The sequence below is a fragment of the Pseudoalteromonas sp. SWYJZ98 genome (genome assembly GCF_015864495.1).
Classification (GTDB): Bacteria; Pseudomonadota; Gammaproteobacteria; order Enterobacterales; family Alteromonadaceae; genus Pseudoalteromonas; species Pseudoalteromonas distincta.
The window spans coordinates 1-57,671 of sequence record NZ_JADYXA010000010.1; the positions used below are offsets into that span (position 1 = coordinate 1).

The following is a 57,671-nucleotide window of genomic DNA, read 5'->3' on the forward strand; positions in this document are numbered from 1 at the left end:
AAGACCTTTACCAGCCTGAAGTTCAGCTAATGCTTTGTTGAAATCGAAAGATTGAGTCATGTGTCACTCCTGTTTTCTTAATAATACTGAAATGACACAGATTTCTAAACACTACCAAAAAATCAGCTGCTTAGCAGCTGATTTTCAAAACGATTAACTTAACCAAGTAATTAGCTTGTCTTTTAAAGTTTGTGGTTTAATTGGTTTTGTAATGTAGTCGTTCATTCCAGCAGCTAAACATCGCTCTCTATCACCTTCCATCGCACTCGCTGTCATAGCGATAATCGGTATGTAAGTATAATCTACCCCTGCCTTACTATTTCTAATTTCACTTGTGGTATCGTAGCCATTTAAATTGGGCATTTGGCAATCCATTAATATAACATCAAAAGCTTGCTCTTCGTTTTCTCTCAATGCTTGTAATGCTTCAATACCGTCTGACGCACAAGTGATTTTTACTTTAGTACGCTTTAATATCGCCTTAGCTACTTCAATGTTTATCATATTATCGTCAACTAATAATATATGATAAGCAGATAGGTCAGGCTCTACTTGTTCCACTTCCAAGCCTTTAGGTGGCGCTATAATACAGTCACTACTAGCACCAAATAAGCTGGCCAATTTATAACTGAATTGATCTTGAGTGAGTGGTTTATTTAAAATATGGCTGCCTTCAGGTAATACCGTTTTGATTGGCTTATCTGTCACCATGTCTCGTAAAATTAAAACATACTTTTTATTAAACTGTTTACAGTAATCAATTAACGCATCAATTTGAGGATGCTCATCATCAATTAATAATAAATCAGCTTCAAACTCTTTGTGCTCACTAAAGTAATCAAGTCGTACAATGTTTTCTGCTTTTACTTTGCAGGTTAATAACAATAAGTCGCACACGTTTTTATAAACGTTATCGCGCGCTATTAATGCCGCTACGCTAATACTTGTAGCAAGCTCTATACCTGTGTTTAATTTTTTCTCTTGTGCAACGTGTAGCTCAACCGTTGCGGTAAAGGTACTACCCGCGCCCTTTTCACTTATAACCGTAATATTACCACCCATTAACTGAGCAAGCTTTTTACATATAGATAAACCTAAGCCTGTACCACCAAAATGGCGGGTCGTGCTTGAGTCTTCTTGCGTAAATACTTCAAATAATTTGTCTATGTTTTCAGGCGCTATACCAATTCCGGTATCTTTTATTGTAAAGCTCATTAATAACTTTGAGTCAGTAATGTACTTAGAGCCCACAGTTAAACTTACTTCACCTCTATGAGTAAATTTAAACGCATTATTAACTAAGTTAATTAAAATTTGTTTAAGTCGATGGCTGTCGCCAATAACCATTCTGTCTACTACATCTTTAGTATCTAAAAATACTTCAAGACCTTTGCGTTGACCCTGTAACGCTAAAGAGCTAATCATATCGCTACATACTGTAACAACATCAAATGTATGATTATCAATATCAAGCTTACCTGCTTCTATTTTAGAAAAATCAAGGATATCGTTAATCAAATTCATCAATGAATTAGCACTGCTATTTGCTAGTTTTAAATAATGGTATTGTTGTTCGGTTAAGCCATCTTCTTTGAGCATTTCAAGCATCCCTAATACGCCATTCATTGGTGTGCGTATTTCGTGAGAGATATTTGCTACAAAGTCACTTTTTGCTTGGCTCGCTGCTAATGCTTGATCAATTGCTCGCTCTAGCTCAACAGTCCTTTGTGAAACCTTTAGCTCTAAAGTACTGTTTAAGCCTTCAAGCTCTGATTGAGTATTTTTTAATGAGCTAATATTTCTTAAAATAGCCGCTACCTGATAACGGTTATTATATACGTCAAAAATACTGCTAAGCGTAATCGAAAAATATTGTTTGTTGCCATAACCATCTGAGTAGATAGCTTCAAACGGCATTTTTGATCCGATTGTAATAGTCTCTTGTATACAATTAGTGTCTGCGTTGTTTAAATTAAACAGCGAGACAAAATCAGGATTAGTGCCTGAAATTGAACTACCAAAAACCTCTTTAGCGGTATTATTAAAGTGAACAATTTCGCCGTTTTGCTCAATTGTAAAAATAGCATCTAGAGAATTTTCTATTACTTTATTATTTTGCTCTTTTAGAGAATTAATTAACAGCTTACGGTTTATAAAACGTTGGTATAAAAAAGCAATAACTAAAAATACGCTAAAAAATACTACTAACATTGCAATAAAGTTTTGACGTCTCTCATTCACCTTTGCAAACAATGTTTTTGTATCAACACTTACACCAAGCTCTAAAGGGAGCATGGCTATATCACCCTCAAACGAAATTCGTTTTTTTAAAGTGTAAGCCACTGGATAATTACTTATTGGTAAAGTGCCTTGCTCTGTCATGGTGGTTGCAGTAGAGAATTCTTCAGACCATGTTTTAGTTTTATTAAATTCAAAACTGAATCGAAGTTGAGGGTTTGGATGATATAAAAATTCACCTTCATTATTCATAAGGTAAATCTGCGTCCCTTGTGGAGATTCAACTGTCAAATCTTCAAGTAATTTATCCGCAAAGTAATTAGTAACTAATATTGCAAATATTTTATTATTTTCATCAAAAACAGGCTTAGCAACACGAAAAGTGCTTATATAAGGTTCTTGTATTTGTCCATTTTCACGGTTGTAGTTAATTGGAGAAATATAAACACTTTTCTTATCAAGCATGCTTGCTTTGATTATGTAATCGCGTTGACCTTTTTTTTGTAATTGCTGACCCTGCAGACGATTAATTTCTCCAAGTTGATTTCGGTCAACTCTGACAACTTCTTGCCCACCATCTTCGAGCATAATATAGCGAGCTTGCAAAATACTGTCATCGGTCTGCATAAAACCAGTAAAAATGCTTGCTAAGCGCTCTTGCCAAACATCTATTGGCGTACCAAGAACGGGATCAATTAGTTTATTTTCTTTTGCGCGGGTAATCCCTTGTATTGGTGGTGTAGCATCTAAAAAGCGAATGGCGGTAACACTGTCTTTAAGATGTTTTTTTAATGAAAGGCTTTTTGTTTCAAGTTCACGCTTTAATTCTATTTGAGCTGAATTATAAACATCACTTCTTACTTTTTGATCGAACAAATACAGAGATGGTAAAGCTATAAGAACAAATATTATTGTTGCAACGAGCATTAATTTATTATTTTTTGTCACGTTCAAAAAAATATTCTTTTTTAACATTTACCGTCACCATAAGTTTTTATTGTTATTAGTATAGAGTATTAAAGAGAGAATTGGACCCTCTAACTAATCAGTTATCGTTATAATTTTTATAATAAAAAGACTAAATCATTAGTTTTATTTAGAGCACAACCCTTATGTGAATTTTAAATGAATGGGTTAAAAAATATTGGCTTACAAAATTAATAAATGGGCTATTTTAACTATTAATCACTTCAAAATATAAAAGGTAGCAATTGCTACCTTTTATATATTCTTAAAACCCTTTATGTACATTACCTAAATAATACATCTTCTCTGTTAAACCACTTAACACAAAAAGCCAATAGTCCAGCAGCAATGATTGCAGTGGCTAAAAATATTAAGCCTACAAATGTGTAATCAACAGTCCCTTTTACTATTTCTTTAATTGCTAATGCTACGTTTGTAACAGGAATGAATGCAGTTTTAGCAGTAAGTTCCATATTTGGCATTATTGAAATAATAATCGGGAAAAATACGCCCATACTAAGTGGTGCCATATAATTCTGCGCTTCTTTAAACGTGCGAGCATAGATAGATATAGCCAGAGCTAAGGCCGAAAATATAGCTGCAACCGGTAATAATAGTACAAATATCATTAGTAAATCGGTAACTGCTAATGTACTAAATGCGGCTTTAATAAAATCAAGATCGGCAAACGCGAGCGCCAATGCTATCCAGCACCCCATACTTAAGACGGTTATGGTTGTGGAGGCAATTGATGTAGTTAACAAGGTTATAAATTTACCAAGCACCAACTCTGTACGCGTAATAGGTGTAAGTAGGAGTGTTTCTAGCGTGCCGCGTTCTTTTTCGCCAGCGCCTAAATCAATAGCGGGATAAGTTGCCCCCATCAATACTAATGGAATAAGCAGGTAAGGTAAAAGCCCGCCAATTTTTTCGCCAAGGTTTTCACGTTTATCGGCTGTATCTACTTTTATGACTTCAATTGGATTAAGAATAGATTTTTGAACAGACTCTTCAATACCAAAACTGATTAGTTTTTGAGTTTGCAGTACGTCACTGTATTCTTTTGCGAGTTCTTTAACTCGTTCGAATAAAAAGTTGATAGATTTTGAATCGTTAAACACAACCTGCCACTGGCTTTGTTCACCGCTATCTAAAGTTTGCTCAGCATGGCTTGGTAAATAAATACCCATATCAATATCGCCAGCTATAACGCCTGCTTTAAGCTCTTCAATGTTATTAAAGGTTTTAGTACCTTTATAAAGCTCAAAACTTTTGTGATAAAACACTTTGTCAGTAAATTCTTGTGCGTATTCACCGTTAATAATAGCGTATGTATTTACTTTTTGCTCAGCGTCCATTGCAGCTTGCGAGCTTATAAATGCCATTACGGCAAACAATAACGGAAATATAGCAACAGGGAGCGCGACTACAAATAATAGCGTTTTTTTATCGCGTAATAACTCTCTTAATTCCTTTTTAAATACCTCAAACATCATGCTTCTCCGTTAATATATTCATAAACGCTTGATTAAGCTCATCACTATTACCTGCTTGTTTAAACTCTTCTACTGTCCCGTCAAAACAGCTAATACCTTCGTTAATTACAGCGACACGGTCACATAAAAGGGCTACTTCATCTAAATGATGGGTTGAGAAAATAACAGGCGTCCCTTGCGCCTTTAAACCTTTGATAAATTTAATAACGGTTTGTGTTGTCATTATATCAAGGCCCGTTGTTGGCTCATCAAGTACCACAACTGCTGGGCGATGAACAACTGCGCGCGCAATATTTGCTTTTTGCTTCATACCTGTTGATAGGTTTTCTGCCCGTTTATCTACAAACTTATGCATATCAAGCAATGTAAATAGCTCATCACAACGCGTTGCTATATCGCTTTTGTTCATGCCATGAAGCTTTGCAAAATACTCTATGTTTTCTTTTACAGTTAAGCGGCCATACAAACCCGTAGAGCCTGATAAAAATCCAATAGACTTACGGCCCAGTAGCGGTTTTTTTACAATATCGTTTCCAGCAATAGTTATTGAGCCTTCATCGGGCTTTAACGCGGTTGAAATCATTCTCAGTGTCGTCGTTTTACCCGCACCATTTGGGCCGAGCAATCCAAGTACCTCACCTTTAGCGCAACTAAAACTAACGTCTCGTACTGAGTGAAAGTAGTCTTTATCTTCACGAGGATCGATGTCGTCTATTTTATTTTTTTTGTGATCTTTAGTTAGCTTAAATTTCTTTTTAAGCCCAGCAACTTCTATCATGTTCGCATCCTTCGTTTCGCTCTAAAATAATCTGTATTGTTGTAAAAAGAGTCGTCTTTGTTTTCGTCATGCCAGCCTGGCACACCTAATAAAGGCAGTGGTGAAAGCTTTTTGTTATCGGCTAAGCAGTTATCTGTACTAATCATCTCATAAAGGGCTTGGTCAAGGTACTGGTATTGAGTTACTAAATCTTTACAAAATATTTCATTAGGTACACAAACAAATAACGCTTTACCCGTTAAACCTATATAAGGCTTTGTTAGCATTTCATAATTAGCATGACCAAACATAAAAGGTTTTATTGTTTTACCCCACTCATGTTTGTGTTCAACAAATGCAGTTTTCCATTGGTGATCGCAAAGCCACTGCTGCCATTTACTCTCACTTATAGCTAATACAACGCCACATTCATCAAAAAGCGTTAGTGCATTACGTTGCTTAGTACGCTGTTGCAGTCCATGCTCAGCTATATCTTGCACATGTCTATGGTTTATTAACGCTTTGGTTTTAGGAAATAAACACCATATAAACCCACCAAATAAGTCATGCCAATTTTCACTGCGTGTAGGTACAACACCCGTTTCAAAAATTACTTGCTCGTAATACCGATCGCCAAAGTCTACCTTTGCATCATCTTCAAAAGTAATAGGAATACTATTCTCATTAATAGCAGTTAAAAATGGAGAAAACCACTGCGGCGATGGCCAATCTGTTAGTTCGTTAACTTTAAATAGCTCACGTAAATGCGCAAATGCACCTGTTTCTAAACTACTGATTTGCCACTGCTCGGGGGGAGTAAAACGCTTCATTTAAACCTTTAACAATTTATGCCTATAATTTACGAGAAGTTTACCGCAAAAACTGGTTCTGCTTAATAGAAGTTAATATACTAATCACAACTTAAAACAAAAAAAGAGCTGACATGAAACATTATTTCTCTCTCACACTCCTCGCTACTGCTGTTTTAGCAGGTTGCGCAACAACAAGTATTACCCCTACTGATGTAACAAATGGTTATAACAGTATTCAAGCTGATGAACTGGCTAAACATGTAAAAGTACTCGCATCGGATGAGTTTGGTGGACGTGCTCCTTCATCACCTGGCGAAAAGCTAACGCTTGATTATTTAACTGCGCAGTTTAAAGCTTTAGGTTTAAAACCAGGTAATGGCGACAGTTACTTACAAGAAGTGCCATTGGTTTCTTTAGAAGCTGATTCGAATATGGTGCTTAGTATTGGTGGTAAAGACTATCAATATAAAAAAGACATGGTTATGGGTAGCAGCCGCATTAGCTCACAAGAAGGCATAGAAAATTCTGAACTTGTATTTGTGGGCTACGGCGTTAATGCCCCTGAATACAATTGGAATGATTACGAAGGCTTAGACGTTAAGGGCAAAACGGTTGTAATGCTTGTTAACGATCCGGGCTTTGCAACAAAAGACCCTGCTTTATTTACTGGCGACGCAATGACTTATTACGGTCGTTGGACATACAAATATGAAGAAGCAAGTCGACAAGGTGCTGCAGGTGCAATTATTATTCATGAAACAGCACCTGCGTCATACCCATGGTCGGTTGTTGAAAATTCGTGGAGTGGCGAGCAGTTTGGTTTTCAAAAAGAAAACAACAATATGGACCGCGTAGCCGTTGAAGGCTGGGTTACAACTGACGTAGCAAAAGAGCTTTTTACTAAAGCAGGATTAGATTTTGAAACTGCGAAAGAAAACGCAGCTAAAGGTGCTTACCATGTTGATATGGGCGATTTAACTGCTTCTGTTAATGTTAAAAATACGATTAAAAAATCAGTGTCGTATAACTTTATCGCTACGTTACCAGGAAGCGAGCAACCAGATGAGCATGTTATTTACTCGGCGCATTGGGATCACTTAGGTACAGATAAAACACGTAAAGGCGATCAAATTTACAACGGTGCTCACGACAACGCAACGGGTACAGCTGGGCTTATTGAAGTAGCTGAAGCCTTTACTAAATTACCTAAGCATCCTAGCCGCTCAATGACATTTTTAGCGGTAACTGCTGAAGAGCAAGGCTTACTAGGTTCTAAATACTATGCAGCTAACCCAGTGATTGCAGCTAATAAAACAGTCGCTAACATAAACATGGATAGCTTAAATTTATTAGGCAAAGTAAAAGACATGAATGTGGTTGGTATTGGTAAGTCACAAATGGATGAGTTTTTAGCAACTGCAGCTAAAGAGCAAGGCAGAACAATATCAGGCGATCCTAAACCATCATCTGGTGGCTATTACCGCTCTGATCACTTTGCATTTGCTAATATGGGCATTCCAGCCATGTACGCAGGCGGTGGCACAGTAGCAGCTGACGAAGAAACAGCTAATTACCGTAAACGCATGAGTTTAGTACTTCGCGGCTGTTATCATCAACCATGTGATCGTTACCGTGACGAATGGGATTTATCGGGTGCTGTTCTAGACTTACAATTGTTTTATAAAGTAGGTTATGATATTTCTGAGCAAGAGCAATGGCCAACGTGGAATGCAAGCTCAGAATTTCAACGTAAGTAGCATTGGTTTAACATCGAAAAACTCGAAGAGAGTAATCGATTTAAATAGATGCAAATGATATTGATTATCATTTAATTAAAATATACAGTGTTACTAAGTTTATTTAATTGGTAACACTGTATGATTTTACTCTCTCAAATAGGATTTATTACGCCCGCTTCTAAACGCTTTGTTAGCCAAAATAAACGTTTATTATTACCGCTTTTTTTGCTGGTATGCTTAGCTGTGCCATCACTTCGTGAAATTACAATAACAGCACTAAGCGATGCTTTTTTTCAAGTTAGCGTATTTGTTGCTGCTACATTATTAATTTATTACTACGCCATAGAGCATTTACCTCAATTAGAACTTAGTTATTTAAGTGCTAAATCGCCGGTATTAGAAATATTTTTTGCTGCCGTTTTAGGTGCCCTTCCTGGATGTGGTGGTGCAATAATAGTGGTTACCCAGTTTACAAAAGGCCAAGCAAGTTTTGGGGCTATTGTTGCTGTTTTAACAGCTACAATGGGAGATGCCGCATTTTTACTCCTTGCCACTCGCCCTACTGAAGGTTTAACCATAATGGCCATTGGCTTAGTAGTAGGCACGCTTTGTGGTGTTATAGTAAACGCCCTTCATGCAAAAGACTTTTTACGCCCAACAAAGCAAGAACAAAAACACCAAGTTAAAGTATTGCCAACTCGTATAATTAAAATAAGCAAACCCGTTTGGATGTTCGCTATTATTCCAAGCCTCATTATTGCTTTTTTAATTGCATTTAATGTCGACTTTGATCAATTTGGAAAATACACAGGCACAAGTATTAGTATTTTTGGTGCTGCAATGGCGTTATTTACTGTAACTATATGGGCGTATTCTTCTAAAGGTGAAAGCTATAAAGAAGTAACCTCAGAAGACGATGAATGTAATCCACCTTCTAAAATTATTAAAGTACTTCAAGACACACACTTTGTGACCGCATGGGTAGTGGCATCGTTTATGTTGTTTGAGATTTTAGTAAATATTGCAGGGCTTGATTTAAAAAACTGGTTTGCACATTATGCTTATTTAGCCCCACTTATTGCTGTAGTGATTGGTTTTTTACCAGGTTGTGGCCCGCAAATAATTGTTACTACGTTATATATTCAAGGTATTATTCCATTTAGCGCATTAACTGCTAATGCGATATCTAACGATGGTGATGCGTTATTTCCTGCAATTGCAATGGCACCTAAAGCGGCTGTAATTGCGACTGTGTATACATCTATTCCTGCTTTGGCCGTTGGCTATGGCCTTTACTTTTTAAGTTAAAATTGCCATAAACAAAAAAGCTCAGCAATTGCTGAGCTTTTAATATTAAGTTATTTTTTATACCGTAGCTGGCTCTGCAGCTAGCTCTTTCGGATTTGGGCCATAATCGTTCTCGCCTTCATGTGAGTTTTGTGCAAGAAAAACAATTAAAACAATCCAACCAATTACTGGCACTAACCAAAGTAACTGCCACCAGCCTGAACGACCAGTATCGTGTAAACGACGTGCACCCGCACTCAATTGAGGGATCAATAAAGCTAAGCTATATATTGAGCTTACGAACATTGTGTTTGTAATACCATCTATAACACTTGTTAAAAGCGAAAAAATAATATTAATTAGCATAAACATCCAAAATGCTTTACGACGATTACGGCCTGAAAAATCTGCGTAGCTACGCAACGCGTTCATATAATGTTCCATGAAATTTCCTTAGTGTTATTTTTTATATTCCCTAACAGGGTTAACTTTATTACTTTTTAGTAACACTTGTATCTTAAATAAAAACAGACTCATTTAAAACAAAAAACCAGCAAATTGCTGGTTTTTTATTAGGGCGTGTTGACCTTTGCGGATTGAAATTTGTTCAATCTGGGGCGATTAAATCGCGGCGCGAGGTTTGTAACCTAGTGGGCTAAGTAAAAACCGAGCAACAAAGAGTTTATCGCCCCTAGGCAAAACCCGAAGGGCAGCGCATGTTTGGCATTTATGCTGCGTTATCGCCTATTTATGGGGAGTAACCACACTTCATAGGCTCTGCCTTGCCTAAAAACCAAACATACTGCTGTAAATTCAACCATCAAAGATCAAAACGCCCTAGTTAAACAATTATATTATTAACTCATTGCCATCATCATTGCCGATGGGTTTTCTAAGTACGATTTCCATAGGTTATTAAAGCGTGCAATACTGCCGCCATCAATAACACGATGATCGCCAGACCAACTCACTTGCATTATCGCTTTACTCACAACTTGGCCACTTTCATCAAAACGCGGTAAGTGCTGCAGTTTACCCAATGCAACAATAGCTACTTCTGGTTTATTAATTATAGGGGTCGCAATAGTGCCACCAATCGCACCAATGTTAGAGATACTAATTGTCCCACCTTTTAAATCATCAGGTGCAACACGCCCTTCTCGCGCTGAGTGAGTTAAGCGGGTTAAATCATTAGCCACATCGACAATGCTCTTACTCTGGCACGACTTAATATTAGGCACTAACAAGCCAATTTTTGAATCAACTGCTATACCAATATTATGATCGTTATAATAGGTAAGCTCTGAGCAATCATCGTTCACTTTTGAATTAAGTACAGGGTACTCTTTCATTGCTAGCGAGAGTGCTTTTACAAAAAATGGCATCATGGTGAGCTTTACGCCTTGTGCTTTGTACTGCTCTTTTAAGGAGCTGCGCAAAGCTATAAGCTGTGTTAAGTCTATTTCATCACTAAACGTAAAGTGCGGAATAGTTGAAACCGATGCCACCATTTGCTTGGCCATGGCCGCTTTAATGCCTTTAATTTGCTCTACTCGTACACCACCGCTTTGATTCTGTGTTTGGTTTTGTACTGCACTTTGAGAAGCATCGCTATTAAGCGGTGAAGTATCAATAGTATTTGGCACTTCGCCTTTTACAAACTCTTCAATATCTTGCTTGTAAATACGTCCATTTTTTCCACTACCTGGTACGCACGTTAAATCAACATCAAGTTCACGTGCTTTACGACGAACTGCAGGCGACGCAACCGCTTTTTGATTGATAACCTTTGCAGCTTGCTGCGTTTTAACAGAGGCAACTTTTTCAGCGACGGCATTAGTTTGAGCCTTTACGACCGCTTGGTTTATATCAACATTTGGCTTTACTGCACTGCCTGCAATTGTCATTTGAAACAACGGGCTATGTACTTTTGCTATTTCACCTTTTTGGTAATATAGTTTTTTTACTGTGCCTGTATATTTTGCCGGAATTTGTACTAATGCTTTGTCGGTCATTACATCACAAACCGCTTGGTCTTCTTCTATTTCGTCGCCTTCTGCGACTAACCAATCAACAATCTCACACTCAACAATACCTTCACCAATATCTGGTAGTATAAAGTCCTCAACTACATCAGATGCATTGTTATTAGTTTTATTTTCAGCTTGAACTGGCTCTTCGACTACTTCATTACTAGTACTATCACCAGTTACATCCATAGCAAATAAAGGCGCATGTACTTTAGCAATTTCACCTTTTTGATAATATAGCTTTGTAATAATACCATCATGCACTGCCGGAATTTGTACTAATGCTTTGTCTGTCATCACATCACAAATTGGCTGATCCTCAGATACGGTATCGCCTTCTTGAACTAGCCACTCAACAACTTCGCATTCAACAATGCCTTCTCCAATATCGGGTAATATAAAGTCTTTCGCCATGGTAACCCCTAAAAATCCATTGATTGTTTAATTGCAGCCAACACTTTTAGTGCGTCCGGTACGTATTCTTTTTCAAGTGCCAACGGGTATGGTGTATCTAGACCACATACACGTAAAATTGGCGACTCTAAATGCAAGAAACACTCTTGTTGTATTGTTGCTGCTATCTCGGCACCAAAGCCATTAGTTATAGGCGCTTCATGGCTCACGATTAAACGGCCGGTTTTAATAACCGATTTAGCAATCGTTTCAACATCCCATGGTAAAATACTACGAAGATCTATTACTTCACAGCTTATACCTTGCTCGCTTGCTTGCTGTGCTGCCTCTTCAATAATCTCCATTTGAGCACCCCACGCTAAAAGCGTAATATCGGTACCCTCTTGTACTACTTCAGCCGTGCCTAATTCAATACTATAATCTTCTTCTGGCACTTCGCCTGTTGATGCACGATATAAACGCTTAGGTTCAAAAAATATGACAGGGTTATCATCTTTAATAGAGGCACGTAATAACCCCTTAGCTTGATAAGGGTTACGCGGTACAACCACTTTTAAGCCCGGTGTATGTGCAAAATAAGCTTCGGGTGATTGCGAGTGATATAAGCCACCAGCAATACCACCGCCATAAGGCGTACGAATAGTTAAGTTACCAACATTAAATTCATTACCACTGCGATAACGAAATTTAGCGGCTTCATTTACTATTTGATCAAACGCTGGGAATATATAATCAGCAAATTGAATTTCTGCCAATGCAGGCGCACCAAAAGCCGCTAAGCCATTAGCGAAACCTAAAATACCTTGTTCGGTTAAAGGCGTATTAAAAACGCGATGCTTACCGTACTTTTCTTGCAAACCTGATGTTGCTCTAAATACACCACCGAAGTAACCAACATCTTCGCCAAAAATACAGGCTTGAGGGTGTTCGTTCATCGTAATATCGAGGGCAGAGTTAATTGCGTGGAGCATGTTCATTTTAGCCATTACTTAATTCTCCCTGCGGTTACTGGGTAAGCACCTGGATGCTGTTTTATATGTTCTTTTAATTGCTCGTACTGACGTTGCAATAAGGGAATTGGAGTATCGTAAACGTCAGATACCAATTCTTCTAAAGCCGGCTTGGCAACAACTTCAGCACGCTTAAGCGCTGCTAAAATTTCTTCACGAATCGACTCTTTTGCTTTTATGTCGTCTTCTTCGTTTAACCAATCTTGCTTGACCAACCATTTTCTAAATTTATCAATAGGACATATTTGATTATTTGCTTCTTCATCTTTAGAGCGATAACCACTGGGATCGTCTGATGTAGAATGCGCGCCTAATCGATAAGCTATCGATTCAATAAGCACAGGCTCACCTTGTGTTGAGGCTATTTCGCGTGCTTTTTTAGTCGCCGCATACACTGCAAGTGCATCTGTGCCATCAACACGAATTGTTTTAATACCATAACCTACACCACGCGACGCAATACCATCGCCTTTAAACTGTTCATCAGCAGGGGTAGATATGGCATAGCCGTTATTACGTGCAAAAAATATAACCGGCGCTTTGTGAACAGCCGCCATATTTAAGCCCGCATGAAAGTCACCTTCTGATGCAGCACCTTCACCAAAGTAACAAATAGTCACGTTATCAATTGTGCTTGCAAGCTCACCTGTTTTAGCGTCGATATGCTTTATTTTTTGACCATATGCATGACCTGTGGCCTGTGGTATTTGCGTACCCAGTGGCGATGAAATCGTCATGTAGTTTAGCGCTTTAGAGCCATAATGGATTGGCATTTGGCGACCTTTACCTAAATCCAATTCATTTGAGAACATTTGGTTCATAAATTGATCGAGTGTAAAACCACGATAATGTAGTGCAGCTTGTTCACGATATTGAGCCATGATCATATCGTCTTGATCAAGTGCAGCAGCAGAGGCTGTAACTGCGGCTTCTTCGCCTAGGCATTGCATATAAAAACTAACACGACCTTGGCGCTGCGCGCCTTGCATACGTTCATCTAACAAACGTATAAAACGCATTGTTTCATATAACTTAATAGCGGTATGTTTTGAAATATCAGGTGCGGTTGCACTAGGATGAATGTCGCCGTCCTCAGTTAAAATACTAAGGGTTGGAATATTAAGTGCTTGGCCATCAATAAATTCAAGCTCGTGGTTAATATTCAGCGATACGTTATTTGGATTACTCATAACCTACCTTCTTTTGTTGTCGGTAAAACAGTGCCCCTTTAAATTATTATTGTGGGTGATTGTTGCTGGTTAAACTTTGCAACATCTGCACTATCTTTAATTAAAGCTGCCAACACTTTACGTTAACGTAAAGTGTTATTCAACACATCTGGGACGAAACAAAAGCAAATACAGGTTAAATAAGTGGAAAGTTAACGATACGGTTACTTTAATTAATAGTAATCATATAGTTAACTTGAAGTCACCAGTGGTCTGATGAGTTTAATTAGACGAAATTGCTATCAATATCCATTGGAATAACAGTAAGCAGTGCTCTTTGGCCTAATGCTACGCTCGCATTTGGAAATATAATAGCCTCACCTTCAACGTCAGCGTAAATCGCTGTATCACCGTCGGTTGCAAGTAGTTCACCTTTCGTAAAGCCAGTAAAGTTCTCAGCATCATCAGAAAAAGGGAAACTAAAATCATCCTTCGTTCTATTAATTGTGCGGTGCACTGCAAATAACTCAAACTCACTTGCATTAAAATCAGGGTATTTAACTTCATTTTGGCTAATTAATGCAGTTAATGTTTGCTTTGTTTTTTCAAAGCGGGTCATATCATTTTGGCCAAATGGCTTTACTTGACCCAGCTCTACTGTAAACGAGTCTGCACCATGAACAAACGACGAATAATAGCTAAACGTTGTTGCGGGTGATTTCATCATAAGTACGGTATTTACACCACAGCTTAATAAAAATTGTAACTGTGACTTTTTCCATGGCTTACCATGTAAAAATGGATACACAGCAAATTTTTCGTTTTTAGAGCCTCTAATTGCAGTGTGTAAGTCGTAATGACATCGGCTACTGCCTTGCTGGCCACGGGCATAAAAGTCACTTACGTATTGCTCAAGCTTTGCAGCGCGGTTTCGTTCATTATTCATTGGTACACCTTCAACTGTATGGTGACCATTAAATAATCTATTTAAGTTTTCTTCTACAAAACGCAGGCCAATATTAATTGATTGTGGATTACCATAAATAAATAAAACACGCTGCTTAAGGACTAGCTCACCTTTTATAATTTGTTTAATGAGCGCATCACAAATTTCAATTGGCGCAGTTTCGTTACCGTGTACAGCGCTTGAATAAATTACATCTTTGCTTGTTTTAACAGCAGGTTGAAACTCAATTACACCGGTATCGTGTATATTTACACGAGTTCCATTATCTAAAACAAATTCACCTGCATCTAAATGCCATTCGTTGTCACGACTAAGCGTTAAAAAATCACCTGTTTGTTTTAATTCATTTAAGTAAGATGGATTGGCTGACATGTAATAAGCCCTTTAAAAATAATGTGAGAGTAAACTCTTATGCATATATATGCACAAGGTAGAGGTATAGAAACAAAAACGGCTGAATTAATCAGCCGTTTTAAATAGTTTAAGCAGTGTTAGCTGATCACAGAATCGACTAACTTTTTAGCTTCTTTTTCAAGTAACGCTAAATGCTCTTCACCTTTAAATGATTCAAGGTATATTTTATAAATATCTTCAGTACCTGATGGACGCGCTGCAAACCAGCCATTTTCAGTGACCACTTTTAAACCACCAATTGCCGCATCGTTACCTGGTGCATGAGTCAGTTTTTGCAAAATAGGTTCGCCAGCAAGTGTATCTGCTTTAACATCAGAAGCACTCAATGCTTTTAAACGTGACTTTTGGCCGCTTGTGGCTGGTGCATCTAGGCGTTTATAAATTGGAGAGCCAAACTCTTGTTCTAATTCTTTATAAAGCGTTGATGGTGTTTTACCTGTTACAGCTAATATTTCTGCAGCGAGTAAACCCATAATAAAGCCATCTTTGTCTGTACACCATACAGAGCCATCAAAACGTAAAAATGCAGCACCTGCGCTTTCTTCGCCACCAAAGGCAAGCTTACCTTTGCTTAAACCTTCAACAAACCATTTAAAGCCTACGGGTACTTCTTTAACTTTACGGTTGTTACGAGCAGCTACTTTATCGATCATTGAACTAGAAACGAGTGTTTTACCAATTTCTACTGTTTCATTCCAATCACGGTGTTTAAGTAAGTAATCAATTGCCACTGCTAAAAAGTGGTTTGGATTCATTAAACCATCTGGCGTTACAATACCGTGACGATCGTAGTCAGGGTCGTTACCAATAGACACATCAAAATCATCTTTTAGCGCAATAAGGTTCGCCATTGAATAAGGCGATGAGCAATCCATACGAATTTTGCCATCTTTATCAAGTGGCATAAAAGCAAAACGAGGATCAACAACATCATTAACGACGGTTAAATCTAAATTATATTTTTTTGCAATAACTGGCCAAAAATTGATGCCTGAACCACCTAATGGATCAATACCAATTTTAATACCTGCATCGCTAATTGCTTTTAAATTAACGATATTTGCTAAATCATCAATGTATGGCGTCATTAAATCTTCGTAGCGGATAAAACCAGAACGCGATGCTTTAGCAAATGGGAATAACTCAACTTCAACTAAATCTTCTAATAAAAGTTGATTAGCTCTGTCTTCAATCCATTTAGTAACGTCGGTATCAGCAGGTCCGCCATTAGGTGGGTTGTATTTAAAGCCACCATCTTCAGGAGGGTTATGCGAAGGCGTAACAACAATCCCGTCTGCAAGCTCATTTGGGTGTAGCTTGTTATGGCTAACTATGGCGTGGCTGATAACTGGCGTTGGTGTAAAGTCACCGTTTTCTTGCGTTATCACTTGCACTTCGTTAGCAACTAAAACTTCAATAGCTGAATTAAATGCAGCTTCACTCAAAGCGTGTGTGTCTTTACCTAAAAATAACGGACCAAAAATATCATTTTGTTTTCTGTAATCACAAATAGCTTGAGTAATGGCTAAAATATGAGACTCGTTAAATTTAACATCGTAAGAACAACCACGGTGGCCTGATGTACCAAAGGCAACACAATGCTCTGGATTTTGTTCAAGATCAGGTTCGTTTAAGTAATACGCAGATACTAATTTAGGTACGTTAACCAGTGCCGATTGTGGAGCAGTTTTGCCTGCGCCTGAATGAATAGCCATTATATTTCCTTACAGGTAATCGCGAATTTTTTCAGCTTGCTCTGCACTATAACCAAGGCAAAGAGCCACTTCATGAAGCATCATTTTTTTACGTGTAGTATTAGAATTCGTCATAACCCAGTATTCGCTATCGGTTATGTTTTTTGGATTCATGCTACTGCCGCTATTGACCAAATCTTCTTTACTGGTAGCAAAATAAACACGGTCACGGCCTTTTATATCTAATACAGCCGAAAAATCAGTTTTATGTGTGCGGTAAAATGCACTTAAAATAAACAAAAAGCGTCCAACAACGCCCTTTTGCATTGCCAGCTCTTCTTTATTTAATACATTAAAAACATTATCGCTTTTTTGCTTCACGGGTGCGTGAGCTACAGGCGTTTGTTTTTTTGAAGTCTCAGCAGCAGATGGCTCTGAGCTTTTTAATGTGGCGGTAGACGTAGTCGCAGTTTGATTGTTTTGAGTTAGTTCTACGTTTGTGGTTTGAATTTTTTCGCCGCTCAGATTTAATAAACGACGTAAAATAGTGGATGCACTTTCACCAATACTTTGAGTATTGCTTGCAATATATTGATATAACTCGTCGTCTATGTCGATTTGTTTCATGTTCTTCCTGTCATTACGGGTCACATTTTTTCTCCCGTGTGATTATACCCAAACCAATCAAAAATGCGAGTTACAACAAGCACTCCCATAAACATATTAATATTTACCTAATTGGTGTTGATTTAACGCCCAAAAGCCCAATTTGGTAAATAGTGACTGTATTTTTTGCTTTTTAGCGCAATGCTCGGCAAACTATGCGAAATTTTAGGAGGCTGGTATGCAGTTAAATTACAAGCAACAAGGGCAAGGTCCTAATGTTGTTTTGATCCACGGACTTTTTGGATCATTAGAAAACCTAAATGTAATCGCAAAACCATTAAGTGAACACTTTAATGTTATTAACGTTGATTTACGCAACCACGGGCTTTCTCCTCATAGTGATGAAATGAACTACCCTGCAATGGCTCAAGATATTGTCGAGTTATTAGCACATTTAAACATAGATAAAGCTCATTTAGTTGGTCACTCTATGGGTGGGAAAGTCGCAATGGAATTAGCACTAACACACCCTGAACTGGTAAATAAATTGGTTGTACTTGATATTGCACCTGTTAGTTACCCTGCTCGCCACACAAAAATATTACAAGCATTAAAAGCAGTTTCAACGCAGTCAATAGACGATAGAAAGCAAGCTGATGCAATTATGCAGCCTTATATTGAAGAGCTGGGGGTTCGACAGTTTTTACTTAAGAGCCTCGCTAAAAATGAAGAAGGTCATTTTGCATGGCGATTTAACTTAAATGTGCTTGATGAAAAATATTCGACAATCACATCCAATGTTAATGAAAACAATTCTTGTTTATGCGATACTCTTTTCATTAAAGGTAATGATTCTGACTATATATTGCCTGAGCATCGTACTGCAATTACAGCACGCTTTAAAAACACCAAGGCTAAAATTATTCATGGCGCAGGTCATTGGCTTCATGCTCAAAAGCCTCTTGCTGTTAATAAAGCGATAAATGACTTTTTAACTGCGGTTTAAAGCAATTTTAATCGCGTGTTTTTAATTCAGCGCACTAAATATATGAATATTTATATGCTATAGTACGCGCCGTTTAATTTAAAGGTTATACGTTGATGGTCAGTCAGTTAATTAACGAATTTGATACCCTAGGGTTGTATTTTGGCTTAGCCGGTATTTTCATATTCATCGGCATGGCAATTAAAGACGTACTAAAAAGTGGCAATGTACCAAAGTTCGGACAATACATTGTTTGGGGCGTGCTCTTTTTAGGTTGTTCAGGCTTTATTGCTAAAGGGCTTATTCAAGTATTTTGGCAAGGCGCAGGTGTAGGTTAAGCATGGCGAAGTCAGAAACAGATAGAACTACACTCGATTTATTTGAATACGAAAAACGCCCAGGCAGACCTAAAACCAATCCCCTTTCTCGGGATATGCAGTTAAAGGTAAATAAACGTAATCAAATAAAAAGAGATAAAGCACGTGGTTTAAAGCGTGTTGAATTTAAAGTTTCATCGCAGTTATATCAAGCATTGAGTGATATGGCAGATGCACAAAATATTAGCCGTAGTGCGCTGATTGAAACGATTTTACAAGAAAGATTGGCTATTGATACATAAAAGGTTTTAAATCCATGGCAAGTGTAGGCATTTTTTTCGGAAGTGACACAGGTAACACAGAACACGTAGCAAAAATGATCCAAAAAGAATTGGGTAAAAAGCTAGTGGCTGTTCATGATATTGCAAAAAGCTCTAAAGAAGAGATTGCTGAATTTGATTTAATCTTATTCGGTATCCCTACTTGGTACTACGGTGAAGCTCAATGTGACTGGGATGACTTTTTTCCAGAACTTGAGGAAGTAGACTTTGAAGGTAAACTTGTTGCTATTTTTGGTTGTGGTGACCAAGAAGATTACGCTGAGTACTTTTTAGATGCAATGGGCATGATCAACGATATTGTTACTGAACGTGGCGCTATTGTTGTGGGCCATTGGCCAAGTGAAAGCTATGACTTTGAAGCATCTAAAGGAATGGCTGATGATAAGCACTTTGTAGGTTTGGGTATCGACGAAGACCGTCAACCAGAGCTTACAGAACAACGTGTTAAAGCATGGTCTGCTCAAGTATATGAAGAAATGTGTTTAAGTGAATTAGCTGACTAATTTACTGCATATATCGCTAGCTGTTTAATAATTATCAAACAGTTAGCGTTTTAAGCTTTAGAGGCAATATAAATCAATTGTTCTTTGCACTTAACGCTTAGGCACGTTATCCTGTTTGTTGCTAATGTGTCGTGTACATCTTTGCAAGATGTCTAGTATAACCAAATAAAATTGAGACAGATTTAATGACTGATCATAACTTGGAACTTAAAAAAGCCGGTTTAAAAGTAACTTTACCGCGTATTAAAATATTAGAGATTTTACAATCTCCAGATAACCAACACATCAGTGCTGAAGATGTTTACAAAATTCTTTTGGATCTAGGTGAAGAAATTGGTCTTGCAACTGTATACCGCGTACTTAACCAATTTGATGATGCGGGTATTGTAAGCCGTCATCACTTTGAAGGCGGAAAATCAGTATTTGAACTTTCTGGAAGCACTCACCACGATCATTTAGTATGTTTGAAATGTGGCAAAGTAGTAGAGTTTGAAGATGACATGATTGAGCGTCGTCAACTAGAAATTGCTGAAGAAAATGGTATTACTCTTACAAATCATTCATTGTATTTATACGGTGAGTGTAATGATAAAGCAGCGTGTAAAGAATTTAGCGACGCTAACAGCTAATACCGCTTTTATAAGCAATAAAAAAACCTGCTAAGTGCAGGTTTTTTTGTGCCTAAAAGACGATAATATTGAATATACCCAGTAAATCCTGGGTATATTTTAAGTATTACTTATTGAGTTTTAGACCATGAATCGCGAAGACCCACTGTTTGATTAAATACAACGTTCTCTGATTTAGAATCACGAGAGAAATAACCCGTACGCTCAAACTGAAAGCCCTGCTCTGCTCGTGAATTAGCAAGCGATGGTTCTAATTTAGCATTAGGTAAAACAACCAGTGACTCTGGGTTTAGCGTAGTTTCAAATTCCTCTGCAGCTGCTGGATTTGGTACACTAAACAAACGGTCGTATAAACGAACTTCTGCAGTAATAGACTCTGGTGCTGAAACCCAATGAATAACACCTTTTACTTTACGACCGTCACTTGGGTTTTTACCAAGTGTTTCGCTGTCGTAAGTACAGAAAATAGTTGTGATTTCGCCATTTCCGTCTTTTTCAACACGCTGCGCTTTAATAACATAAGCACCACGTAAGCGTACTTCTTTATCAAGTACTAAACGTTTGAATTTATTATTCGCTTCTTCTTTAAAGTCTTCTCGTTCAATATAGATTTCACGAGTAAATGGAACATCACGACGCCCCATTTCTTCTTTATTTGGGTGATTAGCCACTGATAAAGTTTCAACTTTATCTGCATCGTAATTTTCAATAACGATTTTAACAGGATCGAGTACAGCCATTGCACGTGGTGCATTTTCGTTTAAGTCTTCACGGATACAGGCTTCAAGCATGCCCATTTCAACCATATTCTCTTGTTTTGTTACACCAATACGCAAACAAAATTCACGAATTGAACCTGGTGTATAACCACGACGACGTAAACCTGCAATAGTAGGCATACGAGGGTCATCCCACCCTTCTACATAGTTATTTACTACTAAATCATTTAGCTTACGCTTTGACATAATAGTGTATTCAAGATTTAAGCGCGAAAACTCAATTTGCTGTGGGTGACACTCTAAACTAATGTTATCAAGTACCCAGTCGTATAAACGACGGTTATCTTGAAACTCTAATGTACATAATGAATGTGTAATACCTTCAAGCGCATCAGAAATACAGTGAGTGAAGTCATACATTGGGTAAATGCACCACTTGTCAGCTGTTTGATGATGATGAGCAAAACGTACACGGTAAATAATTGGATCGCGAAGCACCATAAATGAGCTTGCCATATCAATTTTAGCACGCAGTACACATTCACCTTCTTTGAATTCGCCAGCGCGCATTTTTTCAAATAACGCTAGATTTTCTTCAACTGAAGTATCTCTATAAGGACTGTTTTTACCTGGCTCTTTTAATGTACCGCGGTACTGTCTTGCTTCGTCTGCAGTTAAAAAACAAACGTACGCTAAGCCTTTTTCAATAAGCTCTACTGCGTAACCATATAAAGTATCAAAATAGTTAGAAGAATACTTTATGTCGCCATCCCAATTAAAGCCTAACCACTGTACATCCTCTTTAATAGAGTTAACGTAGTTAATGTCTTCTTTTTCAGGGTTTGTATCGTCAAAACGTAGGTTACATAAACCGTTGTAGTCTTTTGCGATACCAAAATTCAAACAAATTGATTTGGCATGGCCAATATGTAAAAAACCATTTGGTTCAGGTGGAAAACGTGTATGCGTTGTCGCATGTTTGCCACTTGCTAAGTCTTCATCAATTCGGGTTCTAATAAAGTTACTTGGGCGATTCTCAATTTCCGCCATAGGAGTGTGATCCTCTAAATATTACGTAATAACAAAACTAATGCATTATTACAAAAACATACACTAACATACAGCAATAGATTAAGGTTTATTTTAGATATTGATTAACTTTAATCCACTTGTTCAATTGTTTATGAATAAAATTTGTTTAAACGCAACATTTAGGTCATCAAAGCCAATTATAGTAACTAAATAACCTACTTTATAAGAATTCTAAGATGGCGACACTTAATCAACACCGTATATATATTCCAACTAATGCACGCGCTAACCACTATTTATTGGCTGAAATAATACCTAATGAAGCATTTTATAATAGCTTTAGCACTATAAACTGTTGCTACGAGCGTATTGCGCGTCAATTATTTGCATGTTGTGATGAGTATGAACTGCATAATGTACATTTATTAGCAAACGATAAACTACCGGTTGTACGCTTTCATGATGAGTTATATCAACTAGAAACCGACAAGCAGATGTTGTTTTTTTATAATCCTCGTTATCACGAGGCACATAAAATTTATTACTCACCAGATATAAAAAGTAAGAAAATACGTTTCTTGTTTTTAGCCACGGGTGAAGACTTACGTGCAAACTCCGCTTTGTTTCACAATAGAGTGCAAAAAGTATTAAACTTACTCCAAGAACAGTTATTTATAAATCAGCCCCAATTTAAACTTCGCGATCACCAACATCTAACTTACGATTTATTTGCTAAAGATAAGGGAAATAAAGAGAGTTATGGATATAAACTCAGGAGCCTCTACCCTCGTTATCAATCAAGGCAATGTAATATTCCTAGTGACTATGCTGAAATGACTTACGCAACATTTACCATTGCGGTTTCTCGGGCCATCAAAACACAGTTTCAAACAATGGTGAACAATAACGATGTGGAAAAGTTTTATGATTACTTTGCAGATAGTTTTAAACGCGCATGTGAACAAAATAAACTGACACACGGTGCAATGGTAGCTAATGGCGCAATACCCATTGTCCGAAACAGTAAAATAGATAAAAATGAAGGTAATGCAGAGTTACAAAAGTTGAGCTTTGATGTTGAATCAAATGAAAATCAAATTAAGTATTTTTATGAAGCAACAAAATTAGTAGAAACAATACATTTTGTTATTGTCGCAACGCAGCAGGATAAACATGAAATTGGTTATGGCCGCTTTATGAACCAAGTAGAGAAAACAATTCATGCATTATGTAACGAGCTGGCCATAAATAAGCAACGACAAGATTTGTCTGTACGCTTTTTTCAGCATATTAGTTATCCGTTCTAAATTTACCTCAATAACAAAAAGGCCCGCATAAGCGGGCCTTTTCAGAGGAAACAAGCAATTACCAGCCTGTTTTCTCTTTAAGTGCTTTACCGATTTCAGCAAGTGAACGTACAGTTTTTACGCCCGCAGCTTCTAATGCAGCAAATTTCTCATCAGCAGTACCTTTACCGCCTGCGATGATTGCGCCAGCGTGACCCATACGCTTACCTTCTGGTGCAGTAACACCAGCAATGTAAGATACTACAGGTTTAGTTACGTTAGCTTTGATGTACTCTGCAGCTTCTTCTTCTGCAGTACCACCAATTTCACCAATCATTACGATTGCTTCAGTTTGTGGATCTTTTTCGAACATTTCTAAAACGTCGATAAAGTTAGTACCTGGGATTGGATCACCACCAATACCAACACACGTAGACTGACCAAAACCAGCATCAGTAGTTTGCTTAACCGCTTCGTACGTTAAAGTACCAGAGCGAGAAACAATACCTACTTTACCAGGTTTGTGGATGTGACCAGGCATGATACCAATCTTAGTCTCACCAGGAGTAATAACACCTGGACAGTTAGGACCGATCATACGAGTACCTGTTTGATCTAGTTTAACTTTTACGTCAACCATATCAAGCGTAGGGATACCTTCAGTGATACAAACAATCAGCTCGATGCCAGCATCGATAGCTTCTAAGATTGCATCTTTACAGAAAGGAGCTGGTACGTAGATAACTGAAGCAGTTGCGCCAGTTTCTTGAACAGCATCACGAACTGTGTTGAATACAGGAAGACCAAGGTGCGTTTGACCGCCTTTACCTGGGCTTACACCACCAACCATTTGTGTACCGTACTCAAGCGCTTGCTCTGAGTGGAAAGTACCTTGGCCACCAGTGAAACCTTGACAGATAACTTTTGTATCTTTATTGATTAATACAGACATTATTTGCCCTCCGCAGCAGCAACAACTTTCTCAGCAGCGTCTGTTAGTGATTCAGCAGCAATGATATCTAGACCTGAGTTCTTAAGAACTTCACGACCTAATTCAGCATTAGTACCTTCTAAACGTACAACTACAGGTACATTTACGCCAACTTCTTTAACTGCGCCAATGATACCTTCAGCAATCATGTCACAACGTACGATACCGCCAAAGATGTTTACTAAAACAGCTTTAACATTGTCGTCAGAAAGGATGATTTTGAATGCTTCAGAAACACGTTCTTTAGTCGCGCCGCCGCCAACATCTAAGAAGTTAGCCGGTTTGCCGCCGTGTAGGTTTACGATGTCCATAGTACCCATTGCTAGGCCTGCACCGTTAACCATACAACCTACATTGCCATCTAGAGCAACGTAGTTGAGCTCGAAGCTTGCTGCGTGTGCTTCACGTGCATCCTCTTGAGATGGATCGTGGAACTCACGGATTTTAGGCTGACGGTAAAGTGCATTACCATCAATACCGATTTTTCCGTCAAGACAGTGAAGGTTACCTTCGTCTGTAATTACTAACGGGTTGATCTCAAGTAGTGCGAAATCAAAATCAGTAAACATGTTACCAAGACCCATAAAGATCTTAACAAACTGCTTCATTTGTACTGGGTTAAGACCCAATTTAAAGCCTAGTTCACGTGCTTGGTAAGCTTGAGGGCCCACTAATGGATCAATTTCAGCTTTGTGGATAAGCTCTGGTGTTTCTTCTGCAACAGTTTCAATTTCAACGCCGCCTTCAGTAGACGCCATGAAAACTACTTTGCGAGATGCACGGTCAACTACTGCACCTAGGTACAATTCGTTAGCAATGTCAGTACAGCTTTCAACTAAAATTTTAGCTACTGGCTGGCCTTTCTCGTCTGTTTGGTAAGTAACTAGGTTTTTACCCAACCAGTTAGCTGCAAACGCTTTTACTTCGTCGATAGTTTTTACTAGCTTTACACCGCCAGCTTTACCGCGTCCACCTGCGTGAACCTGAGTTTTAACAACCCACATATCACCGCCGATTTTTTCAGCAGCTGCTGCAGCTTCTTCAGGTGTATCGCAAGCGAAACCCTGAGAAACTGGTAAACCATATTCGGCAAAAAGTTGTTTTGCCTGATACTCATGCAAATTCATGATGCTTTATCCAATTTTTTATACTAAAAGAGCTGAATATTTTTTCAAATAAACAACTATCCCAAATTGCGCACCTAGTATAGATCCCAAGGCTTAACATGAAAACCCCAGTAAGACCAAAGGCGCAAAAAAAAAGCTGTGAATGTTCATTCACAGCTTACATTTCATACAACTAGATTAAACATCTAGCAATAAGCGAGTTGGATCTTCAAGTAACTCTTTAATAGTCACTAAGAAACCAACAGATTCTTTACCATCAATGATACGGTGGTCATAAGAAAGTGCTAAATACATCATAGGAAGTATTTCTACTTTACCATTTACAGCCATCGGACGGTCTTGGATTTTATGCATACCTAAAATTGAAGACTGTGGCAAGTTAATGATAGGTGTAGATAGTAATGAACCAAATACGCCGCCATTAGTAATAGTGAAATTACCACCGGTCATATCTGCAAGCGTTAGCTTACCATCACGACCTTTAAGTGCTAATTCGCGAATACCCTTTTCGATTTCAGCAACAGATAGTTTGTCACAATCTTTAAGTACTGGAGTAACTAAACCACGTGGAGTAGATACTGCAATGCTGATATCAAAATAGTTATGGTAAACAATATCGTCACCATCAATTGATGCATTAACATCTGGGAAGCGTTTAAGTGCTTCAGTTACCGCTTTCACGTAGAAAGACATGAAACCTAAACGAATGCCATGACGCTTTTCAAATACTTCTTGGTACTGCTTACGAAGGCTCATGATTGGTTCCATGTTCACTTCGTTGAATGTTGTTAACATTGCAGTTGAATTTTTAGCTTCAAGAAGACGTGTAGCAATCGTTTTACGTAGGCGAGTCATAGGAACACGTTTTTGAGTACGATCGCCCATCGGTGCTGCAGGAGCTGAAGCTTCTGCTTTTTTAGCCGCTGGCGCTGGTGCTTTTAAGAACGTATCAACGTCTTCTTTAGTTACACGGCCATTTTTACCCGTGCCGTTAATTTTAGAAGCGTCTAAGCCTTTCTCAGCAATTAAACGACGAACTGATGGTGTTAACACATCTGAACTTTCGCTAGAATCTGCTGCTAGCGTTTCGTCTGCTTTTGCAGCTGGAGCCGCTGGTGCACCGCCTGCTTTAACCGAACCAATTACTTGCTCGCCTAGTACAGTATCGCCTTCGTTGTGAATGATATCACCCATGATGCCATCTTCTTGAGCTACTACTTCAAGAACAACTTTATCTGTTTCAATATCTACCAAGTTTTGGTCGCGTGTTACAGCGTCACCTGGTTGTACATGCCATGTAGCAATTGTTGCGTCTGCAACTGATTCTGGAAGTACAGGTACTTTAATGTCCACTTCTTTACCTTCTGATGCTGGTGCTGATTGCGCCGCTGGCGCGTCTTCTGATTTAGCTGGTGCTGATTCTTCTTTAGATGAACCTTCACTTTCTGGCGCTGCATCAGCATCACCAAGTAAACCCATAACTTGATCGCCAAGTACGGTTGCACCTTCTTCTTGTGATATTTCTGTAATTACACCGTCATGCTGTGCAACAACTTCTAAAACCACTTTATCTGTTTCAATGTCTACTAAGTTTTGATCGCGAGTTACTTTGTCGCCAACACTTACATGCCATGTAGCAACGGTAGCATCTGCAACCGACTCAGGAAGAACAGGAACTTTAATTTCTGTGCTCATTGCTTATCCTTTATTTTCTATAGTAAGCGCGTCGGCAACGAGCGCTTGTTGTTCTTTAGTATGTACTGACATGTAACCACACGCTGGTGATGCAGACGCTTTACGTCCTGCATATTTTAATTTAGCACCTTGTGGGATTGCATCAATAAAGTGATGTTGTGAACAGTACCATGCACCTTGGTTTTGTGGTTCTTCTTGACACCATACAAAATCAGTTACGTGTTGGTAACGCTCCATAATTGTTTGCATTTCGTCATGTGGGAACGGATATAACTGCTCAACACGAACAATAGCAATATTATCTTGCTCTAGCTTACGACGCTCTTGTAATAGTTCGTAATAAACTTTACCACTACAAAATACAACGCGTTCAACTTTCTCAGGGTTAATATCATCAACTTCGTCGATCATATTATGGAAAACACCATGCGATAGCTCTTCAAGCGATGAAGTTGCAAGAGGATGACGAAGCAACGACTTAGGCGTCATAACAATCAACGGACGACGTAGTGGTCGAACTGATTGACGACGAAGCATAGCGTAAACTTGTGCAGGAGTAGATGGAACACATACTTGCATGTTGTGATCAGCACATAGTTGTAGGAAACGCTCTAAGCGAGCTGAACTATGCTCTGGACCTTGTCCTTCATAGCCATGTGGTAACAAAATTGTAAGACCACATAAACGGCCCCATTTTTGCTCACCAGAACTTAGGAATTGGTCAAATACAACTTGTGCACCGTTGGCGAAATCACCAAACTGTGCTTCCCAAAGTACTAATGAAGTAGGCTCTGCAGTTGCATAACCGTATTCAAAAGCAACTACAGCTTCTTCAGATAAAACAGAGTCAAATACTTCAAAAGTACCTTGATCTTCGCTTAAGTGCTGTAGAGGTGTATAAGTAGCGCCGTCTGATTGACTGTGAACAACAGCATGACGATGGAAGAATGTACCACGCCCTGAATCCTGACCAGTTAAACGAATGTCAGTGCCTTCAGTTGCAATTGTTGCATAAGCAAGTGTTTCTGCCATACCCCAATCTAGAGGTTTCTCACCAGAAGCCATTAATTTACGATCATCGTAAATCTTTTTAACGCGTGACTGTGCTTTATATTGCTCTGGGTAAGAAGCGATTTTCTCACCGAGTGCTTTGAGCTCTTCAACAGGTACGCTGGCATCGTAATCAACATCCCATTCATGGCCAACATACTTTGCCCAATCTGAAGAATGCGATGTCTCTGGTTGTATTTCTGAAACAACACAGTTGCCTTCGTCTAATGCATTACGGTACTCATCAGCAAGTGCTTTTATTTCTTGTTCAGAAAAAGAGCCTTCAGCTATAAGTTGGTCTGCGTATATTAAACGTGGAACTGGGTGTTTTTTAATTTTTTGGTACATAACAGGCTGAGTTGCATTAGGCTCATCAGCTTCATTGTGACCATGGCGACGGTAACATACTAAATCGATTACTACGTCACGTTTAAACTGGTTTCTGAAATCAAGTGCAATTTGAGTAACAAATGCAACTGCTTCAGGGTCATCAGAGTTAACATGGAAGATAGGTGACTGAACCATTTTAGCAATGTCAGTACAGTAATCAGTAGAGCGTACATCGTCTTGTTTTGATGTAGTAAAACCAACTTGGTTATTTACAACAATACGAATACTACCACCACAACTAAACGCGTTAGTTTGTGATAAGTTAAACGTTTCTTGTACAACACCTTGGCCAGTAACCGCAGAATCACCATGAATTGTAATTGGTAAAGCTTTAATACCAGAACTGTCACCTAAGCGGTCAAGACGAGCACGTACTGAGCCCATAACAACTGGATTTACAATTTCAAGATGAGACGGGTTAAACGCAAGCGCCATATGAACATTGCCACCTTTAGTAGCAAAGTCAGATGAATAACCCATGTGGTATTTAACATCGCCAGAACTTAATGTTTCTTTATGTTTACCAGCAAACTCATCAAATAATTCTGATGGATTTTTACCAAGTACATTTACAAGAACATTTAAACGACCACGGTGAGCCATACCAATAACAGCTTCTTGTTGGCCGCTTTCACCAGCGCGGTGAATAAGCTCTTTTAACATTGGAACTAACGCATCGCCACCTTCAAGTGAGAAACGCTTAGCACCTGGGAACTTAGCCCCTAAATATTTTTCAAGTCCGTCAGCAGCAGTTAATCCTTTTAGGATACGCAGCTTTTCGTCTTTTTCGAATTTTGGCCTAGACTGGACAGATTCTAAACGCTGTTGTAACCAACGCTTTTCCTCTGTTGATGTGATGTGCATATACTCAGCGCCAATTGAACCACAATATGTAGTTTTTAGTGCTTGGTATAGTTCACCTAAAGGCATAGTATCGCGGCCTACGGCAAACGATCCTACGTTAAACTCGCGGTCAAAATCACTTGAAGATAAGTCGTGGTACTCTAGCTCTAAATCTCGTACACGCTCTCGTTGCCAAATACCTAATGGATCTAGGTTTGCATTTTGGTGTCCACGAAAACGGAAAGCATTAATAAGTTGTAGAACTTTAACCTGTTTAAGGTCACCGCCACTACCCTCTGCTACCACTACTTCTCTATGCTTGTTTTTTGCAAGCTGTGCAAACTGCGTTCGAACTTCTGAATGTTTTACTTCAACATCCACACCATCAACTTTAGGTAATTGTTCGAACACTTCTCGCCATTCATCTGGCACAGAAGTCGCATCGTCTAAATACGCTTCATAAAGCTCTTCTACATAAGCAACGTTGCCGCCGTTTAAATGTGAAGATTCTAGCCATGCCTTCATCACACCTTCGTGCATTTATAAGCCCTTTTCTTTAGCGCAGAAATTAATAGTTATCATAACAAGATGGCTAATAATCTGTATTAGCCATCTTACGTTTACTAAGTAATCAAACCGCTCGGTTTAATAACATAGATTTGATTTGCCCAATTGCTTTAGTCGGGTTAAGACCCTTAGGACAAACGCTAACACAGTTCATGATACTGTGGCAACGGAACACACTGAACGCATCGTCTAAATCCGCTAAACGTTCTTCAGTTGCTGTATCTCGGCTATCAGCTAAGAAACGGTAAGCGTGAAGAAGGCCTGCTGGACCAATGAACTTGTCTGGATTCCACCAGAACGAAGGACACGATGTCGAACAACATGCACACAAAATACACTCATATAGCCCATCTAATTTATCACGTTCTTCAATAGATTGAAGACGCTCGCCTGCTGCAGGCTGATCATTAATTAAATAAGGTTTAACTTTTTCGTACTGAGTGTAGAACTGACTCATGTCAATAACAAGGTCACGAACCACAGGTAAGCCTGGTAACGGACGTACTACAATTTTACCTTTGCCATTTTTTTGTAGCGTAGATAAAGGAGTAATACATGCTAAACCATTTTTACCATTCATGTTAACACCATCAGATCCACACACACCTTCACGGCATGAACGACGAAAAGATAGTGTAGGATCTTGTTCTTTTAAAAGAATAAGTGCATCTAACACCATCATGTCGTGACCTTCCTCTGTTTGCAAGGTGTATTCTTGCATACGAGGAGCGTTGTCAACATCTGGATTATAACGATAAACTGAAAATTGTACTTGTGCCATCGTCTATCTCCTAGTAAACACGTGCTTTAGGTGGGAAAGCTTCACGCGTTTTAGGCGCATAGTTTACATCACGCTTACTCATTTCATCCGTTACAGGATTGAATACTGAGTGACATAACCAGTTTTCGTCATCACGATCTGGGTAGTCAAAGCGAGAATGTGCACCACGGCTTTCTGTACGGAAGTTTGCAGCTACTGCAGTTGAGTAAGCTGTTTCCATTAAGTTATCTAGTTCAAGACATTCGATACGCTGCGTATTGAAGTCTGATGATTTATCATCAAGACGAGCATGTTGCAGACGTTCACGAATTTCTTTAAGTTCTTGAAGACCTGAAGCCATTGAATCGCCTTCACGGAATACCGAGAAGTTAAGCTGCATACATTGCTGTAGGTCTTTTTTGATTTGAACTGGATCTTCACCTTGGCCAGCCGTTGAATTTTCCCAACGGTTGTAACGTGCAAGAGACGCTTCTAAATCTGACTCTGAAGCCGCTTTTGATACTTCAACATCTTTAAGGTATTTACCTAAGAAGTTACCAGCAGCACGGCCAAATACAACTAAATCTAGTAATGAGTTACCACCAAGGCGGTTTGCACCGTGTACAGATACACATGCAATCTCACCAACAGCAAATAAACCTTCAACTACTTTTTCGTTGCCTTGAGCATCGATTTGTAGTGCTTGTCCATTTACGTTAGTAGGAACACCACCCATCATGTAATGACAAGTAGGAATTACTGGAATTGGCTCTTTAGCTGGATCAACGTGAGCGAAAGTTTTAGCTAGGTCACATACGCCAGGAAGACGTAGGTTAAGCGTTTCTTCACCTAAATGGTCAAGTTTCAGCTTGATATGAGGACCCCAAGGACCATCACAACCACGACCTTCACGGATTTCAGTCATCATTGAACGCGCAACAACATCGCGAGACGCTAAGTCTTTTGCGTTTGGTGCGTAACGTTCCATGAAGCGCTCGCCATCTTTATTTAAAAGATAACCGCCTTCACCACGACAACCTTCAGTTACTAGCGTACCAGCACCTGCAATACCCGTTGGGTGGAACTGCCACATTTCCATGTCTTGCATAGAAATACCAGCGCGTGTTGCCATACCAACACCGTCACCGGTGTTAATGTGAGCATTTGTTGTTGATGCGAATATGCGACCTGCACCACCAGTGGCTAATACAACTGCTTTAGATTTGAAGAAAGTGATTTCACCTGTTTCAATCTCAATTGCTGTACACCCTACTACATCGCCATTGTCGTTTTTAACTAAGTCAAGTGCATACCACTCAGAGAATACATTTGTTTTGTTTTTAACGTTTTGTTGATATAGAAGATGAAGTAAAGCATGACCAGTACGGTCAGCTGCAGCAGCAGTACGTGCGGCTTGTTCACCACCAAAGTTTTTCGATTGACCACCGAAAGGACGTTGGTAAACACGGCCATTTTCAAAACGAGAAAATGGTAGTCCCATGTTTTCTAATTCAGTAATAGCTTCTGGGCCAGTTTGACACATGTATTCAATAGCGTCTTGGTCGCCGATAAAATCGGAACCCTTAACGGTATCGTACATATGCCATTCCCAGTTGTCTTCGTGTGAATTACCAAGAGCTACTGTAATACCACCTTGAGCAGATACAGTGTGTGAGCGCGTTGGAAATACTTTAGATATTAATGCACACGTTTTGCCAGATTCTGTAATTGCTAAAGCAGCGCGCATACCAGCACCACCTGCACCAATTACTACGGCGTCAAATTCACGAACAGAATATTTCACTTAAACACCCCATAATACAATTAGACCAATAGCTACGTAAGCAACGGCCATTAGGTTTAAAACAAAACCTAAAACAGCACGCAACTTCGAACACTTAACATAGTCTGTAAGAACTTGCCAAAGGCCAATGCGGGTATGAACCATAATGCAAATAAGGGTAATTAAAGTAAACCCTTTCATTGCTAGGTTAGAGAAGAGGCCTGTCCAGGCTTCGAAAGTGACTTCTGGCGTCGCTAAAAAATAGCCGATAATAAAAATCGCGTACGCGCTGATTATTAATGCCGTGGTACGTAAAGATACGAAATCTTGTACACCATCACGTTTTAGAGTTGCTTGATTTAAAACCATATCCACACCCCTGCCAATACGGCAAACACAACACCAAGAGCCATTGATACTTTAGCGCTGAGATTACCTGATTCAAGTTCTTCCCAATGTCCCATATCCATAATCATATGACGGATGCCACCAATAAGGTGATAACCTAATACAGAAACAGTGCCCCAAGCTATAAATTTGGCAATGAATCCGTTAAACAGACCCTTGACGAATTCAAAACCTTCAGCTGAAGAGAGAGACTCAGACCAAGCCCAAATGACAAACGTTAAAGCAAAAAACAATGCAACACCGGTGACGCGGTGAAAAATTGAAGCTTTAGCCGTTGCCGGCATAGATATAGTTGTTAGATCTAGATTTACAGGTCTTTGCTTTTTCACAGTTACTTGCCCATCTTAGCTCACAGTGGAGCTCATCTACTTGTTTTTCTAAAAACCCACCAAATATTACTGATGGAACTATCAGAATAAACATATCAAAATAGTTAAAGTTCACAAAACAGTAAATTTTAAGCTGTTAAGAATATGTTTACCCAAATACAATACGGTTTAAAACCACCGTTAGTATATATACCCACAGGACTTTTTACAATTCTTGTTTATTTAGAGATGTTTGCGAATTAGCCAATAGTATTATATTTAATTAATACCGAATATTTATTATACATATATGCATAATGTTTATAAAAATTGACTTTAACCCCCTCTTTCACGTTAAAATGCGAAGATGTGCTTAAAACAGATTTCAGAACTTTAAAATCTAAAAATCAGAATAGATATCTTAATAGGAGATACATAGCGATGGCAGATAAAAAAGCCACAGTCCATATTGATGGACTAGATCCAATCGAACTTCCAATTTATCAAGGCACTGCTGGCCAAGATGTAATCGACGTACGTACGTTAGGTTCACATGGTCACTTTACTTATGACCCAGGTTTCATGTCGACTGGTTCTTGTGAATCTGCAATCACCTATATTGATGGTGGTAAAGGTGTACTACTTCACCGTGGTTACCCAATTGAGCAATTAGCTGAAGATTCTAACTATATTGAGCTTTGCTACTTACTTTTAAATGGTGAGTTACCTTCTAAAGAACAATATGAAGTTTTTAAGAATGAAATCACTACAAGCACTATGCTTGACGAGAAAATTGCTAACTTTTTCCAAGGTTTCCGCTTTGACGCTCACCCAATGGCAATGCTTTGTGGCGTAGTGGGTGCATTATCATCTTTTTATCATGAAGACCTTGATATTACTGATGCAGAACAACGTAAAACAAGTGCAGTTAAGCTAGTTGCTAAGTTACCAACTATTGCTGCAATGGCTTATAAAACAAACATCGGCCAACCGTTTGTATACCCACGTAACGATTTAAGCTACGCAGAAAACTTCTTACACATGATGTTCTCTGTACCTGCTGAAGAATATAAAGTTAACCCTGTAACTGCTAAAGCTATGGATAAAATCTTTATGCTTCATGCAGATCATGAGCAAAATGCATCGACTTCAACAGTTCGTCTTGCTGGTTCATCAGGTGCTAACCCGTATGCATGTATTGCAGCTGGTATTGCTTCTTTATGGGGACCTGCTCACGGCGGCGCTAACGAAGCATGTTTAAACATGTTAGAAGAGATTGGCTCTGTGGATCGTATTGATGAATACGTTGCTAAAGCTAAAGACAAAGCTGACCCATTCCGCCTTATGGGCTTTGGTCACCGCGTTTACAAAAACTTCGACCCACGTGCTACAGTAATGCGTCAAACGTGTCATGAAGTTTTAGCTGAGCTTAATATCCAAGATCCACTTCTTGATATTGCTATGAAGCTTGAGCAAATTGCCCTTGAAGACCCGTACTTTGTAGAGAAGAAATTATACCCTAACGTAGATTTCTACTCTGGTATTATCTTAAAAGCGATTGGTATTCCAACAAGCATGTTCACTGTAATCTTTGCAATGGCACGTACTGTTGGTTGGATCACTCACTGGGATGAGATGCTATCTCAACCTGGTCATAAGATCAGCCGTCCTCGTCAACTTTATACTGGTTACACTCAACGTGACTACGTATCAACTGACAAGCGTTAATTAACGTTGGTTAGTTTAAAAAGGCCGCATTTTGCGGCCTTTTTTATTAACAACACTTGAGAATTATCATAAACCGATTACAATTCCTGCCTTAAAAACACTATGTAGATGAGCCATGCTTGCTTTAAAGTTTGATATAAATAAAATTAGAAACGACTTCCCAACATTAAATCAAACAATAAACGGCTGCCCGCTTGTTTATTTAGACTCAGCAGCAACCTCACAAAAGCCTCAATCAGTTATAGATACAATTACTGAGTTTTATACGTCTCAAAATGCTAATGTACACCGTGGACGCCATACACTTAGCGAGCAAGCAACTTATTCATATGAACAAGTACGGGATAAAACTGCAGAGTATTTCAATGTATTTAGTAAAGAGATTGTATGGACTAAAGGCGCTACAGAAGCCATTAACTTGGTCGCTAACGGATTAAAAAAGCGCTTAAATGAAAGTCATACCATAATGATATCTCCGCTTGAGCATCATGCAAACATAGTGCCTTGGCAAATAGTGAGTCAACAAACGGGTGCTAAATTAATAGCGCTTCCACTAAATAAAAATGGCACGCTGAACACCAAAGAATGCTGTAAATTTATAAAAGAAACAAAACCTGCCCTATTAGCTATTACACAAGCATCTAACACACTGGGTAATATAACCGATTTAAAACCACTAATTAGAGCTGCAAAAGACGTCAATTCTCTTGTTCTAGTGGATGGTGCACAAGGTGCACTGCATTTAAAACCCGATTTACGTGAATTAAACTGTGACTTTTATGTCTGCTCAAGCCATAAAATGCTCGGCCCAACAGGATTAGGTGTGCTTTATGGTCGATATGAGCAATTAAATACCCTTGATATTTACCAATCAGGTGGGGAAATGATCGATAAAGTGTACTTAACTCACAGTACTTATCGTCCTGCGCCTGCAAAATTTGAAACTGGAACACCAAATATCTCTGGAGTTTTAGGCTTTGGTGCCGCATTAGACTATTTAAATGAATTAGATCACGCAAAAATCCAGCAATATGAGCAAAAATTGTTTAGTTATGCCGCTCAAAAATTGGTAAAGGTTGATGGTATTACAATATATAGCAACCTATCAGACAATATTGGTACACTCTGCTTCAACTTAAATGATGAACATCCTTATGATTTGGCAACTTTACTTGACGGGTACGGGGTTGCAGTAAGGAGTGGACACCATTGTACACAGCCATTAATGACACATTTAGGGCTTAATGGAACGTTAAGAGCGAGTTTTTCTTTTTATAATACCTACAAAGATGTAGATATATTCATTGATTCACTTAAAAAATGTATCGCTTTACTGGACTAAACGTCACTTTAATAGAATTAATTAGGATAACTCATGACAAATACGTTTAACAAAGTCACAGAATCTATAAAAAATGCGCCCGCTTGGCAGCAAAAATATCGTGAGATAATGCTTTTAGGAAAAACTTTACCTGTTTTAGCTGATGTTTTGAAGACTGATGATGCACTTGTACCAGGCTGTGAAAGCAAAGTATGGATGTTTGTTGAATTTGATTTAACAGAAAATACACTTGTTGTAATAGGTGACTCTGATACTCGTATAGTAAAAGGATTATTAGCCATTATTTTAGCGCTTTACAATGGCCTCACACCAGAGCAAGTAGTGAATAAAAATGCGTATGAAGAATTTGAAAAGCTAGGCCTTATTAGCCACTTAAGCGCATCACGTGGTAATGGTATTAAAGCCATGGTTGAAAAAATTCAAACCATGGCACAACACAAGCTAAGTTAACCGAGGTCTGTTGATCTTTCAAGGTTAAATTGCAGCAGTCTGTTTGGTATTTAGGCTAGGCAGACCCTAGGCTTGTGAGCGTTGTTTTTTATCTAGGTATTTACGTACAGCTTTAGCAGCAACAAAAAAACCAAAGCTTCCTGTGATCATAGTCACAGAGCCAAAACCATTATTACAGTCCATATTCATCGTGCCATCAGCACTTTGCTTAGCATGACATACGCTGCCATCGCTTCCTGGGTAAACCAATTGCTCTGTTGAGTAAACACAATCAATATTAAACTTACGTTTAGGATTATTACTAAAATTATATTGCTTGCGCAAAATATAGCGCACCTTTGCAAGTAATGGGTCTTGCGTAGTTTTAGCTACATCACCAAAGGTTATTTGGCTAGGATCTGTTTGCCCGCCAGCACCACCAGTTGTAATTATAGGTAGTTTATTACGTTTACAGTGAGCAATTAACGCTGCTTTTTCTTTAACTGCATCAATACAATCAATTACATAATCAAAACCTTGAATATGCTCTTGAATATTATCAAGCGTAATAAAGTCATCTATTACATGAACTTGGCACTGTGGATTAATGAGCTCGCAGCGCGCTTTCATTGCATCGACTTTAGCTTGACCAATAGTGCCCGTTAACGCATGAATTTGCCTATTGACGTTAGTCGCGCAAATATCATCCAAATCTATAAGTGTTATTTTACCAACACCAGTACGTGCAAGTGCTTCTGCTGTCCAGCTTCCTACACCACCGATCCCTACTACACAAAAATGTGCTTCTTGAAGCCAATCAAACTGTTGATGACCATATAAACGTTTAATACCACCAAAACGTATATCTGTAACTTTTTCGCTCATTTACCAATCCAGTTGCCATGGCGATTGCCATGCTTGAAAATCTTGATGTTTAATTAACGCCAAATACTCATCACCATTATCGGGTAATAAAGTTAGCTGTATTTGTTCACTTTGCCAATAAAAGCTCAATGCATATGCATGTAAATAGGTACGATTTGATGGTGTACCTGAATACATTGCATCGCCTAAAATAGCTGCGCCCACACTTTTTAGTGCCACTCTTAATTGATGCGTCTTTCCTGAATAAGGTTTTAAAATATACCCTCTAAATCCTGGCTTATAACTCAGAGAATAGAATCGGGTGATTGCAGGGTTGAGTGTACTCGTTAGTAACTTAAATGAGCCACGGCGAGACTTAGCCATATCGCCTTTTATCCACCCTTGCTTCTTTTTAGGTTTAGCATCACTAATCGCTAAATAAAATTTAGCAATCGCATGCTCAGTAAACATAACAGTAAAGGCGGCTGCAGAGGCTTTGTTTCGCGCTAAAATAATCAGCCCTGATGTCACTTTATCTAAACGATGAACGGCATAAAGCTTTTGCGATAATTGTTGTTCGGCTAAAACAACAAAGCCGGGCCCCTCTTCAGAATGAAAATTAAGACCCGCTGGCTTTTCTAAAATATAAAAATCGTTATGTGTATAAACAACTTTTAATATCTTACTTACTTGCTCACTCACACGTTTTTACTTTTAATATGCGCTATTACTTTAGCTAAGTCATCAGGCGTATCTACACCTGCATGAGGGGCTATTTGAGCTTGTTCTATTTTAATTTTATAACCGTGATACAAAACACGTAACTGCTCAAGTGATTCAAGTAATTCTAGTGGTGATACACTCAGCTCTATATATTGTTTAATAAAACCCGCTCTGTACGCATAAATACCCACATGGCGTTGAAATGGCGCTAAATTAAGGGCAGTGCTATCATCCATCATCGTATTTCTATCAAACGGTATACTTGCACGAGAGAAATACAGGGCATTTTTATTTATATCGCTAACCACTTTAACGGCATTAGGATTAAATACTTCATCACGCTCTTCAATAGCAACACTTAACGTTGCCATTGGTGCTGTTGAATCACTTAATAGTGCAGCAACTTGAGATACGTTTTCTGGTGCAAGTAATGGCTCATCGCCTTGTACATTAACCACAATTGTATTGCTATCAAGTTTAAGAAAATCAACCACTTCAGCTAATCGTTCAGTACCCGACTGGTGATCTTCACGCGTCATTACTACATCATTAGTAAACATACTTACTGCATCAAATACTTTTTGATGATCGGTTGCTATAACTACTTTACTAGCACCTGATAAACATGCTTTTTCGTAAACGTGTTGAACCATTGGCTTGCCACAAATATCAGCAAGCGGTTTACCTGGTAGTCGGGTCGATGCAAAACGAGCAGGAATTACAACTACGAATTCCACTTTTCAACCTCTTCTAGAGATAGTTCTCGTGCTTCATTTTCAAGTAAAACTGGAATATCGTCTTGAACAGGATAAGCAAGCTTAGCTGCTGTGCTAATTAGTTCGTTGTTTTCTCTGTCAAAGCGTAATTTTCCCTTACAAACAGGGCACGCAATTATCTCGAGTAATTTTGTATCAAAGGCCATTGAGTATTCCTTTTTCTTTTAATATTGAATTTAATTTGTTTATTACGCTATCGGTAGGTTGTGCATCTACTGGTAAATAATACCAATTAGGCTTTGCAAAGGACTTACATTTAACGGCATCTTTTTCGGTCATTATAATGCAATCATCACCAAATTGGGCAAAATCATCTACTGTATAAGCATAATGATCTCTAAAATGATGAGTCGATAATAACGTAATATCTTGTGCTTCTAATGAGTTTTCAAACCGTTTAGGGTTCCCAATTGCACTTATTGCATGTGCTTCACTTACGTTACTTTTTGCATAATCGCTTGAATTAACCAAGCGAAGGTTACTTACTTGTAATGTGTAGCTATTATTAGCCTCACCACCATTTTCAATTACTATATCGACACTTTGCAAACGTTTAGTTGTTTCACGAAGTGGTCCTGCTGGCATAACAAAGCCATTACCAAAACGACGCTCACTATCAACAATACAACACTCAATGCTACGAGGCATTTTATAATGCTGCATTCCATCATCAGAAATAATAACATCGAGTGTATAATTATTTTCTAATAAATCGATATTGTGTTGTCTATTAGGCCCAACCGCTATTGGGCACTTTAAACGATGGTATAAAAGTACGGGCTCATCTCCAGCCTGCTGAGCATCTACAAGCTCAGTAACTAACAGCGGGTAATTTTCTGATTGCCCACCATATCCTCTACTAATAATTCCCACTGATAAACCTTGCTGAGTTAAATGACCATACAGCCACAAAACAAAAGGCGTTTTACCATTACCGCCAACACTTATATTGCCAACTACAATTACAGGCGTTTTACACTCAAAAGGTTTAAGTATTTTAGCGCTGTATAAGTATTTTCGAAATGACGAGACAACCCAAAACAAAGCACTTAATGGTAATAACAGTAAAGTAATTAGACCAAATGGTTTATACCAGCTTTGTTCTATTTTACTCACGCCTGATCACCAAACTGCATTTTGCAAAGGGCTGAATAAGTACCGTCATTTGCTAATAAGCTATTGTGATCGCCACTTTCTATTACACGACCATTATCAATAACATAGATTCGGTCACTGTTTTCGATAGTAGATAAGCGATGCGCAATAACAATTGAGGTTTTATCTTTCATTAGCGTTTCTAATGCTTGCTGAATAAGCTTTTCAGATTCGGTATCAAGTGCTGATGTAGCCTCGTCTAAAATCAAAATAGGTGCGTCTTTTAATATTGCACGTGCTATCGCTATACGCTGGCGTTGACCGCCGGAGAGCATTACGCCATTTTCACCTACCATGGTGTTTAATTGCTCTGGCAAGTCTTTAACAAACTCCCAAACGTGCGCTTGTTTAGCAACTTGTTCTAATTCTTCCTCAGACACATCATGCTTTATGCCATAACAAATATTGTTAGCAATCGTATCGTTAAATAACACGACTTGCTGAGACACTAAAGCAAATTGGCGACGTAAATCTGTTAATTTATAATCCTGCAGGGCTATACCATCAAGTAATATTTCACTCGGTAACTCTAGGTCATAGTAGCGTGGTAATAAATTAGAAATTGTTGATTTACCCGAGCCTGAGCGCCCTACTAAGGCAATACTTTCACCCGCTTTAATCGTTAGCGACAAATCGTTTAATACTGCTTCATCTTTTGTTGGGTACTTAAAGGTTACATTTTTAACTTCAATTAACCCTTTAACTTTATCGACTGAAACGGTGCCAGTATCTTTTTCCATTTCTTCATCTAAAACTAAAAATATACTTTGTGCAGCAGAGATACCACGCTGCATATCACTATTAACATTAGCGAGTTGTTTTAGCGGTCGCAATAGCATCATCATTGAGGCAATTAATGCCATGAAGTCACCAGAGGTAATCGTATCAATCATTGATGGAAGAGATACAGCCCATAAAATAACAGCCATAGCACTTGCTGCTAATATTTGAATAATTGATACACTTAAAGCTTTTGTCGCATCCATTTTAATGCGCTGCTGGCGGTTATGATTATTAATCTTTGAGAAATGGTTTATTTCTTGGTCTTGTCCGCCAAATCCATGAATAACTTTATGTCCGCTAAGCATTTGTTCAGAGCTACGTGTAACCTGCCCCATAGCTGATTGGATACTTTTAGAAATATGGCGAAAACGTTTCGATACAACTGCTACAATAATGGCAACGAGAGGGATGATGACTAGAAATATAAGTGAGAGCTTCCAACTGGTATAAAACATTACACCAAGTAAAAAGACAACAAAGGCCCCTTCACGTACAACAATAAGTAACGCTTTAGTAATTGCTTGTTGAACTTGCTCTGTGTCAAAAGTGATTTTTGAAATTAAATCGCCCGTTGAGTTTTTGTCATGAAAAGAAACGGGTAAATGCAATATGTGCTCAAATAACTCTTGGCGTAAAGAGCGTACAACTTGAGAGCCCACATAACTTAAACAGTACGAAGACATAAAGTTAAAAACACCACGCCCTAGTACTAACGCGATAACTACAAAAGGAGCGTACTTTAAAACTTCTGTATTTCGCTGGTTTAAACCTTGATCAATAAACGGCTTCATTAATTGAATGAATAAAGCATCCATTGCTGAATAGCCTATCATCCCAACAATTGCGATAAAAGCGACACTTTTGTATGCGCCAACATACGAGACAAGACGTTTATAAATTTGTGCAGTACTTTGATCCATAACACTCTCTAAATACAGTAACTCCCTGTATTGTATCCTTCGATGAGATAAAACTAAACGTCAATCTTTGATAAACCAATAACTTTCCTGCCCTCTTGCTGTTTCTATGACCAAATTGTTTGAGTAGAATTTAATGCTAATTTGCCCATCTACGCCTGTTGTAAATTGCTCTGCGCTTATTGCTTTGTAACGCTCGACAACAAAGGGCTTGGGAAATTCCCACTGGCCTTTATAAGCACTTGAATGAATCACAACCTTAGGAGCTACTTCACTAATAAAATTAACACTTGAGGATGTATCACTGCCATGATGCGGGCTTAACATGACTGTACTTTTCAACGGCGTATTATCCGCTAATAAAGAGGCTTCACGGGATTTTGATATATCACCTGTAAACAACACACTATGAGTATTACTCGATACTCTAACAACGCATGAATCGTCGTTTTCATTCCCATACCCTCTTGTGCTAAAGCTTTCTACTCTTAAACCAACAAAATCAACACTTTGGACTTCACACATATTAAGTGTATTTTCAGGATGAAATTGCTTTAGTGTTTCCCCAAATCCAGCTTCAATAAAATGCTGTAATCCTCCAGCATGATCATTATCTTCATGGCTTAAAATTGCTGTTTTTACTGTTAAATTATTTGCTTTTAAATAAGGTAATAAGATACTTCGCGTACGGCTAAAGCGATTAAAATAACTTGGTCCAAAATCATAGATGAGCACTTGGTTATCTTTTTCAATTAATGCCATGAGCCCGTGGCCAACATCAAACACATGAAGTTGCCAGTTAGGCTTTTCTTTTAGAAGATTATTCAATAAAAGTACTGTTAAAGGAATGAAAGAGAGCAATTTATAGGGGAGGAAGTAAATCATCAACATAGTAATATAGGTAAAAATGACGAATATTAACTCGATTCTTCCTGTTGTCAGCCATCTTAATGACTCAGGTATTTCATAAAGTAATTTAAATAACGCATATAACCCTGTATCAAACAAATGTATTAAATTACCTATATCTAAAAAAGTACTCAGTAATGTAAAAACAATCAAAAATGGCAAAATAATGATAGAAAGAAACGGTATCGCAATTAAGTTAATGCCTAGGCCCGCAATACTTACGCCATTAAAAAAATAAAGTGAAAGTGGTAATAAACCGATAAACAATGCTACTTGAATAACAAATAACGCAATAATTTTGTTTTTGATTCGTGTATTTAATATTGGTAATTTATTAATAACAGTAAAAATTATAGCGACCGCTAAAAATGAAAAATACAGACCTGGATTAAGTAAATTAAATGGGTTAACAGCAAGCACTATTACCAAGGCAAATAAAATACTACGCCAACGCAGCGGCTGTTTAGCAAGAAAATAAAGTAACAAATAACAACCCAGCATAATTAGTGCTCGCGTTGCTGATACTAAAAAGTCACTTAAATATACGTAAACTAATGCAGCTATAAAACCGAACGAACTGTAGTAAAGTGTAAGGTTAAATGATTGACCAATTGAAAAGTTTATTTTCGTACAGATAAATCGAATGAATAAGTAACCAAAGCTAAAAATCAAACCAATATGTAAGCCCGATATAGCCAGTAAGTGACTTAACCCAAGTGATTGCATTAATTGTTTATCTGTATAGCTCATTAACGATTTATCACCACTGAGTAATGCATAATAGAGCCACTGCAATCTTGTATTTGTATAGGTATTTTTAATGAATTTTTGATAATCTAGCACGATGCTTTGTTTATCGCTGTGTATTATATTAAGCTCTTTATTGAGCACTTTGCCTTTAAATAATATTCTATTTATAAATGCATAACGTTCATTATCAAACACATTAAAATTTTTATTACTGCGAAAATATTTTAAATGGATTAATGCAGAGAATTTATCGCCGACTGTAAAAGGCTGTGCAGAATTAACACTGAGCATTGCTTTGGGTGCTCTAAAATTCGAAAAACTACTCCCGTCTAATGCCACTATTTTGGCTTTGATATACTGAGGTTTTTTATCAGAAATAACCTCTTCAACAACTAATGTAGAATCAAGTGCATACTTTTCGTTCGGTTTTGGTATTTCAAAACTATAAAAAAGGTAAAAATGCATACCAACAAAGCAAATTGCACAAATAAAGCCTAACAATACGTTTAAAAACGGCTTAAAATAAGCGCTCACTATTACAATGAAAATTGTGAAGACTGTAAATTCGAGAGTTTGATAATAAAACACGGTTGCTACACAGCCAATTACAAACCCAAGACTTATCCACACTGATGTAAATGGTTGCTTTAAATGGCTAAAAAAACGATCCAAAGATTTTTACCTGATCCAAATAAAATTAGACATCATAAATCACTAAAAATATTTGGACGACTTTTACAAGACGCAAATCTTTGGCATTTAAATAGACGTTCAGCTCGAGGAGCCTTCGCGGTCGGGTTATTTTTTGCTTTCATCCCTGTTCCTTTTCAAATGGTTTTAGCCGCAGCAGGTGCTATATTATTTAGGGTTAATTTACCCATATCAGTTGCTTTAGTATGGCTTACGAATCCATTAACCATGCCACCTATCTTTTATGGCTCATACTTAGTGGGTACGTTAATACTTAATCAGCCAGAACAACACTTTGTATTTGAAGCAAGTTGGTCTTGGTTTTTAGAAAGTATAGAAACAATTGGTCCTGCATTTTTATTAGGTTCATTAGTATGTGCTTCTATTGCATCAATTATAGGATACTTTGGTATCGATATTATTTGGCGCCGCTCTGTGAAAAAAGCATGGTTATCACGAAATAATTAGTGGCGTTAAAGCTAAATAATCGCTGCAATCCTAATCTAATAAAATATTATAGACGAAAAAAAACCAACTTTATCAAGTTGGTTTTTTTATAATCAATAAACTTTAAAAGCGAAATACACGCCTTAAGCCAACCAGTGGTAATAACAATAATGTATACCAAGGGAAGCTAGCAGAGTTACGCTCATAAACTTCAGCTTCTACTGGAGCACAGCTTTCTACTTCACCATTTGCAATTGGCGTTAGTTTAACTGCTATTGCAATACTCTCATATTCAATTTCACCATTAATATCAGTTACTACACCGCCTAATGAATCTAGCTTTTCAACTGTTTTAGTCGCAGTACCAAATATTTCATTATTTTCGTTGATAGCAGTCGCTTCAACCATAGTATAAGCGTAATCAGTTTCACCGTCGGTGTCATAACAAGGCAGTAAATCGTTTAGATTAGTGATTTTGTCTTCACCAATTTTGTAAATAAAGGCTTCTTTTAGTCGCGAGCTATCAGAAACACCCACTTCCCCTTCACCTACAATATAACCTTGGTTGTTTATATCGTTACCGTAAGAACTTGAGCTTGAAAAGTAATCAGTAGGGAAAACCGTACTACCCGTTGCTATATCATGGTAAAAGAATTTATTACGAAGAGTGCCTTCAATACGCTTAGTCGCATAACCTGTAATCACATCGTTATCATTAATAGCAATTGATTTACCAGACTGCCAGTCATCTTCTTGATTAATAAAATCAACAACCGCACCGTCTTTAAAATAAACTGGCATTGTAAGAATTGTATCGTCATTTTTGTAATAACGTGTATTCGATGAACCTACAATTGTCTCGTTGCTGTTCACTGCTAAAGCAGTACTTGTAAATGCGTCATCTTCCGCTTCACCTTCGTCAGGTGTCAGTGCCATACCAAGCTCTTCAACAGATGTGATATTAAGTGATTCATCAAGTTCCCATTTAACAGCGCGCTTATTAAATAAGCCTCGTGAAATATTTGAATTTAACAAATTGATACATACTGACGTTGGTTCGTCTTCATTATCACAGTTATCATCAATATTATCTTGTCTGTCATCTGGAATGCTTGTAGACATATTACCTACAACGGTATAACCACTGTTAGTTTTAATAATATCGTTGGCACGACTTGTACCGCCGTATTCATTAAACTCAGGCTCTAACTCAACACTTACACTGCCATCAGCGCTTATTACAATTCCACGCTCTATAAATTCATGAGTAAACCATGTTTCTGCATCATCTTCACCATCAGGTGTAAAAGATACTTTATCGTATGGAGCGCTTCCCCAACCGACTGTAACACCATCTTCAGTTACAGCATTAAAAAGGTTAGTAGTTGAACGTGTTAGTCCGTCATAATCAACAGATACAATATCAAATAATGGTTGCTCAGTTATTTGTGTATCATTATATTTTATGCCTACTAATGAGCTTAATTTTTGATATTCAAAATTTGTAGAAATTGAAGATAAAAAACTAACCATGAAAGTGTGTGCATCAGCATTAGTAAGTACTGCATCATTATTTTCAATGTCATCAAGTGTGAAGGTAATCTCTTTATCACTTAATTCAAATGCTGCCTCTGTATTGTCATAGCTATTTTCAATAAGGTTTTCAGTAAAATCTATATAGCTTGTATCAATAGGTAAATTGTATAAACCATTTGCGAAACCAATAATATGCCCGCTTTCGCTTACATCTGTTACATAAGAATATTTAGCGTCTTCAAGAGTCCCTAATTCACTTAACTGGTACGTCGCACTTGTTGCTGAAGTGCTTAATGTCGCTAAAATACTGGCAGCGAGTAATTTATATTTCATTTTAGTCCTTACTACTGATTCTGTAATTCTTCAAGTTCTTCCCAGCGCTCAAGGGCAGCTTCAAGGTCAGACTCAAGTTGTGCTAAATGGTTCAATGCTTTAGTTGTTACATCACTCTCTTGTTTAAAAAAGTTTGCGTCACTCACTACAGCTTGTTGAGCTTCAATTTCAGCTTCTAGTTTTTCCATTTTATTCGGTAGTTGCTCTAATTCAAGTTTTAATTTGTAAGAGAGTTTATTTGTCTTAGCTGCTGGTTTTGCAGCTGGAGCGGCTACTTTTTCAACTTTTTTTACTGGTTGTTGCTGAATTTTTTTTTCTTGTTCAGCTAAGTAACCTACATAAGCTTCATAGTCGCTATAACCACCGACGATATCTGTTACTTTACCATTGCCTTCAAATGCCCATACACTAGAACATGTATTATCAATAAATTCTCGGTCATGACTTACAATCAGCACTGTACCTTGATATTGATTAATAATGTCCTCTAGTAACTCTAACGTTTCAATGTCCAAGTCATTCGTTGGCTCATCGAGAACAAGTATATTAGATGGTTTTAAAAACAGTTTAGCTAATAGCAGTCTATTTTTTTCACCACCAGAGAGTGCTTTAACCGGGGTTCGAGCGCGAGCTGGAGGGAATAGAAAGTCTTGCAGGTAACCTAAAACATGACGTGAACGACCGCCCATCATCACTTCTTGTTTACCTTCGGCAACGTTATCTTGAACAGTTGCTTCTTCGTCAAGTTTTTCACGGTATTGGTCAAAGTAAGCAAACTCTAAATTAACACCTTGCTTAGTAATACCATTATCAGGTTCTAAATCACCAAACATTAGTTTTAATAGTGTTGTTTTACCAATACCATTTGGGCCTACTAAGCCGATTCTGTCGCCACGCATTACAAGTGTCGAAAAATCATCAGCAATAACTTTATCTTTAAATGCATGGCAAAGGTTCTTAGCTTCAAATACCAACTTACCTGAGCGATCAGCTGTTTCAATATTAAAGTCAGTTTTACCAACTTGATCAACACGTTGCTTGCGCTCATTACGTAGCTGTTTTAGCTCTCGAACACGCCCTTCGTTACGCGTTCTTCGCGCTTTAACACCCTGGCGAATCCACGTTTCTTCTTCAGCTAAACGCTTATCAAACAATGCATTTTGCGCTTCTTCTACTTTTAAATCATGCGCTTTTTGCTCTAGATAAGTCGCGTAATCACCTGGGTACGAAATAAGTTTACCGCGATCTAAATCTAAAATACGCGTAGCGACAGCGCGAATAAACGCACGGTCATGCGATATAAATACAATGCCGCCTTTAAATTCTTTTAAAAACTGTTCAAGCCACATTACACTTGCCATATCTAAATGGTTTGTTGGCTCATCTAGTAATAATAAGTCAGGCTCACTTACAAGTGCACGCGCAAGTGCTACTTTACGCAGCCAGCCACCAGAAAGTGACTCAAGTTTAGCCTCTGATGTTAATTCTAATTGTGTCAAAACTAATTGAATTCGGCTATCAAAGCGCCAACCATCAGCGGCTTCAAGTTGGTTTGATAAACGTTCAAGTTTATTTAATAACTTATCAGTACATTGTGTTTGCAGTTCGTTGCTAACATGATGAAAATCAATGAGTAGGTTAGCAATTTCCGGCATACCCTGCGCAACGTAATCAAATACAGTGCCATTTGCGCCTTTTGGTGGATCTTGCTCTAAACGAGAAATCCGAATGCCACCAAGCTGATTTATTTCACCGTCATCTAAAACAACTTGTCCATCGAGTACTTTTAATAACGTTGACTTACCCGCGCCATTTCGACCAACTACACACACTCTTTCGCCACTTTCTATAACGGCGTCTGCTTTGTTAAGCAAAGCATGTGTACCAAAAGCAAGTTGTGCTTTTAAAATTCTTATTAAATCCATAGTTCTTATTTGCTCTTATTCTGCTTGTGCTAAAAATTCGCGCACAGAGTGTAAAGTAAAAGGCCAATATAATTTCTCGCCTTTTTCACTTTTTAATACAGGAATAGTAATTTGATACTCAGCAATAAGCTGCTCATCAGTCATAATATCGATTTGTAATAACTCACTGTTGTCATTTAGTACATCAGTGATAAGTTGCTCAGCCTGTTCGCACAAGTGGCAACCATCAGTATGATATAAAATCCATTTAGCCATGCGTAATTAGCCAGCTATTATGGATTTTTTTATTACGTTTGAAGTCTGGTGATAGCGTTTTATCTGAGATATTAACGGCTTTTAAACCTAAACCAATCAGGCCAACTTCATCCATTACAAAACCACGTTTGTTATTAGAGAAAATCAAAGTACCTGATGGACTTAAGATCTTTTTAACCCACGTTAATAATTTAATGTGATCACTTTGCACATCAAACGCGTCTTTCATACGTTTTGAGTTTGAGAACGTTGGAGGGTCTAAAAATATCAAATCATATTGTGCTGTCGCATGCTCTAACCACTTTAAACAATCTGCTTGTTCAAAACGGTAACGTGTATTACTGATATTGTTTAAATCGAAGTTATCTTGCCCCCATTTTAAATAGGTTTTAGATAAATCAACTGTTGTAATTGCTTTAGCGCCACCAAGTGCAGCATGCACAGAGGCAGTACCTGTGTATGCAAACAAGTTTAAAAAGCGCTTATCTTTCGCATTTTCTTGAATATAACGACGCATTAAACGGTGATCTAAAAACAAACCTGTGTCTAAGTAGTCAAATAAATTAACTTTAAACTTAGCACCAAACTCTTCAACTACCATAGTTCGGTTTTGTTTAGACATGGCCGTATACTGGTCTTCGCCCTTTTGCTTTTTACGCACTTTTACAGCAATATTTTCAGGTGAGATATCAAGTTGTTGCGAAGTTAATGTTATTACGTCTTGTAGGCGTTTTTCTGATGTTTTTTCATCAATTTCTTTGGGCGCTGCATATTCAAAAATAACCGCAGAATCACCGTAAATATCTACAGCAACATTGTACTCAGGGATATCCGCTTCATAAACACGATAAGCATCTACTTTATTTTGTTTAAGCCAGTTTTTTAAGCCTTGCTTATTCTTTTTCAATCTATTTGCGAATGACGTAGAACCTTCAAAATTAAGCGCTTTTTTATCATCGGTGGTCAAACTTACTTGCTTATCATCTAATTGATATAAGTTAAGTTCAACATCAAGTGGGCCATTTTTAAACTTATAACGCTTAAGGCGCACAAGTTTTAAAAGTTTAAATAAGCTCTCGTCCATACCTAGTAAGGCAAGTTTCCAATGATTAAAGTGCTTTTTAAAGCCAACACCTAAATTACGGTGTAAATCAACAAGCTCAGCCATAGAACCAATACGCTCACCGTAAGGTAAGTTTGAAATTACAACCCCCGGTAATTTTGCAACAGCAGTAAGTTTAGTGGCATCACTTTGCTTAAACTTAATAACATCGTCAAGCTCAGCACGTTTGGCATTATCAATCGCTTTATTTAAAACTTGCTCATCGTAATCGTGGCCAATTAACCACAATTTAGGATCGGTAATGTTAGCAAGTAACTCTTCTTTAAGTTCTTTAAACTTAGCGGCTCTAAAACTGGGTAAACGCTCAAAAGCAAAGCCTTCACGAAATAATCCCGGCGCCTCGTTTCGCGCCATGCCAGCCGCTTCGATTAAAATAGTACCTGCACCACAACATGGATCGAATAAAGGTTGTTTTACATTATCAAGCCAACCACTTCGTTTAATTAATGCAGCAGCTAAATGTTCTTTAATTGGTGCTTTACCTTGACCTTGACGGTAACCACGTTCAGACAAACGAGGGCCCGAATAATCAATATACATAGAAACGCCGTAACGATTTAATCGTGCAACAACACGCACATTTGCATCTTGCTTATCAACGTTAGGACGCTGCTCGTATAAATCATTAAAGTAGTCAACAATCGCATCTTTTATTACAAGACCCGAAAATTGTGTGTTTTTTAATGAGTCATTGGTACCGTTGAAGTCGACAGCGAATGTTTGAGTTGGTCCAAACCACTCTTGCCAAGGTTGCGAGCGAGCAAAATTATACAGGCTATTCTTGTCATCTACGCCTTCTTTTTCTTCAATAAGCATAAGCACACGCGTTGCAAAACGACTTGATAAACAAACCTTTTGCGCCAGTAATGAGTCAGCCTCAAAACGAACAGAACCAACAGTTTGCTTAGACACAGTTGCGCCAAGTTCTGTTAGTTCATCAACCAATAAATTTTCGATTCCGATAGAAGTAAGTGCGATAAATTGCAAAGTAATAACCCTTAATAGCTAATTGCGCAGGATTATAACATAGGTTGGGCGACAAACACGCCATAAAGACACGCTTAAAAACTTAAATTTGGTTAGGCGGTTTGACTTTGATATTGCTGATTTAGGATGGGGTGAACTCGATTATTCAAAATACGGATTACTTCAAATTGTGCTAAAGATAAATTTTCGTCTAATTTAAAGGTTTCGCTTAAATTTAAGCAAATAGATGCATCAGGGCAATGCTCTACAATTAAAAAATCGCCAGTCTGCGCTTTAGATATTAATTTAACTATTGCTTCTACACTAGGCTCTGTTCCAGTGTACTCTTCAAAAAACCAGCTTTTTGATAAAACGGGTTTTAAGTGATACTTAACAGCGGTTGCATTTAGCGATATTTGACAAATTTGAGCAGCAGACCACAATTCAAACCCATCTAAATAGTTATAAACTTGTTCATAAAATGCAGCATCTTCGAGACTAAAACGTGGATTTTTAAAAACAGAATCGGTGAGTTGTCTTAACTTATAGGGCGTACATAATTGCATGTCGTCATTTAAATCAAGTAACAAACGATTTTTATTAGGACAAGTAATCCACTGCCATTGCTTTGATGCTTGTAACATTTACTCCTCCTTGGGTATGTTGAATAATTATTGCTCACAGTATAACCGCTTTTGACCACTTTTAAAATGCTTGCTTAGAACATTTATCGAACGATCAAAAGCTTAGATAACTGATCCTTATAAGCCGTTGACGATCGACTTTACCAATTGTGGACCTTTGTAGATGAACCCAGTATAAACCTGGACTAAATTTGCGCCTGCATCGAACTTTTCTTTTGCAGATTGCGCATCATCTATTCCGCCTACTCCGATGATTGGTAACTTACCTTGTGTTAAGCGTTTCAATTCACTCACCACCTCTGTAGAACGCATTCTAACTGGGTGACCTGATAAGCCGCCGGCTTCTTCTGCATATAGCTGGCCCATAACTGCAGCTCGCTCAAGCGTGGTGTTGGTGGCAATTACACCATCGATTTTATTATTTAAAAGTGACTCACTTACTTGCTCTATTTGAATTTGATCTAGATCCGGTGCAATTTTTACAAGCATAGGCACTTGTTTATTGTGCTTTGCAACTAAATCTAACTGTTCGTTTTTAAGACTTTGCAGTAAATCATCAAGTGCAGCGCCATATTGCAAATCACGCAAGCCAGGTGTATTTGGTGATGAAATATTTACCGTAATATATGAGGCATGTTCAAATACTTTACGCATACAATGAATATAGTCATCTTTACCTTGTTCATTTGGCGTATCTTTATTTTTACCAATATTAATACCGAGTATGCCGCTGTATTTTGCTGCTTTTACATTTGCAACTAAGTTATCAACGCCTTTATTATTAAAACCCATACGGTTAATAATAGCGTTTGATTCTGGCAACCTAAAAATACGAGGTTTATCATTACCAGCTTGAGCACGCGGCGTAATAGTGCCAACTTCAATAAAACCAAAGCCCATTTGGCTGAATGCATCAATACATTCCGCATTTTTATCAAGGCCAGCTGCTAGCCCTACAGGGTTTTTAAATTTCAGACCCAAAAAATCGACTGGCTTATCAGAAATATTTTGCGACCAAGCTAAATTTAAAGGTGTATTGGTAAAACGACGAAGATTATTAAGTGCAAACTCATGCGCCCACTCCGCATCACGGGTAAACATAAAACGGCGAGCTAAATCATAAAACATCAATATAATCCTCTTTTTAAATTTTAGACAAAAAAATACCTCAGACAAGGCTGAGGTATTGTATAACAATTTTAACAATCAGTTATTTATTTACTAAACAATTAACTGATTAAAGCTAAATTATTTTCCTGACGTATCACAATTGTGGCTTAACAACATAAGTTCACGAAGTGCAACCGAGAACTTAGCAAAGTCGTGGCTTTGTGATGTTTTAAACTCAGCCAGCATTTGTTTCCAGCGTTGAAGTAATAAATCTTGGCTATCCATCCACTCGTCTATTTGACTATCAACATCGCTCTCATCACCTTCAAAGCTATTTAATACAACTTCAGATAACGTACGTTGCTGCCAATCAAGCTCTTCTCGATAAGACGAGCGAGCAAGTGCTTGCCAATGATTTGCTACTGGTTGCTTAGTTATTTGCTCTAAGAACCAATGCAGACCCATTCTTGCACCTAGTTTAAAGTAAGTATTGGACACCATCGAAATACTCTTACCTGAACTATTCGCAACTTCTGCTAAATCCATCACAGAGAATAAGCTTGATAAAGAAACAATACGATTAGCTATATCTGTTGGAACGCCCGCGTCAATTAACTTATTGGCCTCAATTACAATACGATCATTTTCTTTTTCAATCATATACGTATTTAAGTTATCGCTTAAATCTTTAAAGGTTGGCGCAAAGAATTCAATTCCTTGTTCAATCGTTTGTGACTTATTACGATGACGTAAGAACCAACGCGTTGCTCGGCGCACAGTACGACGAAGTTGGTAAAGCATTTCAGTTTGAACTGCTGCTGGTATTTTATTATCAAGTGCACTAATAGAAGACCATGTTTCACGCATTTCAAATATTTCGCTAGCAATTGAGTAACACATTGCTATCTCAGCTTCATTAGCACCAGTTTCTTCATGCATACGTACCATGAAGTTTAAACCCATATCGTTAACGATACTGTTAGCAAGTTTAGTTGCAATAATTTCTTTACGAAGTGGGTGGTTGTTCATCGCATCGTTAAACTTCTCACGTAGAGGACGTGGGAATGACTTAACAAGCAATTGGCGATAGTAAGGGTTTTCAGTAATTTCATCACTTACTAAAGACTCTTTTAATACCATTTTTGCGTAAGACACTAGCACTGAAAGCTCAGGACGAGTTAAGTCTTTACCTGCAGCGGCGCGTTCTGCCAATTCTTCATCACTTGGAATAAATTCGATAGCACGGTTTAACTTGCCTTCTTTTTCAAGCGCATGAATAAAGCGAATCTTTTCTTTGAGCGTTGAAGTTCCTTTAGACTGCGTAATTGAAATAGTATGTGTTTGACGGTAACAGTCTTTTAATACTAATTCAGAAACTTCATCTGTCATTGAGTAAAGTAGCTCATCACGTTGTTTACGTGTTAGGTCACCTTCAGCTACTAGGCCATTAAGTAAAATCTTTATATTTACTTCGTTATCTGAACACGCAACACCACCAACATTATCAATAAAGTCCGTGTTTACGCGCCCGCCTTTAGCTGCAAATTCAATTCTGCCAAGTTGAGTAGTACCTAAGTTACCCCCCTCACCTAAAATTTTAGCGCCTAAATCTCTACCATTAATACGTAACGCATCGTTTGCACGATCCCCTACATCTGCATCAGTTTCTTTAGAGTTTTTGATATACGTTCCGATACCGCCATTCCACAGTAAATCAAACTCCATCATTAACGATGCTTTTATTAATTCGTTTGGCGTCATACTCGCTTTTTTAGTGCCCAACATTTTTTTCATTTCTGGGCTAAGCGTAATTGATTTAGCTGCACGAGAGAAAACACCACCACCGGCAGAAATTAACTCTTTGTTATAATCATCCCACGATGAACGCGGCATATTGAATAAACGTTCGCGCTCAGGGTAAGAAGTAGCAGCATCTGGGTTTGGATCAACAAAAATGTGCATATGGTTAAAGGCTACTTGTAAGCGAATATGCTTAGATAACAACATACCATTACCAAATACATCACCAGCCATATCGCCTATAGCTACCACTGTAAAGTCAGTCGTTTGACAATCGATATCCATTTCACGGAAATGTCGTTTAACTGACTCCCATGCGCCTTTAGCTGTAATACCCATTTTCTTATGATCGTAACCAACCGAGCCACCTGATGCGAATGCATCGCCTAGCCAGAAATTGTATTCATTAGCTATGCCGTTTGCGATATCAGAGAACGTAGCTGTACCTTTGTCGGCTGCAACCACCAGGTATGCATCATCTTCATCGTGGCGAACAACATCTCGAGCTGGCACTACTTCACCGCGCTCTATGTTATCTGTAATATCTAGAAGACCACGGATAAAAATTTTGTAACACTCTTGGCCTTCTTTTATAAACGCTTCGCGCTCACTAGGTAATTGTTTACATACAAAACCACCTTTAGAGCCAACAGGTACAATTACTGTATTTTTAACTTGTTGCGCTTTAACTAAGCCAAGTACTTCAGTACGGAAGTCTTCACGACGGTCAGACCAACGCAGACCACCACGCGCTACTTTACCGTAACGTAAATGCACACCTTCAACGCGCGGAGAATAAACAAAAATTTCAAACGCAGGAAGTGGAAGTGGTACATCAGGAATTAAACTAGGCTGTATTTTAAACGAAACATAAGATTTAAACTGACCTGCATCATCTTTTTGGAAATAGTTGGTACGTAGCGTCGCAACAATCATATCTACGTATAAACGTATAATGCGGTCATCATCAAGGTTTGCTACATTTTCAAGTTCTAAGTAAATTTGCGTACTTAACTTTTCAAGTGTTTTAGCACTTGCTGGGCTCTTAACTGAGAACTTTTTAGCAAATAAATTAACAATTTGCGCTGCAATGTTTGGATAATTTGCAAATGTGCTTTCAATGTAACTTTGTGAGAACGTTACACCAATTTGACGCATGTACTTAGCGTAAGCACGTAAAATAGAGGCTTCGCGGCCAGTTAGGCCACCCATTAACACTAAACGGTTAAAACCATCATTTTCAAGGCGGTTGCCCCACACATTTGTTAATGCAGCGCGAAAACGTGCTGAAATTTTATCAAAGTCTGCCATCCCTTTGCTGTCAATAAGCATAGAGAAGTCCATGATCCAGTTTATACGACCATCGCTAGTTTTAACTGAATATGGTGTTTCACCAACAACGCGCAGACCAAAGTTTTCAAGCATTGGCATAACATCAGATAAGTGAATTGGCTCATCTTTATGGAATAAGCTTAATCGTACAATATTACTGTTTGCTTCTTCTTGAGGACGGTAAAACAGCATTTCTAGCTTGTTTTCATCGCTAAGTAGTTCTAACTTTTCAATATCAACAACCGCAGCACTTGGAAGCACTTCGTCTTTGTATGAGCGTGCAAACGCATTACAGTATTTACGATTTAAATCGTTACCACGTGCTTCACCCGCAGACTCTAAAAGTGCAGATTGAAGTTTATCTTCCCACGTACGTGCAGCTTCTACTAAATTGTTTTCGATGTCTTTCACGTTATATTCGATCTTGTTGTCGGTCACACGAACGGTGTAATGAGTACGCGCCAGTGTTGACTCAGAGAAATAAGTAGTAAATTCGACTTTATCGTCAGAATTAAATGCATTAGCTAATATATCTTGCGTTTCACGACGAAGAGCCGTGTTATAACGCTCGCGAGGTACATAAACCATGCAAGATAAAAAGCGACCATACGCATCTTTACGTACAAACAAGCGGCACATATCGCGCTCTTGTACTTGTAACACACCCATAGCAACTTCAAGTAGCTCACCTTCGCGCGCTTGAACTAGCTCATCACGTGGGTAGGTTTCTAAAATATTTAAAACAGCTTTGTAAGCGTGAGTACCTTTAGCAAAATCACACATTTCCATAATGCGATTAATTTTACTTTTTAACACAGGTACATCAGTAGCACTGTTATTGTAAAAGCTTGATGAGAATAAACCGATAAAGCGGTCTTCACCAATTACATTGCCTTCATCGTCAAAACGCTTAATGCCTACATAATCGATGTAAGCTGGACGATGAACACGAGAAACAGAGTTAGTTTTTGTTAAAATCAGTAGGTTGCTGCTACGAGCTTCTTGACGTGCAACTTCAGGTAATTCTGATAATAAGCGAGTGTGTTCTTCAGTCGAGTTTTTCATCAAGCCTAGGCTTGTATCCATTTTACCTTTTAGTTGGTAATCACCTTGAACTGGGCTTAACTCATATTCACGGTAACCCATTAGGGTAAAATTATCTTTAGCTAACCAATCTAAAAACTCAGTTGTTTCTGAAACTTCATCTTTACTTTTATTATGATGACGTTTAGGTAACTCTTTAGTCACTGCAATCAATTTTTTACGGATTGGTTGCCAATCATCAACAGCAACAGATACATCAACAAGCACAGACTCTAATTCTTTTTTGAAAGACTCAATCACAGAAGAATCTGTCTGACGGTCGATTTCAATAAAGAACACTGTTTTAGTAGATGAAGATTCTTGCTCTGCTTTTAAATTTGATAATCCAGAAATTTTAGCGTTTGTATCGCGCTTAATTTTTAATGGGCAGTGAAGTAATAAGTGAGAGGCGATATTTTCACGAGTCATGGCCATACGAACAGAATCAACTAAAAACGGCATGTCTTTAGTAATAATTTCTACAATTGTATGCGATGACTGCCAGCCATCTTTTGCCACTTCAGGATTGAAAACGCGGATAACAGCGTCGTCGGTAGTATTTTTTTCTAGCGAGTTCCAAAGGCTTAATGCTGCGCCATATAGGTCACTATCGTTGCGATTTGCCAAATCCTCTTTAGACATGTTGCTGTACAAGGCTTTGGCGAATTTCTCAACGAGTAACACATTATCAGCGCGAACTTTTTTCTGGATCAGCTTA

General features: G+C 38.2%; 46 protein-coding genes (1 of these 46 running past the window's edge). 12 read left to right on the forward strand and 34 right to left on the reverse strand.

Features of this window, described 5'->3' with window-relative positions; all coding sequences use genetic code 11:
- Window positions 1–153: 153 nt before the first annotated feature.
- From I6F10_RS08770 to I6F10_RS08785, 4 genes are all read right to left on the reverse strand, one after another.
- Window positions 154–3,165, reverse strand: a complete 3,012-nt coding sequence (locus tag I6F10_RS08770; protein ID WP_442960860.1) for an ATP-binding protein — start codon at window positions 3,163–3,165, stop codon at window positions 154–156.
- Between the two features lie 323 nt (window positions 3,166–3,488).
- On the reverse strand, window positions 3,489–4,697 hold the full coding sequence (locus I6F10_RS08775; protein ID WP_165743224.1) for an ABC transporter permease: 1,209 nt from the start codon (window positions 4,695–4,697) through the stop codon (window positions 3,489–3,491).
- Window positions 4,690–5,478, reverse strand: coding sequence for an ABC transporter ATP-binding protein (locus I6F10_RS08780; RefSeq protein WP_165743220.1), 789 nt, complete (start codon window positions 5,476–5,478; stop codon window positions 4,690–4,692). Before I6F10_RS08780 ends, I6F10_RS08775 begins: the two co-directional genes overlap by 8 nt.
- Entirely contained in the window at window positions 5,475–6,287 is an 813-nt protein-coding gene (locus I6F10_RS08785; protein WP_197098727.1) for a DUF3025 domain-containing protein, read from the reverse strand. Before I6F10_RS08785 ends, I6F10_RS08780 begins: the two co-directional genes overlap by 4 nt.
- Before the next feature lie 113 nt (window positions 6,288–6,400).
- Between I6F10_RS08785 and I6F10_RS08790 the strand changes: the two genes are divergently transcribed.
- Both I6F10_RS08790 and I6F10_RS08795 read left to right on the forward strand, forming a co-directional pair.
- Window positions 6,401–8,026 carry a M28 family metallopeptidase gene (locus I6F10_RS08790; RefSeq protein WP_197098728.1) on the forward strand — a complete coding sequence of 542 codons (1,626 nt, stop codon included), beginning with the start codon at window positions 6,401–6,403 and terminating at the stop codon, window positions 8,024–8,026.
- A 120-nt stretch (window positions 8,027–8,146) separates the two neighbouring features.
- Window positions 8,147–9,316 (forward strand): putative manganese transporter, encoded by a 1,170-nt coding sequence (locus I6F10_RS08795; RefSeq protein WP_138489105.1) that lies wholly within the window; start codon window positions 8,147–8,149, stop codon window positions 9,314–9,316.
- A 57-nt stretch (window positions 9,317–9,373) separates the two neighbouring features.
- Here the strand turns inward: I6F10_RS08795 and I6F10_RS08800 are convergent, their stop codons facing one another.
- The 7 genes from I6F10_RS08800 to seqA all read right to left on the reverse strand — a co-directional run bounded on the left by I6F10_RS08800 (window position 9,374) and on the right by seqA (window position 17,620).
- Window positions 9,374–9,739 carry a DUF805 domain-containing protein gene (locus I6F10_RS08800; RefSeq protein WP_197098729.1) on the reverse strand — a complete coding sequence of 122 codons (366 nt, stop codon included), beginning with the start codon at window positions 9,737–9,739 and terminating at the stop codon, window positions 9,374–9,376.
- A 413-nt stretch (window positions 9,740–10,152) separates the two neighbouring features.
- Complete coding sequence (locus I6F10_RS08805) at window positions 10,153–11,739, reverse strand: dihydrolipoyllysine-residue acetyltransferase (RefSeq protein WP_197098730.1); 1,587 nt, start codon at window positions 11,737–11,739, stop codon at window positions 10,153–10,155.
- Window positions 11,740–11,747: 8 nt separating this feature from the next.
- Complete coding sequence (locus tag I6F10_RS08810; protein WP_165723475.1) at window positions 11,748–12,725, reverse strand: alpha-ketoacid dehydrogenase subunit beta; 978 nt, start codon at window positions 12,723–12,725, stop codon at window positions 11,748–11,750.
- The gene (locus I6F10_RS08815; protein WP_197098731.1) at window positions 12,725–13,939 is read right to left on the reverse strand and encodes a thiamine pyrophosphate-dependent dehydrogenase E1 component subunit alpha; all 1,215 of its coding nucleotides are present in this window, start codon (window positions 13,937–13,939) and stop codon (window positions 12,725–12,727) included. Before I6F10_RS08815 ends, I6F10_RS08810 begins: the two co-directional genes overlap by 1 nt.
- A 265-nt stretch (window positions 13,940–14,204) precedes the next feature.
- Entirely contained in the window at window positions 14,205–15,257 is a 1,053-nt protein-coding gene (astE, locus tag I6F10_RS08820) for a succinylglutamate desuccinylase (protein WP_197098732.1), read from the reverse strand.
- A 119-nt stretch (window positions 15,258–15,376) separates the two neighbouring features.
- Window positions 15,377–17,014: a phosphoglucomutase (alpha-D-glucose-1,6-bisphosphate-dependent) gene (pgm, locus tag I6F10_RS08825; RefSeq protein WP_197098733.1), complete on the reverse strand. Its 1,638-nt coding sequence runs from the start codon at window positions 17,012–17,014 to the stop codon at window positions 15,377–15,379.
- A gap of 9 nt (window positions 17,015–17,023) precedes the next feature.
- Window positions 17,024–17,620: a replication initiation negative regulator SeqA gene (seqA, locus tag I6F10_RS08830; RefSeq protein ID WP_154903059.1), complete on the reverse strand. Its 597-nt coding sequence runs from the start codon at window positions 17,618–17,620 to the stop codon at window positions 17,024–17,026.
- A gap of 217 nt (window positions 17,621–17,837) precedes the next feature.
- On the opposite strand from seqA, the gene I6F10_RS08835 reads away from it, so the two are divergent.
- The 5 genes from I6F10_RS08835 (at window position 17,838) to fur (ending at window position 20,374) form a co-directional block, all read left to right on the forward strand.
- Window positions 17,838–18,605 (forward strand): alpha/beta fold hydrolase, encoded by a 768-nt coding sequence (locus I6F10_RS08835; protein WP_197098734.1) that lies wholly within the window; start codon window positions 17,838–17,840, stop codon window positions 18,603–18,605.
- Window positions 18,606–18,700: 95 nt separating this feature from the next.
- A complete protein-coding gene (locus tag I6F10_RS08840) occupies window positions 18,701–18,922 on the forward strand; it encodes a DUF2788 domain-containing protein (protein WP_002962930.1) in 222 nt (73 codons plus the stop codon).
- Window positions 18,923–18,924: 2 nt separating this feature from the next.
- Window positions 18,925–19,203 (forward strand): LexA regulated protein, encoded by a 279-nt coding sequence (gene ybfE / locus I6F10_RS08845; RefSeq protein WP_002962928.1) that lies wholly within the window; start codon window positions 18,925–18,927, stop codon window positions 19,201–19,203.
- Window positions 19,204–19,217: 14 nt separating this feature from the next.
- Window positions 19,218–19,745 carry a flavodoxin FldA gene (gene fldA / locus I6F10_RS08850; protein ID WP_007586856.1) on the forward strand — a complete coding sequence of 176 codons (528 nt, stop codon included), beginning with the start codon at window positions 19,218–19,220 and terminating at the stop codon, window positions 19,743–19,745.
- A gap of 185 nt (window positions 19,746–19,930) precedes the next feature.
- Window positions 19,931–20,374 (forward strand): ferric iron uptake transcriptional regulator, encoded by a 444-nt coding sequence (fur, locus tag I6F10_RS08855; RefSeq protein WP_002962922.1) that lies wholly within the window; start codon window positions 19,931–19,933, stop codon window positions 20,372–20,374.
- Window positions 20,375–20,484: 110 nt separating this feature from the next.
- Here fur and glnS read toward each other — a convergent pair whose 3' ends face one another.
- On the reverse strand, window positions 20,485–22,143 hold the full coding sequence (gene glnS, locus I6F10_RS08860; protein ID WP_197098735.1) for a glutamine--tRNA ligase: 1,659 nt from the start codon (window positions 22,141–22,143) through the stop codon (window positions 20,485–20,487).
- A 218-nt stretch (window positions 22,144–22,361) separates the two neighbouring features.
- Between glnS and I6F10_RS08865 the strand changes: the two genes are divergently transcribed.
- Complete coding sequence (locus I6F10_RS08865) at window positions 22,362–23,432, forward strand: DUF3083 family protein (protein WP_197098736.1); 1,071 nt, start codon at window positions 22,362–22,364, stop codon at window positions 23,430–23,432.
- Window positions 23,433–23,490: 58 nt separating this feature from the next.
- Here the strand turns inward: I6F10_RS08865 and sucD are convergent, their stop codons facing one another.
- The 8 genes from sucD to sdhC all read right to left on the reverse strand — a co-directional run bounded on the left by sucD (window position 23,491) and on the right by sdhC (window position 33,354).
- Window positions 23,491–24,363, reverse strand: coding sequence for a succinate--CoA ligase subunit alpha (gene sucD, locus I6F10_RS08870; protein WP_002961811.1), 873 nt, complete (start codon window positions 24,361–24,363; stop codon window positions 23,491–23,493).
- Window positions 24,363–25,529 (reverse strand): ADP-forming succinate--CoA ligase subunit beta, encoded by a 1,167-nt coding sequence (sucC, locus tag I6F10_RS08875; RefSeq protein ID WP_002961809.1) that lies wholly within the window; start codon window positions 25,527–25,529, stop codon window positions 24,363–24,365. Before sucC ends, sucD begins: the two co-directional genes overlap by 1 nt.
- A 177-nt stretch (window positions 25,530–25,706) precedes the next feature.
- Complete coding sequence (gene odhB, locus I6F10_RS08880) at window positions 25,707–27,224, reverse strand: 2-oxoglutarate dehydrogenase complex dihydrolipoyllysine-residue succinyltransferase (protein WP_197098737.1); 1,518 nt, start codon at window positions 27,222–27,224, stop codon at window positions 25,707–25,709.
- A gap of 3 nt (window positions 27,225–27,227) precedes the next feature.
- Window positions 27,228–30,047 carry a 2-oxoglutarate dehydrogenase E1 component gene (gene sucA / locus I6F10_RS08885; protein WP_033021680.1) on the reverse strand — a complete coding sequence of 940 codons (2,820 nt, stop codon included), beginning with the start codon at window positions 30,045–30,047 and terminating at the stop codon, window positions 27,228–27,230.
- 91 nt (window positions 30,048–30,138) lie between these two features.
- Window positions 30,139–30,855, reverse strand: a complete 717-nt coding sequence (locus I6F10_RS08890) for a succinate dehydrogenase iron-sulfur subunit (protein WP_002961804.1) — start codon at window positions 30,853–30,855, stop codon at window positions 30,139–30,141.
- Between the two features lie 10 nt (window positions 30,856–30,865).
- Window positions 30,866–32,638: a succinate dehydrogenase flavoprotein subunit gene (gene sdhA / locus I6F10_RS08895; protein ID WP_002961801.1), complete on the reverse strand. Its 1,773-nt coding sequence runs from the start codon at window positions 32,636–32,638 to the stop codon at window positions 30,866–30,868.
- On the reverse strand, window positions 32,639–32,986 hold the full coding sequence (sdhD, locus tag I6F10_RS08900) for a succinate dehydrogenase, hydrophobic membrane anchor protein (protein WP_002961798.1): 348 nt from the start codon (window positions 32,984–32,986) through the stop codon (window positions 32,639–32,641).
- A complete protein-coding gene (gene sdhC / locus I6F10_RS08905) occupies window positions 32,977–33,354 on the reverse strand; it encodes a succinate dehydrogenase, cytochrome b556 subunit (RefSeq protein ID WP_122975019.1) in 378 nt (125 codons plus the stop codon). The genes sdhD and sdhC overlap by 10 nt, the downstream gene beginning before the upstream one ends.
- A 420-nt stretch (window positions 33,355–33,774) precedes the next feature.
- On the opposite strand from sdhC, the gene I6F10_RS08910 reads away from it, so the two are divergent.
- The 3 genes from I6F10_RS08910 to I6F10_RS08920 all read left to right on the forward strand — a co-directional run bounded on the left by I6F10_RS08910 (window position 33,775) and on the right by I6F10_RS08920 (window position 36,853).
- Window positions 33,775–35,061, forward strand: coding sequence for a citrate synthase (locus I6F10_RS08910; RefSeq protein ID WP_165743208.1), 1,287 nt, complete (start codon window positions 33,775–33,777; stop codon window positions 35,059–35,061).
- A 115-nt stretch (window positions 35,062–35,176) separates the two neighbouring features.
- Complete coding sequence (locus I6F10_RS08915) at window positions 35,177–36,403, forward strand: aminotransferase class V-fold PLP-dependent enzyme (protein ID WP_165743206.1); 1,227 nt, start codon at window positions 35,177–35,179, stop codon at window positions 36,401–36,403.
- Window positions 36,404–36,436: 33 nt separating this feature from the next.
- Window positions 36,437–36,853: a SufE family protein gene (locus tag I6F10_RS08920; RefSeq protein ID WP_165743205.1), complete on the forward strand. Its 417-nt coding sequence runs from the start codon at window positions 36,437–36,439 to the stop codon at window positions 36,851–36,853.
- 66 nt (window positions 36,854–36,919) lie between these two features.
- On the opposite strand, the gene tcdA is transcribed toward I6F10_RS08920, so the two are convergent.
- Genes tcdA through I6F10_RS08955 form a run of 7 tightly spaced genes read right to left on the reverse strand, consistent with a single transcriptional unit; the run spans window position 36,920 to window position 44,381 of the window.
- Window positions 36,920–37,717, reverse strand: coding sequence for a tRNA cyclic N6-threonylcarbamoyladenosine(37) synthase TcdA (tcdA, locus tag I6F10_RS08925; protein WP_154903051.1), 798 nt, complete (start codon window positions 37,715–37,717; stop codon window positions 36,920–36,922).
- Window positions 37,718–38,398: a TIGR01621 family pseudouridine synthase gene (locus tag I6F10_RS08930; protein ID WP_165743203.1), complete on the reverse strand. Its 681-nt coding sequence runs from the start codon at window positions 38,396–38,398 to the stop codon at window positions 37,718–37,720.
- Window positions 38,395–39,156 carry a 3-deoxy-manno-octulosonate cytidylyltransferase gene (gene kdsB, locus I6F10_RS08935; protein ID WP_165743201.1) on the reverse strand — a complete coding sequence of 254 codons (762 nt, stop codon included), beginning with the start codon at window positions 39,154–39,156 and terminating at the stop codon, window positions 38,395–38,397. Before kdsB ends, I6F10_RS08930 begins: the two co-directional genes overlap by 4 nt.
- Window positions 39,144–39,341, reverse strand: coding sequence for a Trm112 family protein (locus I6F10_RS08940; protein ID WP_002961789.1), 198 nt, complete (start codon window positions 39,339–39,341; stop codon window positions 39,144–39,146). The genes kdsB and I6F10_RS08940 overlap by 13 nt, the downstream gene beginning before the upstream one ends.
- A complete protein-coding gene (gene lpxK, locus I6F10_RS08945; RefSeq protein WP_165743199.1) occupies window positions 39,331–40,311 on the reverse strand; it encodes a tetraacyldisaccharide 4'-kinase in 981 nt (326 codons plus the stop codon). Before lpxK ends, I6F10_RS08940 begins: the two co-directional genes overlap by 11 nt.
- Window positions 40,308–42,053: a lipid A export permease/ATP-binding protein MsbA gene (gene msbA / locus I6F10_RS08950; RefSeq protein WP_149602576.1), complete on the reverse strand. Its 1,746-nt coding sequence runs from the start codon at window positions 42,051–42,053 to the stop codon at window positions 40,308–40,310. Before msbA ends, lpxK begins: the two co-directional genes overlap by 4 nt.
- A gap of 60 nt (window positions 42,054–42,113) precedes the next feature.
- Complete coding sequence (locus tag I6F10_RS08955) at window positions 42,114–44,381, reverse strand: DNA internalization-related competence protein ComEC/Rec2 (protein WP_165743198.1); 2,268 nt, start codon at window positions 44,379–44,381, stop codon at window positions 42,114–42,116.
- Between I6F10_RS08955 and I6F10_RS08960 the strand changes: the two genes are divergently transcribed.
- Window positions 44,361–44,867, forward strand: coding sequence for a DUF2062 domain-containing protein (locus I6F10_RS08960; protein ID WP_024595571.1), 507 nt, complete (start codon window positions 44,361–44,363; stop codon window positions 44,865–44,867). The genes I6F10_RS08955 and I6F10_RS08960 overlap by 21 nt on opposite strands.
- Window positions 44,868–44,969: 102 nt before the next feature.
- On the opposite strand, the gene I6F10_RS08965 is transcribed toward I6F10_RS08960, so the two are convergent.
- From I6F10_RS08965 to I6F10_RS08995, 7 genes are all read right to left on the reverse strand, one after another.
- Window positions 44,970–46,715, reverse strand: coding sequence for a DUF3466 family protein (locus I6F10_RS08965; protein ID WP_165743196.1), 1,746 nt, complete (start codon window positions 46,713–46,715; stop codon window positions 44,970–44,972).
- An 11-nt stretch (window positions 46,716–46,726) separates the two neighbouring features.
- On the reverse strand, window positions 46,727–48,640 hold the full coding sequence (gene uup / locus I6F10_RS08970) for an ATP-binding cassette ATPase Uup (RefSeq protein WP_165743194.1): 1,914 nt from the start codon (window positions 48,638–48,640) through the stop codon (window positions 46,727–46,729).
- A 15-nt stretch (window positions 48,641–48,655) separates the two neighbouring features.
- A complete protein-coding gene (locus I6F10_RS08975; RefSeq protein ID WP_165743192.1) occupies window positions 48,656–48,895 on the reverse strand; it encodes a glutaredoxin family protein in 240 nt (79 codons plus the stop codon).
- A complete protein-coding gene (rlmKL, locus tag I6F10_RS08980) occupies window positions 48,888–51,005 on the reverse strand; it encodes a bifunctional 23S rRNA (guanine(2069)-N(7))-methyltransferase RlmK/23S rRNA (guanine(2445)-N(2))-methyltransferase RlmL (RefSeq protein WP_008133692.1) in 2,118 nt (705 codons plus the stop codon). The genes I6F10_RS08975 and rlmKL overlap by 8 nt, the downstream gene beginning before the upstream one ends.
- 92 nt (window positions 51,006–51,097) lie before the next feature.
- Window positions 51,098–51,628 carry a cell division protein ZapC gene (locus I6F10_RS08985; protein WP_002961896.1) on the reverse strand — a complete coding sequence of 177 codons (531 nt, stop codon included), beginning with the start codon at window positions 51,626–51,628 and terminating at the stop codon, window positions 51,098–51,100.
- Between the two features lie 117 nt (window positions 51,629–51,745).
- A complete protein-coding gene (gene pyrD, locus I6F10_RS08990; protein WP_165743190.1) occupies window positions 51,746–52,756 on the reverse strand; it encodes a quinone-dependent dihydroorotate dehydrogenase in 1,011 nt (336 codons plus the stop codon).
- Between the two features lie 120 nt (window positions 52,757–52,876).
- Window positions 52,877–57,671, reverse strand: the 3' portion of a protein-coding gene (locus I6F10_RS08995; protein WP_165743189.1) for an NAD-glutamate dehydrogenase. It continues 47 nt past the right edge of the window; only the last 4,795 of its 4,842 coding nucleotides appear in the window; its start codon lies off the right edge, out of view; it ends in the stop codon at window positions 52,877–52,879.

Bases quoted from the DNA above. Each gene is read 5' to 3' on its own strand.
- I6F10_RS08775 (WP_165743224.1), bottom strand. From the start codon at position 4,697: ATGTTTGAGGTATTTAAAAAGGAATTAAGAGAGTTATTACGCGATAAA.
- I6F10_RS08780 (WP_165743220.1), bottom strand. From the start codon at position 5,478: ATGATAGAAGTTGCTGGGCTTAAAAAGAAATTTAAGCTAACTAAAGAT.
- I6F10_RS08810 (WP_165723475.1), bottom strand. From the start codon at position 12,725: ATGGCTAAAATGAACATGCTCCACGCAATTAACTCTGCCCTCGATATT.
- I6F10_RS08805 (WP_197098730.1), bottom strand. From the start codon at position 11,739: ATGGCGAAAGACTTTATATTACCCGATATTGGAGAAGGCATTGTTGAA.
- I6F10_RS08785 (WP_197098727.1), bottom strand. From the start codon at position 6,287: ATGAAGCGTTTTACTCCCCCCGAGCAGTGGCAAATCAGTAGTTTAGAA.
- I6F10_RS08890 (WP_002961804.1), bottom strand. From the start codon at position 30,855: ATGGCACAAGTACAATTTTCAGTTTATCGTTATAATCCAGATGTTGAC.
- sucC (WP_002961809.1), bottom strand. From the start codon at position 25,529: ATGAATTTGCATGAGTATCAGGCAAAACAACTTTTTGCCGAATATGGT.
- seqA (WP_154903059.1), bottom strand. From the start codon at position 17,620: ATGAAACAAATCGACATAGACGACGAGTTATATCAATATATTGCAAGC.
- I6F10_RS08815 (WP_197098731.1), bottom strand. From the start codon at position 13,939: ATGAGTAATCCAAATAACGTATCGCTGAATATTAACCACGAGCTTGAA.
- pgm (WP_197098733.1), bottom strand. From the start codon at position 17,014: ATGGCTATTCATTCAGGCGCAGGCAAAACTGCTCCACAATCGGCACTG.
- I6F10_RS08835 (WP_197098734.1), top strand. From the start codon at position 17,838: ATGCAGTTAAATTACAAGCAACAAGGGCAAGGTCCTAATGTTGTTTTG.
- tcdA (WP_154903051.1), bottom strand. From the start codon at position 37,717: ATGAGCGAAAAAGTTACAGATATACGTTTTGGTGGTATTAAACGTTTA.
- msbA (WP_149602576.1), bottom strand. From the start codon at position 42,053: ATGGATCAAAGTACTGCACAAATTTATAAACGTCTTGTCTCGTATGTT.
- I6F10_RS08790 (WP_197098728.1), top strand. From the start codon at position 6,401: ATGAAACATTATTTCTCTCTCACACTCCTCGCTACTGCTGTTTTAGCA.
- astE (WP_197098732.1), bottom strand. From the start codon at position 15,257: ATGTCAGCCAATCCATCTTACTTAAATGAATTAAAACAAACAGGTGAT.
- I6F10_RS08795 (WP_138489105.1), top strand. From the start codon at position 8,147: ATGATTTTACTCTCTCAAATAGGATTTATTACGCCCGCTTCTAAACGC.
- I6F10_RS08915 (WP_165743206.1), top strand. From the start codon at position 35,177: ATGCTTGCTTTAAAGTTTGATATAAATAAAATTAGAAACGACTTCCCA.
- odhB (WP_197098737.1), bottom strand. From the start codon at position 27,224: ATGAGCACAGAAATTAAAGTTCCTGTTCTTCCTGAGTCGGTTGCAGAT.
- I6F10_RS08985 (WP_002961896.1), bottom strand. From the start codon at position 51,628: ATGTTACAAGCATCAAAGCAATGGCAGTGGATTACTTGTCCTAATAAA.
- I6F10_RS08960 (WP_024595571.1), top strand. From the start codon at position 44,361: ATGGCTAAAAAAACGATCCAAAGATTTTTACCTGATCCAAATAAAATT.
- I6F10_RS08940 (WP_002961789.1), bottom strand. From the start codon at position 39,341: ATGGCCTTTGATACAAAATTACTCGAGATAATTGCGTGCCCTGTTTGT.
- I6F10_RS08800 (WP_197098729.1), bottom strand. From the start codon at position 9,739: ATGGAACATTATATGAACGCGTTGCGTAGCTACGCAGATTTTTCAGGC.
- sucA (WP_033021680.1), bottom strand. From the start codon at position 30,047: ATGCACGAAGGTGTGATGAAGGCATGGCTAGAATCTTCACATTTAAAC.
- I6F10_RS08770 (WP_442960860.1), bottom strand. From the start codon at position 3,165: ATGCTCGTTGCAACAATAATATTTGTTCTTATAGCTTTACCATCTCTG.
- I6F10_RS08920 (WP_165743205.1), top strand. From the start codon at position 36,437: ATGACAAATACGTTTAACAAAGTCACAGAATCTATAAAAAATGCGCCC.
- ybfE (WP_002962928.1), top strand. From the start codon at position 18,925: ATGGCGAAGTCAGAAACAGATAGAACTACACTCGATTTATTTGAATAC.
- sdhD (WP_002961798.1), bottom strand. From the start codon at position 32,986: ATGGTTTTAAATCAAGCAACTCTAAAACGTGATGGTGTACAAGATTTC.
- fur (WP_002962922.1), top strand. From the start codon at position 19,931: ATGACTGATCATAACTTGGAACTTAAAAAAGCCGGTTTAAAAGTAACT.
- I6F10_RS08865 (WP_197098736.1), top strand. From the start codon at position 22,362: ATGGCGACACTTAATCAACACCGTATATATATTCCAACTAATGCACGC.
- sucD (WP_002961811.1), bottom strand. From the start codon at position 24,363: ATGTCTGTATTAATCAATAAAGATACAAAAGTTATCTGTCAAGGTTTC.
- I6F10_RS08965 (WP_165743196.1), bottom strand. From the start codon at position 46,715: ATGAAATATAAATTACTCGCTGCCAGTATTTTAGCGACATTAAGCACT.
- I6F10_RS08910 (WP_165743208.1), top strand. From the start codon at position 33,775: ATGGCAGATAAAAAAGCCACAGTCCATATTGATGGACTAGATCCAATC.
- fldA (WP_007586856.1), top strand. From the start codon at position 19,218: ATGGCAAGTGTAGGCATTTTTTTCGGAAGTGACACAGGTAACACAGAA.
- I6F10_RS08840 (WP_002962930.1), top strand. From the start codon at position 18,701: ATGGTCAGTCAGTTAATTAACGAATTTGATACCCTAGGGTTGTATTTT.
- glnS (WP_197098735.1), bottom strand. From the start codon at position 22,143: ATGGCGGAAATTGAGAATCGCCCAAGTAACTTTATTAGAACCCGAATT.
- uup (WP_165743194.1), bottom strand. From the start codon at position 48,640: ATGGATTTAATAAGAATTTTAAAAGCACAACTTGCTTTTGGTACACAT.
- I6F10_RS08975 (WP_165743192.1), bottom strand. From the start codon at position 48,895: ATGGCTAAATGGATTTTATATCATACTGATGGTTGCCACTTGTGCGAA.
- pyrD (WP_165743190.1), bottom strand. From the start codon at position 52,756: ATGTTTTATGATTTAGCTCGCCGTTTTATGTTTACCCGTGATGCGGAG.